This is a genomic window from Streptacidiphilus sp. MAP12-16, from assembly GCF_041262165.1.
Classification (GTDB): domain Bacteria; phylum Actinomycetota; class Actinomycetes; order Streptomycetales; family Streptomycetaceae; genus Streptacidiphilus.
This window is the reverse complement of sequence record NZ_JBGCBY010000008.1, coordinates 172,501-230,171: the sequence shown is the minus strand read 5'-3', so window position 1 is coordinate 230,171 and position 57,671 is coordinate 172,501. Positions and strand designations below refer to the sequence as shown.

The 57,671-nt window shown below is 70.7% G+C and carries 47 protein-coding genes (2 of these 47 only partly in view); 19 read left to right on the top strand and 28 right to left on the bottom strand.

Features of this window, described 5'->3' with window-relative positions:
* The 8 genes from pgk to uvrA all read right to left on the bottom strand — a co-directional run.
* Positions 1-346 carry the 5' end (the start) of a phosphoglycerate kinase gene (pgk, locus tag ABIA33_RS13225; RefSeq protein ID WP_370080774.1) on the bottom strand. It extends 860 nt beyond the left edge of the window, so 346 of the gene's 1,206 nt are visible here — the first part of the coding sequence; its start codon is at positions 344-346; its stop codon lies off the left edge, out of view.
* Positions 347-444: 98 nt separating this feature from the next.
* Positions 445-1,449 carry a type I glyceraldehyde-3-phosphate dehydrogenase gene (gene gap, locus ABIA33_RS13220; RefSeq protein ID WP_370080772.1) on the bottom strand — a complete coding sequence of 335 codons (1,005 nt, stop codon included), beginning with the start codon at positions 1,447-1,449 and terminating at the stop codon, positions 445-447.
* A gap of 213 nt (positions 1,450-1,662) precedes the next feature.
* Positions 1,663-2,643: a DNA-binding protein WhiA gene (whiA, locus tag ABIA33_RS13215; RefSeq protein WP_370080770.1), complete on the bottom strand. Its 981-nt coding sequence runs from the start codon at positions 2,641-2,643 to the stop codon at positions 1,663-1,665.
* A complete protein-coding gene (yvcK, locus tag ABIA33_RS13210; protein ID WP_370080768.1) occupies positions 2,634-3,638 on the bottom strand; it encodes a uridine diphosphate-N-acetylglucosamine-binding protein YvcK in 1,005 nt (334 codons plus the stop codon). Before yvcK ends, whiA begins: the two co-directional genes overlap by 10 nt.
* Positions 3,639-3,672: 34 nt before the next feature.
* Complete coding sequence (rapZ, locus tag ABIA33_RS13205) at positions 3,673-4,503, bottom strand: RNase adapter RapZ (protein ID WP_370080946.1); 831 nt, start codon at positions 4,501-4,503, stop codon at positions 3,673-3,675.
* A 47-nt stretch (positions 4,504-4,550) separates the two neighbouring features.
* Positions 4,551-6,602: an excinuclease ABC subunit UvrC gene (uvrC, locus tag ABIA33_RS13200; RefSeq protein ID WP_370080766.1), complete on the bottom strand. Its 2,052-nt coding sequence runs from the start codon at positions 6,600-6,602 to the stop codon at positions 4,551-4,553.
* Positions 6,603-6,667: 65 nt separating this feature from the next.
* The gene (locus ABIA33_RS13195) at positions 6,668-7,165 is read right to left on the bottom strand and encodes a Rieske (2Fe-2S) protein (RefSeq protein WP_370080764.1); all 498 of its coding nucleotides are present in this window, start codon (positions 7,163-7,165) and stop codon (positions 6,668-6,670) included.
* A gap of 356 nt (positions 7,166-7,521) precedes the next feature.
* A complete protein-coding gene (uvrA, locus tag ABIA33_RS13190; protein ID WP_370080762.1) occupies positions 7,522-10,479 on the bottom strand; it encodes an excinuclease ABC subunit UvrA in 2,958 nt (985 codons plus the stop codon).
* A gap of 355 nt (positions 10,480-10,834) precedes the next feature.
* Here uvrA and ABIA33_RS13185 point away from each other — a divergent pair, with 355 nt between their 5' ends.
* The 3 genes from ABIA33_RS13185 (at position 10,835) to ABIA33_RS13175 (ending at position 12,539) form a co-directional block, all read left to right on the top strand.
* Positions 10,835-11,590 carry a maleylpyruvate isomerase family mycothiol-dependent enzyme gene (locus ABIA33_RS13185; RefSeq protein WP_370080759.1) on the top strand — a complete coding sequence of 252 codons (756 nt, stop codon included), beginning with the start codon at positions 10,835-10,837 and terminating at the stop codon, positions 11,588-11,590.
* 4 nt (positions 11,591-11,594) lie between these two features.
* Positions 11,595-12,245, top strand: coding sequence for an MBL fold metallo-hydrolase (locus ABIA33_RS13180; RefSeq protein ID WP_370080757.1), 651 nt, complete (start codon positions 11,595-11,597; stop codon positions 12,243-12,245).
* Between the two features lie 66 nt (positions 12,246-12,311).
* Positions 12,312-12,539 carry a hypothetical protein gene (locus tag ABIA33_RS13175; protein ID WP_370080755.1) on the top strand — a complete coding sequence of 76 codons (228 nt, stop codon included), beginning with the start codon at positions 12,312-12,314 and terminating at the stop codon, positions 12,537-12,539.
* Positions 12,540-13,161: 622 nt separating this feature from the next.
* Here ABIA33_RS13175 and ABIA33_RS13170 read toward each other — a convergent pair.
* Positions 13,162-13,374: a hypothetical protein gene (locus tag ABIA33_RS13170; RefSeq protein ID WP_370080753.1), complete on the bottom strand. Its 213-nt coding sequence runs from the start codon at positions 13,372-13,374 to the stop codon at positions 13,162-13,164.
* 135 nt (positions 13,375-13,509) lie between these two features.
* A complete protein-coding gene (locus tag ABIA33_RS13165; protein WP_370080751.1) occupies positions 13,510-15,939 on the bottom strand; it encodes a PQQ-dependent sugar dehydrogenase in 2,430 nt (809 codons plus the stop codon).
* A 294-nt stretch (positions 15,940-16,233) separates the two neighbouring features.
* On the opposite strand from ABIA33_RS13165, the gene ABIA33_RS13160 reads away from it, so the two are divergent.
* On the top strand, positions 16,234-18,822 hold the full coding sequence (locus tag ABIA33_RS13160; RefSeq protein WP_370080749.1) for a glycoside hydrolase family 88 protein: 2,589 nt from the start codon (positions 16,234-16,236) through the stop codon (positions 18,820-18,822).
* Positions 18,812-20,824, top strand: a complete 2,013-nt coding sequence (locus ABIA33_RS13155) for a right-handed parallel beta-helix repeat-containing protein (RefSeq protein ID WP_370080747.1) — start codon at positions 18,812-18,814, stop codon at positions 20,822-20,824. The genes ABIA33_RS13160 and ABIA33_RS13155 overlap by 11 nt, the downstream gene beginning before the upstream one ends.
* Positions 20,825-20,931: 107 nt before the next feature.
* On the opposite strand, the gene ABIA33_RS13150 is transcribed toward ABIA33_RS13155, so the two are convergent.
* The gene (locus tag ABIA33_RS13150) at positions 20,932-21,135 is read right to left on the bottom strand and encodes a cold-shock protein (RefSeq protein ID WP_370080745.1); all 204 of its coding nucleotides are present in this window, start codon (positions 21,133-21,135) and stop codon (positions 20,932-20,934) included.
* A 439-nt stretch (positions 21,136-21,574) separates the two neighbouring features.
* On the opposite strand from ABIA33_RS13150, the gene ABIA33_RS13145 reads away from it, so the two are divergent.
* The gene (locus ABIA33_RS13145) at positions 21,575-21,778 is read left to right on the top strand and encodes a cold-shock protein (RefSeq protein WP_030258797.1); all 204 of its coding nucleotides are present in this window, start codon (positions 21,575-21,577) and stop codon (positions 21,776-21,778) included.
* A gap of 90 nt (positions 21,779-21,868) precedes the next feature.
* Here the strand turns inward: ABIA33_RS13145 and ABIA33_RS13140 are convergent, their stop codons facing one another.
* From ABIA33_RS13140 to zapE, 5 genes are all read right to left on the bottom strand, one after another.
* Positions 21,869-22,531, bottom strand: a complete 663-nt coding sequence (locus tag ABIA33_RS13140; RefSeq protein ID WP_370080742.1) for a hypothetical protein — start codon at positions 22,529-22,531, stop codon at positions 21,869-21,871.
* A gap of 26 nt (positions 22,532-22,557) precedes the next feature.
* Positions 22,558-25,311: an AAA family ATPase gene (locus tag ABIA33_RS13135; RefSeq protein ID WP_370080740.1), complete on the bottom strand. Its 2,754-nt coding sequence runs from the start codon at positions 25,309-25,311 to the stop codon at positions 22,558-22,560.
* 119 nt (positions 25,312-25,430) lie between these two features.
* Complete coding sequence (locus ABIA33_RS13130) at positions 25,431-26,009, bottom strand: TerD family protein (RefSeq protein ID WP_370080738.1); 579 nt, start codon at positions 26,007-26,009, stop codon at positions 25,431-25,433.
* Positions 26,010-26,147: 138 nt separating this feature from the next.
* Positions 26,148-28,268 carry an excinuclease ABC subunit UvrB gene (gene uvrB, locus ABIA33_RS13125; RefSeq protein ID WP_370080736.1) on the bottom strand — a complete coding sequence of 707 codons (2,121 nt, stop codon included), beginning with the start codon at positions 28,266-28,268 and terminating at the stop codon, positions 26,148-26,150.
* A gap of 93 nt (positions 28,269-28,361) precedes the next feature.
* Positions 28,362-29,366, bottom strand: coding sequence for a cell division protein ZapE (zapE, locus tag ABIA33_RS13120; RefSeq protein ID WP_370080944.1), 1,005 nt, complete (start codon positions 29,364-29,366; stop codon positions 28,362-28,364).
* Positions 29,367-29,510: 144 nt separating this feature from the next.
* Here zapE and ABIA33_RS13115 point away from each other — a divergent pair, with 144 nt between their 5' ends.
* The 5 genes from ABIA33_RS13115 (at position 29,511) to ABIA33_RS13095 (ending at position 33,594) form a co-directional block, all read left to right on the top strand.
* The gene (locus tag ABIA33_RS13115; RefSeq protein WP_370080734.1) at positions 29,511-30,278 is read left to right on the top strand and encodes a pyrimidine reductase family protein; all 768 of its coding nucleotides are present in this window, start codon (positions 29,511-29,513) and stop codon (positions 30,276-30,278) included.
* Between the two features lie 96 nt (positions 30,279-30,374).
* Entirely contained in the window at positions 30,375-30,842 is a 468-nt protein-coding gene (locus ABIA33_RS13110) for an indole-3-glycerol phosphate synthase (protein ID WP_370080732.1), read from the top strand.
* Between the two features lie 224 nt (positions 30,843-31,066).
* A complete protein-coding gene (gene murC / locus ABIA33_RS13105; RefSeq protein ID WP_370080942.1) occupies positions 31,067-32,413 on the top strand; it encodes a UDP-N-acetylmuramate--L-alanine ligase in 1,347 nt (448 codons plus the stop codon).
* 14 nt (positions 32,414-32,427) lie between these two features.
* Positions 32,428-32,835 carry a peptide-methionine (R)-S-oxide reductase MsrB gene (msrB, locus tag ABIA33_RS13100; protein ID WP_370080730.1) on the top strand — a complete coding sequence of 136 codons (408 nt, stop codon included), beginning with the start codon at positions 32,428-32,430 and terminating at the stop codon, positions 32,833-32,835.
* A gap of 309 nt (positions 32,836-33,144) precedes the next feature.
* Positions 33,145-33,594, top strand: coding sequence for a hypothetical protein (locus ABIA33_RS13095; protein ID WP_370080728.1), 450 nt, complete (start codon positions 33,145-33,147; stop codon positions 33,592-33,594).
* A gap of 21 nt (positions 33,595-33,615) precedes the next feature.
* Here the strand turns inward: ABIA33_RS13095 and hemQ are convergent, their stop codons facing one another.
* Positions 33,616-34,320 carry a hydrogen peroxide-dependent heme synthase gene (gene hemQ / locus ABIA33_RS13090; RefSeq protein WP_370080726.1) on the bottom strand — a complete coding sequence of 235 codons (705 nt, stop codon included), beginning with the start codon at positions 34,318-34,320 and terminating at the stop codon, positions 33,616-33,618.
* Positions 34,317-35,753, bottom strand: a complete 1,437-nt coding sequence (gene hemG / locus ABIA33_RS13085; protein ID WP_370080724.1) for a protoporphyrinogen oxidase — start codon at positions 35,751-35,753, stop codon at positions 34,317-34,319. Before hemG ends, hemQ begins: the two co-directional genes overlap by 4 nt.
* A gap of 167 nt (positions 35,754-35,920) precedes the next feature.
* Here hemG and ABIA33_RS13080 point away from each other — a divergent pair, with 167 nt between their 5' ends.
* Positions 35,921-37,009, top strand: coding sequence for a DUF4349 domain-containing protein (locus ABIA33_RS13080; RefSeq protein WP_370080722.1), 1,089 nt, complete (start codon positions 35,921-35,923; stop codon positions 37,007-37,009).
* A gap of 55 nt (positions 37,010-37,064) precedes the next feature.
* On the opposite strand, the gene hemE is transcribed toward ABIA33_RS13080, so the two are convergent.
* Positions 37,065-38,132, bottom strand: coding sequence for a uroporphyrinogen decarboxylase (gene hemE, locus ABIA33_RS13075; protein ID WP_370080940.1), 1,068 nt, complete (start codon positions 38,130-38,132; stop codon positions 37,065-37,067).
* 107 nt (positions 38,133-38,239) lie between these two features.
* Between hemE and ABIA33_RS13070 the strand changes: the two genes are divergently transcribed.
* The 7 genes from ABIA33_RS13070 (at position 38,240) to ABIA33_RS13040 (ending at position 46,343) form a co-directional block, all read left to right on the top strand.
* On the top strand, positions 38,240-38,884 hold the full coding sequence (locus tag ABIA33_RS13070) for a DUF3000 domain-containing protein (protein ID WP_370080720.1): 645 nt from the start codon (positions 38,240-38,242) through the stop codon (positions 38,882-38,884).
* Positions 38,885-39,152: 268 nt separating this feature from the next.
* On the top strand, positions 39,153-39,872 hold the full coding sequence (locus ABIA33_RS13065; protein WP_370080718.1) for a LuxR C-terminal-related transcriptional regulator: 720 nt from the start codon (positions 39,153-39,155) through the stop codon (positions 39,870-39,872).
* 321 nt (positions 39,873-40,193) lie between these two features.
* Positions 40,194-41,459: an HRDC domain-containing protein gene (locus ABIA33_RS13060; RefSeq protein WP_370080938.1), complete on the top strand. Its 1,266-nt coding sequence runs from the start codon at positions 40,194-40,196 to the stop codon at positions 41,457-41,459.
* A 162-nt stretch (positions 41,460-41,621) separates the two neighbouring features.
* Entirely contained in the window at positions 41,622-42,842 is a 1,221-nt protein-coding gene (locus ABIA33_RS13055; protein ID WP_370080716.1) for an acetyl-CoA C-acyltransferase, read from the top strand.
* Complete coding sequence (locus ABIA33_RS13050; RefSeq protein ID WP_370080714.1) at positions 42,842-44,989, top strand: 3-hydroxyacyl-CoA dehydrogenase NAD-binding domain-containing protein; 2,148 nt, start codon at positions 42,842-42,844, stop codon at positions 44,987-44,989. Before ABIA33_RS13055 ends, ABIA33_RS13050 begins: the two co-directional genes overlap by 1 nt.
* 107 nt (positions 44,990-45,096) lie before the next feature.
* The gene (locus ABIA33_RS13045) at positions 45,097-45,375 is read left to right on the top strand and encodes a hypothetical protein (protein ID WP_370080712.1); all 279 of its coding nucleotides are present in this window, start codon (positions 45,097-45,099) and stop codon (positions 45,373-45,375) included.
* A complete protein-coding gene (locus ABIA33_RS13040) occupies positions 45,372-46,343 on the top strand; it encodes a hypothetical protein (protein ID WP_370080710.1) in 972 nt (323 codons plus the stop codon). Before ABIA33_RS13045 ends, ABIA33_RS13040 begins: the two co-directional genes overlap by 4 nt.
* Here ABIA33_RS13040 and ABIA33_RS13035 read toward each other — a convergent pair.
* The 9 genes from ABIA33_RS13035 to ABIA33_RS12995 all read right to left on the bottom strand — a co-directional run.
* Positions 46,279-47,136 carry a class I SAM-dependent methyltransferase gene (locus ABIA33_RS13035; protein WP_370080708.1) on the bottom strand — a complete coding sequence of 286 codons (858 nt, stop codon included), beginning with the start codon at positions 47,134-47,136 and terminating at the stop codon, positions 46,279-46,281. The two genes, ABIA33_RS13040 and ABIA33_RS13035, sit on opposite strands and share 65 nt — an antisense overlap.
* A gap of 9 nt (positions 47,137-47,145) precedes the next feature.
* Positions 47,146-47,952, bottom strand: a complete 807-nt coding sequence (locus ABIA33_RS13030; RefSeq protein WP_370080706.1) for a DsbA family protein — start codon at positions 47,950-47,952, stop codon at positions 47,146-47,148.
* Between the two features lie 46 nt (positions 47,953-47,998).
* On the bottom strand, positions 47,999-49,579 hold the full coding sequence (locus tag ABIA33_RS13025; RefSeq protein WP_370080704.1) for an ArnT family glycosyltransferase: 1,581 nt from the start codon (positions 49,577-49,579) through the stop codon (positions 47,999-48,001).
* A gap of 81 nt (positions 49,580-49,660) precedes the next feature.
* The gene (dxs, locus tag ABIA33_RS13020) at positions 49,661-51,568 is read right to left on the bottom strand and encodes a 1-deoxy-D-xylulose-5-phosphate synthase (protein ID WP_370080702.1); all 1,908 of its coding nucleotides are present in this window, start codon (positions 51,566-51,568) and stop codon (positions 49,661-49,663) included.
* A gap of 245 nt (positions 51,569-51,813) precedes the next feature.
* On the bottom strand, positions 51,814-53,076 hold the full coding sequence (locus ABIA33_RS13015; RefSeq protein ID WP_370080700.1) for a sugar ABC transporter permease: 1,263 nt from the start codon (positions 53,074-53,076) through the stop codon (positions 51,814-51,816).
* Positions 53,073-53,852 carry an ATP-binding cassette domain-containing protein gene (locus ABIA33_RS13010; RefSeq protein WP_370080697.1) on the bottom strand — a complete coding sequence of 260 codons (780 nt, stop codon included), beginning with the start codon at positions 53,850-53,852 and terminating at the stop codon, positions 53,073-53,075. The genes ABIA33_RS13015 and ABIA33_RS13010 overlap by 4 nt, the downstream gene beginning before the upstream one ends.
* Positions 53,853-54,015: 163 nt before the next feature.
* Entirely contained in the window at positions 54,016-55,137 is a 1,122-nt protein-coding gene (locus ABIA33_RS13005) for a sugar ABC transporter substrate-binding protein (protein ID WP_370080695.1), read from the bottom strand.
* 121 nt (positions 55,138-55,258) lie between these two features.
* Complete coding sequence (locus ABIA33_RS13000) at positions 55,259-56,479, bottom strand: ROK family protein (RefSeq protein ID WP_370080936.1); 1,221 nt, start codon at positions 56,477-56,479, stop codon at positions 55,259-55,261.
* A gap of 205 nt (positions 56,480-56,684) precedes the next feature.
* A protein-coding gene (locus tag ABIA33_RS12995; protein ID WP_370080693.1) for an MFS transporter crosses the window boundary here: on the bottom strand, positions 56,685-57,671 show its 3' portion. The gene runs 306 nt beyond the window's last position; only the last 987 of its 1,293 coding nucleotides appear in the window; its start codon lies off the right edge, out of view — the gene reads right to left on this strand; its stop codon occupies positions 56,685-56,687.

Genomic DNA, 57,671 nt, shown 5'->3' with positions numbered 1-57,671 from the left:
GCAGGTTCTCCAGCAGGACGACGCCACCGTCGTGGAGCTCGCCCACGGCCGCGGCGGCACTGTCGCCGACGGTGTCGGTCGCGAAGGTGACGTCCTGGCCCAGGAGCTCGGCCAGCCGCACGGCCACCGGGCCGAGGCTGAACTGGGGGTCGGGCTCGCCCTTGGGACGGCCCAGGTGGGAGGCGACGATCACCTTGGCGCCCGCGGCGACCAGTTTGGCGATGGTCGGGACGACGGCGCGGATCCGGCCGTCGTCGGTGATGTCGGTGCCGGACAGCGGCACGTTGAGGTCGGCGCGGACGAATACCCGCTTGCCGGCGACGTCGAGGTCGTCGATGGTCTGCACAGTCTGGTTCTCCTGTGGGAGACGGGGTGATGGGGGAGCACGGACAGGGTCCGGACGTGGCGTCCGGACCCTGCCTCACATCGCGCTTGCCGTGCTCGTCAGAGCTGGCCACCGACGAGGGTGGTCAGGTTGACGAGGCGGTTGGAGTAGCCCCACTCGTTGTCGTACCAGCCGAAGACCTTGACCTGGTTGCCCTGAACCATGGTCATCTGCGAGTCGAAGATGCAGGACGCCTGGTTGTTGACGATGTCCGAGGACACGATCGGGTCCTCGGTGTACTCAAGGATGCCCTTGAGCGCACCGTTGGCGGCCTTCTGGTACGCGGCGTTGACCTCTTCGACGGTCACCTCGCGCTCCAGGGTGACGACCAGGTCGGTGATGGAGCCGGTCGGGACCGGGACGCGCAGCGAGGTGCCGTCCAGCTTGCCTTTGAGCTCCGGGATGACCAGCGCGGTGGCCTTGGCGGCACCCGTCGAGGTCGGGATGATGTTCAGCGACGCGGCGCGGGCACGGCGCAGGTCCTTGTGCGGGAAGTCCAGCGTGACCTGGTCGTTGGTGAACGCGTGGACCGTCGTCATGAAGCCCTTGACGATGCCGAAGTTCTCCAGCAGCACCTTCGCCAGCGGCGCCACGCAGTTGGTGGTGCACGAGGCGTTGGAGATGACGTCCTGCTTGGAGACGTCGAGCTTGTCGTCGTTCACGCCGATGACGATGGTGATGTCCTCGTCGGTGGCGGGGGCCGAGATCAGGACCTTCTTGGCACCGGCGGCGATGTGCTTCTTCGCGTCCGCGGCCTTGGTGAAGAAGCCGGTGGACTCGATCACGATGTCCACGCCCAGGTCGCCCCAGCCGAGGGCGGCGGGGTCGCGCTCGGCGGTGACCTTGAAGGTCTTGCCGTCCACGGTGATGCTGTCGGCGGTGTGGGACACCTCGGCCTGGAGCGTGCCCAGGATCGAGTCGTACTTGAGCAGGTGCGCCAGGGTCTTGGTGTCGGTGAGGTCGTTGACACCGACGATCTCGATGTCCGCGCCCTGGGACTTAACCGCACGGAAGAAGTTACGGCCAATACGGCCGAACCCGTTGATGCCTACCCGGATCGTCACGAACCGATCTCCTCGCTGGTACGCCGACGTTGTACGTCGACGAGCTGGAATGGGATGTCCCCGACCGCTTAAAACCCTACCCCGCGCCAGTGTCGGAGAGCACATCCGACCGGCCGCGCACGAGTGTGCCGCCCCCCGACGCAAGGTCCGGGGGCGGCATTCAGGCAGGTTTCACCGGGATTTCACGGGCATTTCCCCGCTTCGGCACACCCGTCAGCCCGCGACCATCTCCTCGGAGAGGCTGTGCTCCGTGCTGGGCAGACCCAGCTCCGACGCCCGCTTGTCGGCCATCGCCAGCAGTCGGCGGATCCGGCCGGCGACGGCGTCCTTGGTCAGCGGCGGGTCGGCCAGCGAACCCAGTTCCTCCAGCGACGCCTGCTTGTGCTCCATCCGCAGCCGACCGGCCGCGGCCAGGTGCTCGGGGACCTCCTCGCCGAGGATCTCCAGGGCCCGCTGGACCCGTGCGCCGGCCGCGACGGCCGCCCGCGCCGAGCGGCGCAGGTTGGCGTCGTCGAAGTTCGCCAGTCGGTTCGCGGTCGCCCGGACCTCGCGGCGCATCCGCCGCTCCTCCCAGGCGAGCACCGACTCGTGCGCACCGAGCCGGGTCAGCAGCGCGCCGATGGCATCGCCGTCCCTGATCACCACCCGGTCCACCCCGCGCACCTCGCGGGCCTTCGCCGGGATGCCCAGTCGCCGGGCTGCGCCGACCAGGGCCAGCGCCGCCTCCGAGCCGGGGCAGGTGATCTCCAGCGAGGAGGACCTGCCGGGCTCGGTGAGCGAACCGTGCGCCAGGAAGGCGCCGCGCCAGGCCGCCTCCGCGTCACAGGTCGCCCCGGACACCACCGCCGGGGGAAGACCCCGGATGGGGCGTCCTCGCCCGTCCACCAGGCCCGTCTGCCGGGCCAGCAGGTCACCGTCCTTCACCACCCGCACCACGTACCGGCTGCCGCGTCGCAGACCGCCGGGGGCCATCACCACCAGATCCGAGGAGTGTCCGAAGATCTCCAGCAGGTCCTTGCGCAGCCGCCGCGCCGCAACGCCGGTGTCGAGCTCCGCCTCGATCACGATGCGTCCGCTGACCAGGTGCAGGCCGCCCGCGAAGCGCAGGATCGCCGACACCTCCGCCTTGCGGCAGCATGCCCGGGTGACGGGGAGCCGGCTGATTTCGTCCTTCACCGCTGCCGTCATCGCCATGGCGCGATCCTTCCATGCGTTCTGAAGATCCGGTCGTACGCTGCGGCCAGAAGCTCCGGGTCGTGTCGCGGACTCCCGTCCGGGGCCGCGACGTTGTCGAGCACGAGTTCGGCGCCGAGCCGCTTCGCGGCGCTGCGGAGCGCCTCCGGATCGGCGACGGTGGCCTCGTTGGCGAGCACGAAGTCGACGGAGAGGTCGGGGGCGTGAGCCCCCAGCACCTCCAGGTGCCGCTGCGGGGAGAAGCCCTCGGTCTCCCCGGGCTGCGCCACCAGGTTGAGCGCGAGCACCTTGCGGGAACGGGTCTCCACCAGGGCGTCCCGCAGCTCAGGGACCATCAGGTGCGGGAGCACGCTGGTGAACCAGGAGCCGGGGCCGAGCACCACCCAGTCCGCGTCGCGGACGGCGGCGACGGCCTCGGGCACCGCGGGCGGGTCCTGCGGCAGCAGTCGCACCGACTCCACCTCGCCGGTGGTGACCGCTACTTCGGCCTGGCCGCGCACCGTGTCGACCCGGTCGGGAGCGCCCGGGTCGAGACCTCGCACGGTGGCCTCGATGTCGAGCGGCACCGCCGACATCGGCAGCACCCGGCCGTGCGCGCCGAGCAGTCGCCCGACGTAGGCGAGGGCCTCGACCGGGTCGCCGAGCTTCTCCCACAGCGCCACGATGAGCAGGTTGCCGACCGCGTGGCCGTGCAGGTCGCCGTCGCTCTGGAAGCGGTGCTGGATCACCTCGGACCAGGTACGGCCCCACTCGTCGTCGCCGCACAGCGCGGCCAGCGCCTTGCGCAGGTCACCGGGCGGCAGCACACCCAACTCGGTGCGCAGCCGCCCGCTGGAGCCGCCGTTGTCGGCGACGGTGACCACGGCGGTCAACTCGCCGGTGAGCCGGCGCAGAGCACGGAGCGACGCGGCCAGGCCCTGCCCGCCGCCCAGTGCCGTGATCTGCGGGGCCCCTCGGCGTCGGACCTGCCGTCCAGCAACGATGTGTGACGCCACTCGTGCCCCTCTTGAACCCTCAGACCGGCTGGTCCTACTCGCGCCCCATGTCCCGGTGCACCAGCACCGTTTCGAGTCCGTCCGCGATCAGGCGCTTCGCCAGCCGCTCCGACATCGCCACGCTGCGGTGCTTGCCTCCGGTGCAGCCTACGGCAAGTGTCATGTAGCGCTTGCCCTCACGACGGTAGCCTTCGGTGACGATTCTGAGGAGCTCCGCGTACTGGTCCAGGAACTCCTTGGCGCCGGGCTGGTCGAAGACGTAGCGGGCCACCTCGTCGTCAGTACCGGTGCGCGGGCGCAGCTCCGGCACCCAGTGCGGGTTCGGCAGGAATCGGCAGTCCACGACCAGGTCGGCGTCCACCGGCAGCCCGTACTTGAAGCCGAAGGACATGACCGTGGCCCGGAGCTGCGGCTCCTGGTCGTCGGAGAACTGGGCGTCCAGCTTGGCGCGCAGCTCGTGGACGTTGAGGCTGGAGGTGTCGATCACCAGGTCGGCCTCGCCGCGCAGGTCGCGCAGCAGCGCTCGCTCGCGTTCGATGCCGTCCACGATCCGCCCGTCGCCCTGGAGCGGGTGCGGACGCCGGACGCTCTCGAATCTCCGTACCAGGGCGTCGTCGGACGCCTCCAGGTAGACCACGCGCAGTCGGACGCCGCGCTTCTCCAGGTCCTCCAGGGAGGCCAGCAGGTCGTCGAAGAAGCTGCGCCCGCGCACGTCCACGACGGCCCCTATCCGGGCCACCGCGCCCTGCGACCGGGCGCCCAGGTCGACCATGGTCGGTATCAGGGACGGCGGCAGGTTGTCCACGACGAACCAGCCGAGGTCCTCCAGGCACTTTGCCGCCGTGCTGCGACCGGCCCCGGACATGCCGGAGATGATCACCAGCTCGGGAACGGTCTCACCGCCGGACTTGCTCACGTTCTCTCCCCATGCTTACTCGTGCCGCTGTCGGTCGCGTCAGTACCAACAACGCCTGTGGTGGCCTGCGGCTTCCCTGAATCACTCGCATGAGTGACACTGCCATCGTCCGGCCTCTCCTCGGCATACTCCTCCACGATCTCCCCCGTGGCGGTGTTCACCGCGGGAGCAGCAGGTGTACGGGAGGACAACGCCGCCACAACGGCCTCGGCGGTCCGCCTGCCGACGCCGGGGACCTCGCAGATCTCGTCCACCGTCGCCGCCCGCAGCCGCTTCAGTGAGCCGAAGTGCTTGAGCAGTGCCTGGCGGCGGGTCTCCCCCAGCCCGGGGACCGAGTCCAGGGCCCCGGAGACCAGGCGTTTGGCGCGCTTCTGCCGCTGGTAGCTGATAGCGAAGCGGTGCGCCTCGTCGCGGACGCGCTGCAGCAGGTACAGCCCCTCGCTGCTGCGGGGCAGCACCACCGGGTCGTCCTCCTCGGGCAGCCAGACCTCCTCAAGGCGTTTGGCCAGCCCGCACAGGGCCACGTCGTGGACGCCCAGCTCGGTCAGCGCCCGTTGCGCAGCCGCGACCTGCGGCTCGCCGCCGTCGACGACGATCAGCTGCGGCGGGTAGGCGAAGCGGCGCGGCCGGCCGGTCTCCTCGTCGCGCCCCGCGGGCTGCTCGTTGTGCTTGAAGCGGCGGGTGATCACCTCGTGCATGGAGCGGACGTCGTCCTGCCCCTCGAAGCTCTTGATCGCGAAGCGGCGGTACTCGCTCTTGCGGGCGAGACCGTCCTCGAAGACCACCATGGAGGCGACCACGTCCTGGCCCTGGAGGTGGGAGATGTCGTAGCACTCGATCCGGAGCGGGGCGGTGTCCAGGCCGAGAGCATCCGCGATCTCCTGCAGGGCGACGCTGCGGGTGGTGAGGTCGGAGGCCCGCTTGGTCTTGTGCAGGGCCAACGCCTGGGCGGCGTTGCGCTCGACGGTGACCATCAGCTCGCGCTTGTCGCCGCGCTGCGGCACCCGCAGGTCCACCGCGCTGCCGCGCCGCTCGCTGAGCCACTGCGCTATCGGCGCCACCGGATCGGGCAGGGCCGGGACCAGCACCTCGCGCGGCACGGCCTCGCCGCGCTCCTCCCCGTAGAGCTGCAGCAGGGCGTGCTCCACCAGGCCTGCCGTGTCGACGTTCTCCACCTTGTCGGTGACCCAGCCGCGCTGGCCGCGCACCCGGCCGCCACGCACGTGGAAGATCTGGACCGCGGCCTCGAGCTCGTCCTCGGCGATGGCGAGCAGGTCGGCGTCGGTGCCGTCGGCGAGCACGACGGCGTTCTTCTCCATCGCGCGCCTGAGCGCCTCGATGTCGTCGCGGAGCCGCCCGGCCCTCTCGTACTCCATGTCGGACGCGGCCTGCTTCATCTCCTGCTCCAACCGGCGCAGGTAGGTGCCGGTGCGGCCGGCCATGAAGTCGCAGAACTCCTCGGCGAGTTCGCGGTGGGCCTCGGGGGAGATCCGGCCGACGCAGGGGGCCGAGCACTTGCCGATGTAGCCCAGCAAGCAGGGGCGGCCCACCTGTTCGGCCCGCTTGAACACCCCGGGCGAGCAGGTCCGGACCGGAAACACCCGGAGCAGCAGGTCGACGGTCTCGCGAATCGCCCAGGCGTGCCCGTACGGGCCGAAGTAGCGTACGCCGCGCCTCTTGGGGCCGCGCATCACCTGCACCCGGGGGAACTCCTCGTTCAGCGTGACCGCGAGCGAGGGATAGCTCTTGTCGTCCCGGTACTTGACGTTGAAGCGCGGATCGAACTCCTTGATCCAGCTGTACTCCAGCTGCAGCGCCTCGACCTCGGTGCCGACGACCGTCCACTCCACCGAGGCGGCGGTGGTGACCATCTGCCGGGTGCGCGGATGCAGACTCGCCAGGTCCTGGAAGTAGGAGGAGAGCCTGGGCCGCAGGCTCTTCGCCTTGCCGACGTAGATCACCCGCGCGTGGGCGTCACGAAACTTGTAGACGCCCGGGGAGACCGGGATCTGCCCTGGCGCGGGACGGTACGTCGACGGGTCGGCCATGGGAGTAACCGTACCGACTGGCCCCGACATTCCCCGTTGTCCGCCCTGCACAGGAGACAGCTGGTTCAGGTGGTGACTACCAACTTGCCGTTCTGCACCGAGACGGACTGGGCGGGGAGCGCGGTCTGCGCGGGGCCGTTGGCCACCGAGCCGTCCGCGATCTTGAACTGGCTGCCGTGGCAGGGGCACTGGATGGTGCCGCTCGACACGGCGTCGACCAGGCAGCCCGCGTGGGTGCAGACGGCACTGAACGCCTTGAACTGGCCGGCCGTCGGCTGGGTCACCACGATCTTCTGAGCCTGGTAGACCTTGCCCCCGCCCACGGGAACGTCACTGACCGGACCGAGCGTAACCGGACCGGCCGCGGCCGCGGCGGTGTTGCTCGCCGCGCCGGCCGAGGAGCAGGCCGCCAGGCCCGCACCGGCGACGCCGACCACGCCGACCGCCGCAGCGCCGCGGAGCACCCCGCGCCGGGACGGGCCGCAGCAGCTCCCGGGGGCGGCGGGCTCGGCCTCGGCCTCGGCCGGGATGGTGGGTGCGGGGATGTTGGGCTGCTGCGACATGGTGTTCTGGACTCCAGGGGCAGGAGGAAGAGGTGCGTCTAGGAGGGTGCTGAAGATCTAGGCCGGATCAGGGAGCAGCCTCGCAGGGCGTCGCGAGCCCGGCCTAGATCTTCAGCACCCTCCTAGCACAACGCGGTGCACCCGGGGCAGGTTGCGGCCCCGGGTGCACCCTATGCGGGCTTGCTGTGAGCAGGCTTAGACCGACCGGCAGATGGGGGGCGGCGTCGCGGGCCGATGGCTCTCGCCTGACCGGGTTGTCGTCAGTCGCCAGTGCTCCGCAATGGCTCCCTCCTCCGCCCCGCCCAGACTCGGCCCTCGACCCCCTCCTTCACCCACCCCCCATCTGCCGGTCGGTCTTAGCCGGTCGCCTTCGTCCGGGCGGCGGCCTTCTTGGCCGCCGTCTTCTTCGCCGTCGCCTTCGCCGCGGGCTTTCGCTTCGGCGCCGCCGCACCGGCAGCCGCCTCGTCGAAGACCCGGTCGCCGAGGATGTCCCGGAGGAACTTGCCGGTGTGGCTCTCGCCCACCGCCGCGATCTGCTCCGGGGTGCCCTCCGCGACGACCAGGCCGCCGCCGTTTCCGCCTTCGGGACCCATGTCGATGACCCAGTCGGCGGTCTTGATCACGTCGAGGTTGTGCTCGATGACGATGACCGTGTTGCCCTTGTCGACCAGGCCCGTCAGCACCTTGATCAGCTTGCTGATGTCCTCGAAGTGCAGCCCGGTCGTCGGCTCATCCAGCACGTAGACGGTGCGCCCGGTGGAACGCTTCTGCAGCTCGGACGCCAGCTTGACGCGCTGCGCCTCACCGCCCGACAGGGTCGGCGCGGACTGGCCGAGGCGGACGTAGCCGAGGCCGACGTCCGTGAGCGTCCGCAGGTGGCGGGCGATCGGCGGGACGGCCTCGAAGAACTCCAGTCCTTCCTCGATCGGCATGTCCAGCACCTCGGCGATGGACTTGCCCTTGAAGTGGACGTCCAGGGTCTCCCGATTGTAACGGGCCCCGTGGCAGACCTCGCAGGGGACGTAGACGTCCGGCAGGAAGTTCATCTCGATCTTGATCGTGCCGTCGCCGGAGCAGTTCTCGCAGCGGCCGCCCTTGACGTTGAAGGAGAAGCGGCCCGGCAGGTAGCCGCGCACCTTCGCCTCCGTGGTCTCCGCGAACAGTCGGCGGACGTGGTCGAACACACCGGTGTACGTCGCCGGGTTGGAACGCGGGGTGCGGCCGATCGGCGACTGGTCGACGTGCACGACCTTGTCGACCTGGTCGGTGCCGGTGACCCGGGTGTGCCGGCCGGGAACGCTGCGCGCGCCGTTGAGTTCGCGGGCGAGGTGGGTGTAGAGGATGTCGTTGACCAGGGTCGACTTGCCGGAGCCGGAGACACCGGTGATCGCGGTGAACGTCCCCAGCGGGAAGCGGACGTCCACGTCCTGCAGGTTGTGCTCGCGGGCGCCGTGCACGGTGATGTGCCGCTCGGGGTCGAGCGGCCGGCGTGCCTTGGGGATCGGGATGCTGCGGCGCCCGGAGAGGTAGGCCCCGGTCAGCGACCTCTCGTTGGCGAGCAGGCCCTCGCGCGAGCCGGAGTGCACGACGTGGCCGCCGTGCTCGCCCGCGCCGGGGCCGATGTCCACGACCCAGTCGGCGGTGCGGATGGTGTCCTCGTCGTGCTCCACCACGATCAGGGTGTTGCCCAGGTCGCGCAGCCGTACCAGGGTCTCGATCAGCCGGTGGTTGTCGCGCTGGTGCAGCCCGATCGAGGGCTCGTCCAGCACGTACAGCACGCCGACCAGCCCCGAGCCGATCTGGGTGGCGAGGCGGATGCGCTGCGCCTCGCCGCCGGAGAGGGTCCCTGCCGCGCGGTTCAGCGAGAGGTAGTCGAGGCCCACGTCGACCAGGAACCTGAGGCGCTCGTTGACCTCCTTGAGGACCCGCTCGGCGATGGTCTTCTCCCGATCGGAGAGCTCCATCGCGCCGAGGAACTCCGCGCAGTCGCTGATGGACATCCCGGCGACGTCGGCGATGGACTTCCCGGCCATGGTCACCGCGAGCACCACCGGCTTGAGCCGCGTGCCCTTGCACGCGGGGCAGGCGACCTCGCGCATGTAGCCCTCGAAGCGCTCACGGCTGCTGTCGGTCTCGGACTCCGAGTGCCGCCGCTGGACGAAGGGCAGCACGCCCTCGAATCCGGTGACGTACGAGCGCTCGCGCCCGAAGCGGTTCCGGAACTTCACCTCGACCTGCGAGTTGTGCCCGTTCAGCAGGGCCTTCTTGGCCCGCTGCGGCAGTCCGGCCCAGGGGATGTCGGTACGGAAGCCGAGCTCCTTGGCGAGCGCGCCGATCAACCGCTGGTGGTACTCCTTGGTGTGGCCCTGCGACCAGGGGTGGATGGCGCCCTCGTCGAGGGTCTTCTCCTCGTCGGGGATGATCAGCTCCGGGTCCACCTCCATCCGGGTGCCGATGCCGGTGCACTCCGGGCAGGCCCCGAAGGGCGAGTTGAAGGAGAAGGAGCGCGGCTCCAGCTCCTCGTATGAGATGTCGTCGAAGGTGCAGTAGAGGTGCTCGGAGTACATCCGCTCACGCTCGGGGTCGTCCTCGGGGAGGTCCACGAAGTCCAGGACGACCGTGCCGCCGGAGAGCTTGAGCGCGGTCTCGACCGAGTCGGTGAGGCGGCGCTGCGCGCTCTTCTTCACGGTGAGGCGGTCGATGACCACCTCGATGGTGTGCTTCTCCTGCTTCTTGAGCGTGGGCGGCTCGGTCAGCTGGATCGTGGCCCCGTCCACCCGGGCGCGGGAGTAGCCCTTGGTCTGCAGGTCGGCGAAGAGGTCGACGAACTCGCCCTTGCGCGCCCGGACCAGCGGGCTGAGCAGCTGGAAGCGCGTCCCCTCCGGCAGTTCCAGGACCTTGTCCACGATCTGCTGCGGCGACTGCCGGGCGATCGGGCGGCCGCACACGGGGCAGTGCGGGTGGCCGATCCGCGCGAACAGCAGGCGCAGGTAGTCGTAGACCTCGGTGATGGTGCCGACCGTGGAGCGGGGGTTGCGCGAGGTGGACTTCTGGTCGATGGAGACGGCCGGCGAGAGACCCTCGATGAAGTCGACGTCGGGCTTGTCCATCTGCCCCAGGAACTGGCGGGCGTACGAGGACAGCGACTCGACGTAGCGGCGCTGACCCTCAGCGAAGATCGTGTCGAAGGCGAGCGAGGACTTGCCCGAGCCGGAGAGGCCGGTGAAGACGATGAGGGAGTCGCGAGGCAGGTCGAGCGAGACGTTCTTGAGGTTGTGCTCGCGAGCACCGCGGACGATGAGGCGGTCTGCCACGCTGATGCGCCTTCCGAAGCGGAGGGTGGGTCGGGCGGTCCTGGATGGGGCGATCCGGGGCCGCCCGACGTGAAGGGGCGGCACAGGGAGGGAGGAGCCCATCGGCAACCATCGTAGGCTTCCGGCCCGCTCGGTCCCTGCGTTTCAAGACTATGGGAGCACGTGTTCGATTTTTGGGGCAATCGCGAAGGCTCACCCGAAGGAGTGAACACGACGGTAGCGTCAACGCTTCCCGCCCCCGCCCGCCGCCCTTCCGAGCACAGCCGAGGCAGCCCTGCGAGCGGCACCCCCTAGCGGGTGAAACGACAACAGGGCACGCTGGACACGCCCCACCGACGTGACGGGAGACACACACATGACCGCCGCACCCACCCCGACCCTCGCCGCCGTGTCGGAGGCCACCGGACGGCTGCTGCGCGCCGTCGGCCGGATGCGTCCCGAGCAGGTCTTCGAGCCGTCCGCGCTGCCGGGCTGGACCCGGGGCCACGTCCTGACGCACCTGGCACGCAACGCCGACGCCCTCTGCAACCTGCTGCTCGGGGCCCGCACCTCGCAGCCGATCCAGATGTACCCGAGCCCGGAGTCGCGCGACCGCGCCATCGAGGACGGCGCCAAGCGCCCGCTGGCCGAGCAGCTGGCCGACCTCCGCGCGTCCGCGCTGCGGTTCGTCGCTGCCACCGAGGCGATGCCGGACTCCGCCTGGTCGGTCCAGGTTCCGCACCGCCTCGGCCCGTTCCCCGCCGCCCGTGTCGCTGACAAGCGCTACTCCGAGGTCGAGTACCACCACGTCGACCTGCTCCTCGACTACTCCCCCGCGCAGTGGCCCGCGGACTTCGTCGCCGAGGAGCTCGCCGCCCTCACCGAGCGCTACCACAACATCGGGTCGCTGCCACCGGTGACGCTCTTCGACGAGACGACGGACATGAACTACGTCATCGGGCAGGCGGTGGAGCCCGACGCGGTGATCGAGTGCGGGGCGAGCGGCCCGAGTCACGCACTGGTCGCCTGGCTCTCCGGGCGCTCACAGGGCGAGGGCCTGGAGGTACGGGTGGGTTGTGCCGCGTCGCCCGAGCTGCGCAGCGCCCTGCCGGCGATCCCGCCGCTAGGCTGAGCACATGTCGTACCACGGAGCAGTCAAGGTCGGCGGGACCCCGGACGTGCGGGAGTTGCCCCATCTGGTGATCACCAAGGTCGCCGTCGGGCCCATGGACAACAACGCCTATCTGCTGCGCTGCCGGGCCACCGACGTGCAGGTGCTGATCGACGCCGCCGCCGACGCCCCGGTGCTGCTGGAGACCGTCGGCCACAGCCTCGCCACGGTCGTCACCACCCACCGCCACCGCGACCACTGGGACGCGCTGGCGGACGTTGTCCGGGCGACCGGGGCCCGCACGGCCACCGGCCGGCTGGACGCCGAGGGCATCGCCGTCCCCGCCGACCTGCTCCTCGACGACGGCGACACGGTGCGCGTGGGTGACGTCTCGCTGACCGTACGTCACCTGGTCGGCCACACCCCTGGCGCGATCGTCCTGCTCTACGACGATCCGCAGGGTCACCCGCACCTGTTCACGGGCGACTGCCTGTTCCCCGGCGGTCCCGGACGGACGACCAGCCCGGCGGATTTCGCGTCGCTGATGAACGGGCTGGAGGAGAAGGTCTTCGGCCCTCTGCCCGACGAGACCTGGGTCTACCCGGGCCACGGGAACGACACCACCCTCGGTGCCGAACGCCCGCACCTCGCGGAGTGGCGCAGCCGGGGCTGGTAACGGGCACGGCCGACGGGAATCGCCGCCCGGGTAGCGGACAGCCCTGCCGCGCGGTCTCCTTGGCGCATGGACAACCCGATCCGGCGGTTCACCAACGAGCTCGTGACCATCGCAGGCAACGTCACCGAGGCGCAGGCTGCTGACTTCGTCCAGCGGGTCTACGGCGTCGGGCGCAACGAGGGCATGCAGGCGAACGCGACCGACGCCCTGAAGTTCCAGCGCCAGGCCGAGTCGCTCCGCCTGGAGAACGCCAAGCTGCGCGAGCGGCTCGGCCTGCCGGGACGCAGGGAGTGAGGCCGCCCGGCGACGCATGACGGTCCGTCAGACAGTCCGTCAGGTCATTGCCCGACGGTGGCGAGGCGAGCGGCCCCGAAGCGCCGTCGAAAACAGGTCGGGCGTGACACCCCTCGCCATGGTTGTATGCTGAAACCGAAGGCCTCGCCGCATCCCCCGTCGGCGGGGCCTTCTTTAGACCGACCGGCAAATGGAGGGCGGCGTCGCGGGCCGATGGCTCTCGTCCAGACGGCTTCTCCTCAGTCGCCAGGGCTCCGCCATGGCTCCTTCGTCGGCACCGCCTGGACTCGGCCCTCGACCCGCTCCTTCTTCCACCCTCCATTTGCCGGTCGGTCTTAGTTGCCCGGCGTCCGTCACCCCGATGGCGGAAGCGCCGTCCGGTACGCGTCGCGGCTGGGCGAACACAGCTGGTGAGCGAACCGCGGGTGCCAGCTGTCATCGTGAGGTCCGGATTCGGTCGCGATCGAGTAACAGCGATCAAGGTCCGGCCCGCTGGTGACGATCAAGAAGTCAGCACCGTCCACCGGTCCACCCGAAGCTCCGGCGGGCACGGTCGGCCCCGCCGAACTTCCCTGCGGCGGGGCCGACGCATTCCCGGCAGCCGACGGGCACTGACAGCACGTCAGTCGGAGGGCCCCTCCGTTGGCTTCGCGCCCCCGTCGTCCAGATCCCGGCACCGGGAGCAGGTCACCGGGCCACCGGCCAGCACCCTGTAGTAGCCGGCCTCCGGGCTGAACCCACAGGGCGTCCGCGCGCTCGTCCCGGTCCGCACGGCGATGTGCACCAGCGAGCTGCCGGCCTGGCGGATCTTCAACGGGTACAGGTTGCCGCTCACGATGGCCTCCTCGCCGAACTCCGGAATCCCGCTCCACAGAAGCACGCACCGGTCACTCGCGCATCCCCACCGGGGGTCCGGACGGCAGGAGTCGGGCCCCCGGCGGGAACGCCGAGGGCCCGACCGCGCCGTCGGTCAGACGGTGATCCTGTCGAAGTCGGGTGCCCAGCCCGACGAGTTGGCGAAGGAGACGGTGTTCGCACCGGCCTTCAAGGTGACCGTGATGACCTTGGTGCCGGGAGTGGTGAAGCTTCCGGTCCCGGCGAAGGCGACGGTCTGCGCGGCGGCGCCGTTGACGCTCACAGCCGCTGACCGGCCGGTCGAGCCGTCGCAGTAGCCGATCGTCAGCTGGTACGTCCCCGCAGTCGCGACGGCGACGTTGTCGAACGTCAGCACCCCCTTCCCGTTGCCGACATGGCCGACCTTCTTGCCGCCCGAGCACGGGGCGCAGGTCGCCACCGCCGCCCCGCCCACGAGGGTGTTCGCCGGGGACTCGGCCTCGTAGGTCTTCTGCGCCGCACCCGCGCTGAAGGTCGCGGTGTAGCCGCTGTCCACGGTGGGGGCCACGGCGTGGCTCCGCGCGCCGCCGTCCGACCAGGAACCGAAAGTCTGCGGCGTGCCGGAGGAGTCGGTCTGGTCGGGCGCGGTGAGGTGGATCTGGTAGCCCGCCCAGGAGGTGACCGTCGCCGGGGTGGTCACGTCGCCGCCGACGTCGACGTCGTCCTCATCGATGTGGATTCTCAGTCCGCTCGGAGAACTGCCCAGGGTCAGCTGGACCAGCTGCGGGTCGAAGTCCTGCTCGACGGTCTGGGTCACGCCGTTGGCGTCGGTGGCGCTGAGGCACACCAGCAGTCTGCTGTTGCCCTTGATCGCCGAGAACTGCTCGGCGGGCGGGGCCACGAACGCGGTGCTGCCGTTGCCGGCGACCGGGTCGAGCACGGGGTGCACGTGGTTGATGTGGAACAGCCACACCTGCCAGGTCAGCGCGCTGCTCGGCAGCGCCGCGCCGCTGGAGTCGACGGCCGTGCCGGTCGGGGTGTAGGTCGCGCCGACGGTGAACCGGCTGCTGGTGCCGGGCGAGGTGACGGTCACGGCCGGAGGCGCGTCGTCGGTGCGGACCGCGCCCGTCGCGGCGGTGGACGTCCCGCCGCTGTCGTTGCTGACCGTGAGCTGCGGGGTGAAGGCCCCCTTGGTGGTGTAGGTGTGGGTGGTGGTCGGCGTGGTGGTCTGCTGGGTCGCTGCGTCGCCGAAGGTCCAGTGGTACGTCAGCGGCCGGCCGTTGGGATCGCCGCTGGCCGATCCGTCGAAGGTGACCGTGAACGGTGGCGCACCGGCTGTGGAGGCGTGCGTGGAGCAGTACGAGACGGCACCGCCCGGCGAGGTGCTGAAGGCCGCGTTCGGCACGGTGCCGCCGGAGCTGACCCGGTGGACCGTTCCCGTCGTCAGATTCGTGTAGTAGAGGGCCTGTTGCCCGCCGCCGGCACCGGGGACGGCCGGGGCGAACTTCATCGCGACAGCGGTCGCGCCGGCGGAGAAGGTGGTGAAGTTCCCACCACTGCCGGTGATCGAGTAGACGTTGTTCTTGACGTAGTCGCTGAAGAGATAGCGGCCGTTGTAGGCGGCGTTCCAGGCGTTGTCGGGGACGAACGCGCCACCGGTGATCGCCGCGCGACCTCCGCCGGTGTTGTCGGGGTAGGAGAAGACCGGGTCGGTCAGCCCGCTGGTGTTGCAGGGGCCCTCGCACATCGGCCAGCCGTAGTTGGCGCCCGCCTTGAGCTGGTCGACCTCCTCGGTGGTGTTCTGGCCGACGTCGTCGACGAAGATCCTGGTCCCGGCGGCGTTGGGGTCGGTGGCGATCCGGAACGGGTTGCGAAAGCCGTAGGCGTAGATCTCCTGGCACTTGCCGGAGCTGATCGGGCCGGTGCTGCAGCGGGCGGTACCGGTGCCGGAGTACGGGTTGCCGGCCGGGACGGCGCCGCTGGAGGTGATGCGAAGGATCTTGCCGTTGAGGTTCTTCAGGTCCTGCGCGGCCTTGTTGCCCGGATCGCAGCCTTCGAGACAGTGGCCGTCGCCGACCGCGACGTACAGGTCCCCGTCCTTCCCGAAGGCCAGGTCGCCCGCGTTGTGGAAGCCGTCACCCTGGATACCGTCGATGAGGATCTTCTCGCTGGAGGCGGCGACCTGGCTGGACGAGTCGAGGGTGAACCGGGACACCCGGTTGACACAGCTGCCGCCCTCGCTGGCGCTGTAGTACAGGTAGATGAAGTGGTTGCTCGCGAAATCCGGATCCACGGCGACGCTGAGCATTCCGCGCTCGTCCTGTCCGGGTTGTCCGGCGCAGACGAAGCCGGAGGCGTCGAACGCCTGGGTCAGCTTGCCGCTCCTGTAGGCGTAGAGGTGGCCCGGCTTGGTGGTGACCAGCATCCGGCCGTCGGGGGTGAAGTCCAGGCCGACCGGAAGTGCCACCGAGGTCACCACGGTGTCGCTGAAGCCGGTCGGGACGACGGCGGGGGTCGCCACCGCGACCGGCGCGGTCATTCCGAGGGCGGCCAGCGCGATCGACACCCCGAGAGCGGGACCTAACCGCCGGCGTCTTGTCACCATTCCAGGCTCCTGATGTGTTAGTAAAGTTACCTAACTCAAATAGAACCACCAGTCCCGCACATGTCAATACTCTGAGCACGGCATGAGACAGAGATGGGATCTATTTGTTGACTCAACAGCCGATCCTGTGCGAAGCCCCGGAGGCATCCATCGCAGCTCAATGGGCTAGGACTGCGATTCTGGTTAGACTCCTTGACAATGTCCATGCCCATATACATCCTATGAATCCTTCTCACACCACCACCGAGGAGGATCATGAACGTACGACGGCTTCTCGCCGCCACCGCGTTAGCCGGGCTCGTCGGCGCGTCGTTGACCGTTCCCGCCGCTGCCGCGACACCTGCGCCGACCGTCTTCCCGGCGCCGACCGTCTTCGACGTCCGGTCGTACGGGGCCACCGGGAACGGAAGGACGATCGACACCCCCGCGATCGACAAGGCCATCGCCGCGGCCGCGACCGCGGGCGGCGGCGTCGTGGAATTCCCGGCGGGAACCTACGAGTCGGTCTCGGTCCACCTGCAGAGCCAGGTGACGCTGCAACTGGACGCCGGAGCCACGCTCCGCGCCGCCGCCACCGGATTCGACGCCGCCGAGCCCAACTCCTACTCCCAGTACCAGGACTTCGGGCACAGCCACTTCCACGACGCCCTGCTCTGGGGCGACGACCTGCACAACATCGGCTTCACCGGCAGCGGCACCATCGACGGCGCGGGCAATCTCAGGACCGGCAACATCTCCGCCGGCCAGGCCGACAAGGCCATCTCGCTCAGGGTCTGCGACGGACTGACCGTCTCCGGCATCACCATCCACGACGGCGGCCACTTCGGCATCCTCATGAACGGCTGCGACCACGTCGCGGTCGACCATGTGACGATCTCCACCCACCGCGACGGCATCAACGTCATCAACACCTCGGATGTCAGCGTCACCAACTCCAGCATCACCTCCGTCGACGACTCGCTCGTCTTCAAGAGCGACTTCGCCCTCGGGCGCACGTACCCGAGCCGGCACATCAACGTCTCCGACAGCACGGTCGCCTCGTCCGGCAACAACGGCCTCCAGTTCGGCTCGGAGACCTGCGGAGACTTCAGCGACGCGCACTTCTCCCGGATCTCGATCCTGGCCGGCGGCAAGGCCGGGATCGGCGTCGAGTCGATGGACGGCGCACACATCTCCGGCATCACCTACGACGACATCACCATGACGCATGCCTCCACGCCGATCCTGCTGAAGATCGGCGCGCGCGGACGCTGCCCCGGTCACCCGGGGGCCGGCACCATCGACGGCGTCAGCTTCACCCATGTCACCGGCACCGCGCTGCGGCAGAGCACCGAGTACACCAGCACCATCGCCGGACTGCCCGGCCACAACATCAGCAACGTCAGCTTCACCGACGTCAACCTCAGCGTCCCTGGTGGACACCCCGCCTCCGACGCGACGATCGTCCCGCCGGAGCAGCCTGTCGACTACACGCCCAAGGCGTTCGGCACGCGGCCCTCCTACGGCTGGTGGCTGCGGCACGTGAGCGGGATCAGCTTCCAGCGGAGCGCGGTGCGCTTCGACAGCAACGACGGCAGGCCCGCGTTCCAGACCACGGACGGGGCCAGGGTCTCGCTGGACGGCGTCACGCTCCAGCGCGGGACCAGCAGCCGGTACGACGTGGGCTTCGACACCGTGACCGGTTACTCGGTGACGGGCAGCACGACCACCGGCGGCGGCAGCCCGCGGATCAGGGCGGTCAACTCGACGCCCACGCCCGCCATCCGCGCGGCCTCTCCGGTGACCGACTGGTCCAGGGCCGTGGTCGACTCGACCATGAAGCGCCATCCCGACCCGGTCACCCTCGGCGGCTGGGGCTACCAGGTGGGACTCTTCCTCTACGGCACCGACCTGCTCTACCAGCGCACGGGCGACAAACGGTATCTGACGTACGTTCAGGGCTGGGTCGACCACTTCGTCAGCTCCTCGGGCGGCATCGGCAACAGCTTCAGCAGCCTGGACAGCATGGAGCCGGGCAATCTGCTGATCCTGCTCGACCAGCAGACCGGGCTCGCCAGGTACGCCACCGCCGCCAAGGTGATCCGCACCCGGCTGAACAGCTACCCGCGCACCGGCGACGGCGGCTTCTGGCACGCCACCAGCAAGCCCGGCCAGCTCTGGCTCGACGGGACCTACATGGTGCTGCCCTTCCTGCTGCGCTACGGCGCCGCCTACGGGGACGCGACCTACGCCGACGGCGAGGCGGCCGAGCAGCTCACCGTCTACGCGAGCCGTACGGCGGACCCCTCCGGGCTGCTCTTCCACGCCTACGACCAGAACCCGATCAGCTGGGCCGACCCGGCGACCCACCACTCCTCGCAGTTCTGGTGCCGCTCCATCGGATGGTTCGGCATGGCCTCGCTGAGCGCACTGGACGACCTGCCCACGAGCGCCCCCGGGCGCCCGGCCGTCCTGCGGACGCTGCAGAACCTCGTCGGCGCGATCGCGCGCTACCAGGACCCCGCGACCGGCCGCTGGTTCCAGGTGGTCGACAAGGGCAGCCTCGCCGGGAACTGGACGGAGACCTCCTGCTCGGCCATGTACACCTTCATCGTCGCCAAGTCGGTCCAGCGCGGATACGTCGCCGCCTCCGACCAGGCTGTGGCGAACAGGGGCTACCACGGCGTCCTCGGCGAGGTGTCGCTGGACTCCGCCGGGCTGGCCGACATCAGGAACATCTGCGTCGGCACCAATGTCGGCGACCTCGCCTACTACCTGGCACGCCCCAGGGCCGTGAACGACTTCCACGGCCTCGGCTCCTTCCTGATCATGAACGAGTGGATGCAGGGGAATCATGCGAGTTGATCCGGACACGACTCCGAAGCGGTCCGTCCGCTGGGCCCTGACCGCCACCCTCGCGGTCCTCGCCGCCGTCGCCGCGCCCGCCCTCGCCGGTGCCGCGCAGGCGGCAGCGGCCCCGGTGGACTTCTACGTCTCCCCCACCGGGAGCGACAGCAACTCCGGGACCTCCGCGACCGCCCCGTTCCAGACCCTGGCCCGCGCCCAGACCGCGGTGCGCGGCGTCGACCAGGCGACCTCGGGCGCGATCACGGTCAACCTCGCGGGCGGCGACTACCGGCTGTCCCGGCCGCTCACCCTCACCGCGGCTGACTCCGCCACCGGTACCGCGGGCGACATCACCTGGAAGGCGGAACCCGGTGCGTTCCCGGTGCTCAGCGGCGGCACCCGGATCACCGGCTGGAAGCTGGCCGACCCCGCGAAGAACATCTGGACCGCACCCGCCCCGGCCGGCCTCGACACCCGGCAGCTGTACGTCAACGGCTCCCGCGCGGTCCGCGCCACCGGCGCCGTCCCGGTGAAACTCACCCAGACCGCCACCGGCTACACCACCGCGGCCGGGGACCCGATGGCAAGCTGGCGCAACCCCGGCGGCATCGAGTTCGTCTACACCGGCGGCCTCGGCGCCTGGACCGAACCACGCTGCCCGGTGGCCTCGATCACCGGCACCACCGTCACCATGGCTCAGCCCTGCTGGAACAACTCGACCAAGCGGGTGCTGCGCACCGACGGTTCGGGGCGGACCTACGAGCTGGTCGGCCGCCAGTCGATCACCGAGGCGCCGACCTCGGTGGAGAACGCCTACGAGCTGCTCGACCAGCCGGGCGAGTGGTACCTCGACCGCTCCGCCCACACGTTCTCCTACATCCCGCGCGGCGGCGAGACGCTGAGCAGCGCCGACGTCGAGGCGCCCGCTCTGCAATCGCTGCTGACCACGGACGGCAACCCCTCGGCGGAGGTCCACGGCCTGCTCTTCCAGGGCCTCCAGTTCTCCTACGCCACCGACACCTTCCCGAACACCGGGGAGGGCTTCTCCGAGATCCAGGCGACCGTGAGCATCACCGGCACCAGGGGGTACGCGACCCAGGGCCTGTGCACCTTCGTCACCGGCGGTACCTGCCCGTACGGGGCGTGGACGCCGATGGCCGCCAACGTGTCGCTGAGTTACGACAACCACGTCCACTTCGACCACGACTACTTCGCGCACCTCGGCGGGGCGGGCCTCAGCCTCGGCGACGGCTCGCAGAAGGACACGGTGACCGGGTGCGTCTTCACCGACGTCTCCGGCAACGGTCTGGACCTGGGCGGCGTCGACATCAACGAACCGACCGGCGCGGCGCAGCACACCAGCGACAACGTGATCAAGGACAGCCACTTCACCGGCACCTCGGTCGAGTACCACGGGGGCGTGGCGATCGACGTCGGCTATGTCGAGCGGTCGACCTTCGCTCACAACCAGATCGACCATGTGCCGTACACCGGCATTTCGGTGGGTTGGGGCGGCTGGCCGGACAAGGTGAAGCTGCCGGCCGAGCCCAACTACTCCAACGGCAACGGCTTCACCGACAATCTGATCTTCAACCATATGAGCGTTCTGGGCGACGGCGGTGCGATCTACACCAACGGCATCACCGGCAGCTCGCTGGCCACGGGTGAGCACCTGACCGGCAACGTCGTCCACGACCAGATCAGCGCCAAGGGGCACGGCCTGTACACGGACAATGGCTCGGCGTTCATCACCATCGGCGGCAACGCGGAGTATGCCGTCGCCGCGAACGTCTGGGGCAGCAACCACGTCAACTACACGCTGAACAACGGCACCGACAACCCACTGGACATCGAGGGCAACTACTGGACGAACGGCCCCGCGGACTACAACCAGAAGGCGGTGCTGATCGCCAACAACCACAACATCACCGGTCCGGGGCAGATCCCGGCGGCGATCACGGCCGCGGCCGGGCTGGAGGCCGGCTACCAGCCGATCCTGAGCTGGCACCCGGCGCCCTGACCCTGCCGGCACGGCCCGGACGGCTCCGTCACGGCACGCGAAACGCCCCCGTACCGGCGTACCGGTACGGGGGCGTTCAGATCACTCGCTGATGGGGCCGGCCGGCCTCAGAGCGGGCGGATGTTCTCGGCCTGCGGGCCCTTCTGGCCCTGCGTGACGTCGAACTCGACCTTCTGGCCCTCAAGGAGCTCGCGGAAGCCGGAGGCGTTGATGTTGGAGTAGTGGGCGAAGACGTCGGCGCCGCCGCCGTCCTGCTCGATGAAGCCGAAGCCCTTTTCGGCGTTGAACCACTTGACGGTTCCGGTGGCCATGTCTCTCGTTCTCCTCATGCAGTCGTGTAGGAGCCGCACCGTGCGGACTCCGAGTCACCGATCCGCACGCCCGCGCCTGAAGTGATCGAAGACATCAAAAAAGCCCGCGATCGGGATCACGGGCGTACAAACGTCGAGAACCACGACTACTACAGGCAAAACGGTACACGATCAGCGCCCGTGCGACCACGCGACGCGAGAGGAAGCAGGCCACGGGCGTGTCACAGGAGTCCGGGATCTGTTGACGCACCCCGGGCAGCACCCTGTATTCTCTAGATCAGTTGCAGTGCGTGGTTCCCTAAGTTTTGGCCGCCCGTGATCGCAATCACGGGCGTTCGTGCTTTTGCAGGTCCCTTCGTGACCAGGGTGATCATTCCGGCGACACGGGGCCCGTACCGTGCGGGTCCTGGCACCAGCCCCTGTACAGAAGGAGACCAATATGGCTACCGGCACCGTGAAGTGGTTCAACGCCGAAAAGGGTTTCGGCTTCATTGAGCAGGACGGCGGCGGCGCCGACGTCTTCGCCCACTACTCGAACATCAACGCGCAGGGCTTCCGCGAGCTCCTTGAGGGCCAGAAGGTCGAGTTCGACGTCACGCAGGGCCAGAAGGGCCCGCAGGCCGAGAACATCCGCACGATCTGACGATCGCCGCGCGTCGAAGGCGCCCCGCACCGATCCGGTGCGGGGCGCCTTTGCGTCGGCGGCTCACCTCGGCTCGGCGGCTCGGCTCGGCTATGAGGCGTCGCTCGGGCGCGGCGCGCCGTACCAGCGCCAGTCGGTGCGACGCGGATGGCCGGGGAGCTCGGCGCGGCCGGTGGCCCAGAGCAGGGTGCGCCAGCGGTCCCCGTCCGGCGGCGCGTCGGGGAACAGGCGGACCAGCACCCGGTCGCACAGGTCGGCGGGCGGGTCCCATCGGAGGCCCAGGCCCTGGGTGACGTCGTACGCGTGCACCAGGGTCTCCACGACTCCCATGGCGGCAAAGCCCTCCGGGTCGGCCAGCCCGAAGACGTGGTACGAGCGCTGCTCCGGCGGAGTCGTGCGCACCATGGCCGCCAGCAGCGCGCCGCAGGCGTCCAGTACCTGCAGCAACCCGGCCGTTCCGCCGGCGCGGTCCGCGTACACCACGTTCGCCGGGCCGCCCGGCCGCTGCCTCGCCCACCGGAACGGAACCTCGGCGTCCTGCGGTGGCACCTGCGGGCCCAACTGCGCGGCATAGGCGAACAGATCATCGCTCAGGTGCTCGACCGTCTCCCAGCAGTCCCACTCCAGCGAGCCGGCCCTGGCGGTCCAGTCCGCCCCGGCTCCCTGCCGCAACGCCGCCACCGCCAGCCGGACGGAGAGCTGGACGTCATCCGCGGTGACGCGGCCGGTCGGTGAGCGATGCGGTTCGGACATGCGGCGACCGTACCAGCGTGGGGTGTTCAGCCCGTCTGAGTCCTGCGGGCAGACTCCGCGAGCTGGTCGGCGGCGCAGGCCTCGGCGAGTTCGACCGCACGCCGCAGCTGCGCGTCCGCGTCCGGGTTCCGTCCGGCGTCACGGAGCGCGAGGCCGAGATCGAACGCCGCGCGGGCGTGCTCGTACGGGGCGGAGCAGCGCTCGAACTGCGCCAGGGCCTGGCTCAGCAACTCCAGCCGGCGCTCGCCCTCGGCGAACTCCGCACAGGCGCGCAGGGACATGCCACGCGCGGAGGCGGTACCGAACCGCTCCGCGCGTGCGAGCGAGTCCTCGGCGAGCGCGCGGGCGCCGTCCACGTCGCCGAGTGCCGCACGGGCCGAGGCCAGCGCACGCTGCCAGCCGCACCAGCCCGGGTTGCGCATCTCCCGGCCGTCCAACCGCTGCCCGGCTCCGCCGAGTTCGGTAGCCGCGCCGGCGAAGTCGCCGAGCGCGAGCAGGAGTCCGCCGCGCACCGTCTGGGCGTCGGGGAAGACCACCGCCGCGGAGTAGGGCGCGTGGAAGCGGTAGCGCTCCGCCAGTCCGGCGGCCTCCTCCACCTTGCCGCGCGCGAGCAGGACCGCGATCAGCGTCCCCACCGCGTACCAGTGCACCGGGAGCCCCTCCCCCACCCGGTTGGCCAGCTCCAGACCGGTGCGCGCACCCTCCTCGGCCTCGGCCAGACTGCCGCAGCGGAAGCGGACATAGCCGCGGATGGTGTGGGCGAAGGCGAGGTGGGCGCCGCGCCAGCCGGCCTCCTCGAACTCCGCTATGCCCTTCTCGAACAGCTCTTCGGCCCGATCCGGCCGGTCGGTGTACATATAGGTGAGCGCCGTCAGCACCGGCACCTCGAAGGCCCATTCCTGGTCGGTCCAGCTGAGCCCGTCGGCCAGGGCGAGGTCTGCGTAGTGCACCGCCGTGGCCTCGGGCTCGCCCCTGACCACGGCGTCCCAGGCTCGCAGCCCCAGCACGTAGCGGCCGGCGACGTCCACCCGCCCGGCGTCCCGCTCGATGATCTCGGCGAGGTCGGCGAGCCGCCGGGAGCGCGCCGCGGAGCCTTCCTCGTGCGCGTCGAACGCGCACCACATCAGGTTCCAGACCTGCAGCCGGAGTCTGGTCCGCTCGGACTCGGCGCTCGACGCTGCCTCGGCTGCGGTCTCGGCCGCCTCCAGCAGGTTGTTGCTGTGCGCCAGCGACTGGGCCAGCCGCACGGTGATGCCCTCGTGCAGCCGGTCGCTGAGCACCGGCTGCTCCAGCGCGCTGCGCAGATGGCCGACCGTGGCAGCGGGGTCGTAGAGCAGGGTGGAGCAGCCGAGCTCGAACAGCACCTCTGCCCGCTGCACCGGAGACGGAGGCTCCCGCAGCGCCCGGGCCAGGCAGCGCTGTGCCGTCTCGGGCGCGCCCGCCTGCATGAACAGCCGAGCGGCTGCCCGCAGTTGCTCGACCACGGCGGTGTCGCCCCGGGGCTGGACCTCGAGCCAGTGGCGGGCCGCGGTGACCGGGCTGCCCCCGGCGCCGAGGACCGCCCAACCGGCCCGGCTGTGCATGCCGACGCGCAGCTCGTCGGGGATGCCCCGGTACACCGAGGTGGCGACCAGGGGATGGATGAACTCCAGGATCTGGTAGCCGGTCAGGATGCGCGCGGCGCGCAGCCGGTCGGCGGCCTCGGCCGCCTCGGAGGGGCTGAGCGTGGCGACGGCGGCGGCGAGTTCCACCGGGGTGTGGATGCCGAGCACGGCGACGGCCCAGGCCAGTCGCACCGCCGGGCTGCCGAGCCGTTCCAGCCGGGCGATCAGGCCGCTGCCCTTGGTCGCCGTCGCGAGCTCGCGCAGCAGCGGGCAGGACTCCTCGACCGGGGGTATCCCGCGCTCCTGGGTCTTGGCCAGGAGCTCGACGGTCTCGAAGGGATTGCCGCCGGTGACGGCCCAGACCTCGCGGCAGAAGGCGTCCTCGACCCGGACCTTCGCGTCGCCGGTAGCCACTCCCGTGACCGCGCCTGTCCCCGTTCCCGCACCTGTTCCCGTTCCCGCACCTGTTCCCGCACCGGACATCTGGCGGACCAGGGCCGCGACGGCCTCGGGGGTGAGCGCGGCCAGGCCGATCGGGCTGACGCCGTTGTGCCCCGCCGTGTCCTCGAACGCCTCGGCGCCCGCCGGGAACTCGTCCGGGCGATAGGCCATGACCAGCAGGACCGGCAGGTCCTCGACCCGCGAGGCGAAGGACGCCAGCCAGGCCAGGGACTCGGCGTCGGCCCAGTGCGCGTCGTCGACGAGCACGACCAGCGGGCCCCGGGAGAAGGCGAGGTTGGTGACGACCCAGTCGAGTCCGTCGCGGACGCCCTGCGGGTCTGGCGGCGCTGCGGCCGAGCCGGTCGCAGGCTTCAGGCCGACCGCCGCGCCGACGATCTCGTACCAACTGCCCAGCAGCTCGCGCTGGCCCGCCTCGCCCACCTCGAGGAGCAACGGGAGCAGCAGGGTGCGGACCACGTGGAAGGCCGAGAGCAGTTCCTGCTCACCGCCGCGCGCGGAGAGTACGAGCAGGCCCTGCTCGGTGGCGGCGTGCCGCACGGCGGCCAGCAGGCTGGTCTTACCGAGCCCGGCGGAGCCGGTGAAGACGAGCAGGTGCTCACTCGACCCGGTGGGAGCCGGTCCCCCCACCAGGCCGTACAGCGCCCTGCGGGCGGTATCCAGCTCGGAGTCGCGCTCCAGCAATCGGCCGCCACCTGGGGACTTCTCTACCAGCACGCGACGAGCCTAGCGCCGGAAAGACCGTCAGGAGACATGCTCGCAAAGGCCGTTACCGTACCCGGAACCGAACTTCAGGACAAGCCGGACAGTCCTTGCACGAAGCGGGTCGGACGCGCTCAGAGGTAGGGCGCGATTGCGGGGAGCATGTCCTGGAAGGTGCGCCCGCGCGCGGGGGCGCCGATGGCCGACATCTGCCAGCCGCCGGCCGGGTCGCGCTGGACCTTGGCCATCACCTGGCCGGTGTGCGCACCGCCGCCGCTGAGGCTGTACCGCGCCAGCTCCTGCCCCGTGCTCTCGTCCACCAGCCGGCAGTGGGCGTTCTCGACCTCCTGGAAGGTCTGGCCGGTGTAGGAGTTGACGGTGAAGACGATCTGGCTGACATGCTCGGGGACCCGGGAGAGGTCGACCAGGATCGACTCGTCGTCCTCGCCGCCCGCGCCCCCGGTCAGGTTGTCGCCGGTGTGCCGCACCGAACCGTCATTGCTGACCAGGTGCTGGAAGAACACCACGTCGGCGAGCTGGTGGTCGGAGAACATCACCGCGGACGCATCCAGGTCGATCTGCCGGGCCCGGCGACCGAACAGCCCCTTTCGCGGAGCGGCCTGCCACCCCAGGCCCATCCGCACCACCGTCAGGACACCGCCGCCCGACTTCTGCAGGCTGACACTCTGACCCTTGTTCAGACTCACGGACATGCCGCGTCCCCTCCCCGAACGGCCGCCCTGCGGCCACAGCTGCTTCTTGGGCAAACCTTAGACCGACCGGCACGTGGAGGGCGGCGGCGCGGGTCGGTCTTACGACCTGGGGAGCGGTCGCCGACGGGCTGGCGACGGTCAGACCATCCCCGCCTCGCGCATCTGACGCAGTTCCTTCTTCAGCTCGTTGACCTCGTCCCGCAGCCGCGCGGCCACCTCGAACTGGAGCTCGGCGGCGGCGTTGTGCATCCGGTCGGTCAGTTCGCTGATCAGGTCGGCCAGCTCGGCGGCCGGCAGGCCCTTCGCATCGCGGGCGTCGTGCTTCCCGACCGCGCCCAGCGCGGGGACGGGAGCCTTCGCTCCCCTGCCGCCCTTGACCCCGCCCTGCTGCCGGTAGCCGGTGCTGAGCAGCTCCCCCGTGTCGATGTCCTCGCGGGCGATCGAGTCGAGGATGTCGCCGATCTTCTTCCGCAGCGGCTGCGGGTCGATGCCGTGCTCGGTGTTGTACGCCTGCTGGATGGCGCGGCGGCGGTTGGTCTCCTCGATGGCCTTCTCCATCGCCGGGGTGATCCTGTCCGCGTACATGTGGACCTGGCCCGAGACGTTTCGGGCGGCGCGCCCGATGGTCTGGATCAGCGAGGTACCGGAGCGCAGGAAGCCCTCCTTGTCGGCGTCCAGGATGGCGACCAGGGAGACCTCGGGCAGGTCCAGACCCTCGCGGAGCAGGTTGATGCCGACCAGGACGTCGTACTCGCCCGCACGCAGCTCGCGCAGCAGCTCGATCCGGCGCAGCGTGTCGATGTCGCTGTGCAGGTACCTCACCCGGATGTCCAGGTCCAGCATGTAGTCGGTGAGGTCCTCGGACATCTTCTTGGTGAGGGTGGTGACCAGGATCCGCTCGTCCTTCTCGACCCGCAGCCGGATCTCGTGGATCAGGTCGTCGATCTGGCCCTCGGTCGGCTTGATCACGACCTCGGGGTCGATCAGACCGGTGGGGCGGATGATCTGGTCCACCTGGCCGTTGCCGCGGGACAGCTCGAAGGGGCCGGGTGTGGCCGAGAGGTAGACGGTCTGGCCGACGCGCTCCAGGAACTCCTCCCACTTCAGCGGGCGGTTGTCCATCGCCGAGGGCAGCCGGAAGCCGTGCTCGACCAGGGCACGCTTGCGGGAGGCGTCGCCCTCGTACATCGCGCCGATCTGCGGGACGGTGACGTGGGACTCGTCGATGACCAGGAGGAAGTCCTCCGGGAAGAAGTCCATCAGGGTGTTGGGCGCGGTGCCGGGATCGCGGCCGTCGATGTGGCGTGAGTAGTTCTCGATCCCCGAGCAGGTACCGATCTGCCGCATCATCTCGATGTCGTAGGTGGTGCGCATCCGCAGCCGCTGGGCCTCCAGCAGCTTGCCCTGCTTGTCCATGGTGGCGAGGGTCTGCTCCAGTTCCGCCTCGATCCCGGCGATGGCGCGTTCCATCCGCTCCGGGCCGGCGACGTAGTGCGAGGCAGGGAAGACGTAGAGCTCATGGTCCTCGCTGATGACCTCGCCGGTGAGCGGGTGCAGCGTGGTGAGCGCCTCGATCTCGTCGCCGAACATCTCGATCCGGACGGCGAGTTCCTCGTACACCGGGAAGATCTCGATGGTGTCGCCGCGCACCCGGAAGGTGCCACGGGTGAAGGCGACGTCGTTGCGGGCGTACTGGATGTCGACGAAGCGGCGCAGCAGCGCGTCCCGGTCGACCTCGTCCCCGACCTTGAGCCGGACCATGCGGTCGACGTACTCCTGCGGGGTGCCGAGGCCGTAGATGCAGGACACCGAGGCGACGACGATCACGTCGCGCCGGGTGATCAGGGAGTTGGTGGCGGAGTGGCGGAGCCGCTCGACCTCCTCGTTGATCGAGGAGTCCTTCTCGATGTAGGTGTCCGTCTGGGCGATGTACGCCTCGGGTTGGTAGTAGTCGTAGTACGAGACGAAGTACTCGACGGCGTTGTTGGGGAACAGCTCGCGGAACTCGTTGGCGAGCTGCGCGGCCAGGGTCTTGTTCGGCGCCATCACCAGGGTGGGCCGCTGGAGCTTCTCGATCATCCAGGCCGTGGTGGCGGACTTGCCGGTGCCGGTCGCACCGAGCAGGACCACGTCCTTCTCACCGGCGCGGATGCGTCGTTCCAGTTCGGCGATGGCGGTGGGCTGGTCGCCGCTGGGCTGGTAGGGGCTGACGACCTCGAAGGGCGCCACTGTTCGCTCAAGATCGGTGATGGGTCTCACGCAACCAACCGTACGACCCGCCACTGACAATCCGATCCCGATCGGGCGCAGTGCCCGTGAGGACCTGCCCGTCAGGACCGTCCGCAGCGCCTGTCAGGAACCGGGAGCGGGCGCCGGAACCGGAGCGGCGACCCGGCCGCTGTCCCGGGCCAGGGCCACCAGCCGGGAGACGGCCCGCAGGTACTTCTTGCGGTAGCCGCCGTTGAGCATCTCGTCGCTGAATATTCGGTCGAAGGGCATTCCGGAGGCGACCACCGGCAGTTCCCGGTCGTACATCCGGTCCGCCAGGACGACCAGACGCAGCGCGGTGCTCTGGTCCTGCACCGGGCACACGTCGCTGAGGCAGACCGCCTCGACCCCGTCGAGCAGCGCCCCGTACCGGCTGGGGTGGACCACGGCGAGGTGGTCCAGCAGCGCCTCGAAGCCGTCCAGCGACGCGCGTCCGCCCAACCGCGCCGCCACCGCCGCGACCTGGTCCCCGGTGTAGGGGGGCGGAGCCTCGGGCAGGCCCCGGTGGCGGTAGTCCTGGCCGTCGATCCGCACGCTGCGGAAGCGCGCGGACAGGCCCTGTATCTCGCGCAGGAAGTCCGCGGCGGCGAAGCGGCCCTCGCCCAGCTTGCCGGGCAGGGTGTTGGAGGTCGCCGCGAGCTTGACGCCTGCCTCGGCGAGCCGGCTCAGCAGGGTGGAGACCAGTACCGTGTCGCCGGGGTCGTCCAGCTCGAACTCGTCGATGCAGAGCAGCTTGTGCCCGGACAGGGCCTGCACCGCCTGCGGGAAGCCGAGCGCGCCGACGAGGTTGGTCAGCTCCACGAAAGTGCCGAACGCCTTGGGGCCGGGGGCCGAGTGCCAGAGCGAGGCCAGCAGGTGGGTCTTGCCGACGCCGTAGCCGCCGTCGAGGTAGACGCCTCCGGGGCCGGCCGGCACGGGAGCGGAGCGGCCGAACCAGCGCTTCCTGGCCACCTCCGGCGTGCCCAGGGTGGCGGCGAAGGACTCCAGGACACGGACCGCCTCGGTCTGGCTGGGCTGGGTCGGGTCCGGTAGGTAGGTGCTGAACCGCGCGCTGCGGAACCGCGGCGGCGGCACCATCTCGGCGACCATCCGGTCGGCGGGCACCACGGGGCGCCGTCCGGTGAGCACTGTGGACTCGGCGGGACGCTTCACGGAAAGCTCGTCGGCGGGCAGTTCAACGGCAGGCACAGCTCCCAAGAATACGGTCCGCCTCCGCGTGGAAGACTCCCGACTATGCGTCGACTACTGCCTGAATCGTCCGATGTGACAGACCTCACCACGCTGGAGGGGCTGGCGGAGGCCTATGCCTACCCCGAGGCCACCGACCGCGGGCAGCCCTGGCTGCGCGCCAACATGGTCTCCAGCCTGGACGGGGCGGCGCGCCTCGACGGCCTGTCCGAGGGGCTGTCCTCGGAGGCCGACAAGCGGATCTTCGGCGTGCTGCGCGCCCTGGCCGACGTGGTGCTGGTGGGTGCGCAGACCGTTCGGGCCGAGGGCTACCGGCCGGCCCGCGCACGGGCCGACTTCGCGGCGGCGCGGGCCGCACGCGGCCAGACCCCCGCGCCCGCGATCGCCGTGGTCACCAGCCGCCTCGACCTGGACCTGACTTCGCCGCTGTTCACCGAAGCGCTGGTGCCGACGGTCGTCATCACCTGCGCGAACGCACCGACCGAGGCGCTGAAGGCGGCCGGGCAGGTCGCCGAGGTCGTACTGGCCGGAGAGGACCGGGTCGACCCGGCGGCGATGGTGGCGGTGCTGGTCGAGCGCGGCTGGACCAGGTTGCTCACCGAGGGCGGCCCGCGCCTGCTGGGGCAGTTGGCAGCGGCGGGCGTGCTGGACGAACTGTGCCTCTCGCTGGCGCCGCTGCTGGCCTCCGGGGACGCGCCCCGGATCGCCAACGGACCGGCCGCCCCTGCGAAGCGGCTCGAACTCGTATCGCTGCTTGAGGAGAAAGGTTTCCTCTTTGCGCGCTACGCCCGTAGCGTGAAGACTGCCGTCTAGCGGAAGCGCATCGTCCGCGTAACAGGTCTATTCCTTCCCTACCGGGCAGTATGGAATTCAGCGGTGCCGGGGACTCCGGAACGAGAAGGGACGCGCGTGTACACGACCGTACTTTTGATCGAGAAGGCTCTCTCGGACGCCGACATCGAGCTGATCACCACGCTCCACGGTGAGGAGCAGGTCGCCTTCCACGTCCTGATGCAGCCGCGGGGCAAGCAGGACGAGTTCCTGCGCGCCGTCGACGACGTGGCCTTCGGCTACCTGGACCGCGCCACCCGTGAACATGACGAACCCCATGGTGCGGACGCCCTCAGCGCGGCCGCGGCCGGCCTGGACCACACGCTGCGGCAGCTGCGGGCGGCCGGCGCGGAGGCCTCCGGCCGGGTGATCGAGGAGAACCCGCTGCAGGACCTGCAGGCGCTGGTCGAGAACGTCAAGGCGGACGAGGTCATCGTGCTGGCCGCGCCGCACTGGATCGAGGGACTGTTCCACCGCGACTGGGCCTCGCAGGCGCGGCACAAGGTCGGGGTACCGGTCCTGCAGCTCTTCGCGCAGCAGGACTGAGCACCGGGTCCGAGCACTGGGTCCGAGCACCGGGTCCGAGCACCGGGGCCGAGCACTGGGGCTGCGCCGTCCGGGGGTGACCCCCGGGTACTGGCAGAATCGTGCTCGACAGCCCCGCCCCGACTCCGGGAGAGCCACCAGTGACGTCCCCTGCACCGAAGAGCGTCCCCGCGAGCGCCGCCGACCTCGCCGCACCGCACTTCATCGGGATCGGCGGCGCGGGCATGTCCGGCCTCGCCAAGATCCTCGCCGTGCGCGGGGCCAAGGTGTCCGGCAGCGACGCCAAGGAGTCCACGGTCGTGCTCGCCCTGCGGCAGCTCGGCGCGGAGGTCCACGTCGGGCACGCGGCCGAGCACGTCCCCGGGGGCGCGAGCTGCATCGTCGTCTCCAGCGCCATCCGTGAGGACAACCCCGAGCTGGTCGCCGCCCGCGAACGCGGACTGCCGGTGATCCACCGCGCCGACGCGCTGGCCGCGTTGATGGCGGGCCACCGCGGCCTGGCCGTCGCCGGAACCCACGGCAAGACCACCACCACCAGCATGCTCGCGGTCAGCCTCACCGCCCTGGGCCTGGACCCCTCCTTCGCCATCGGCGGCGACCTCAACGAGCCCGGCAGCAACGCCCACCACGGCACCGGCGAGATCTTCGTGGCCGAGGCCGACGAGAGCGACCGCAGCTTCCACAAGTACGCGCCCGAGGTCTCGATCGTCCTCAACGTGGAGCTGGACCACCACGCCAACTACGCGTCCATGGACGAGATCTACGAGTCCTTCGAGACCTTTGTCGGCCGGATCGTCCCCGGCGGCACGCTCGTTGTCGACATCGACCACCCCGGCGCGCGCGAGCTGACCGGCCGGGTCTCCGACCGCACCGAGCTCAACGTGGTGACCGTCGGCGAGTCCGAGGACGCCGCGCTGCGCATCGTCCGGATCACCGCGCAGGGTATGACCAGCGAGGTGACCGTCCTGCACGAGGGCCGCGAGCTCAGCTTCACCGTCTCCGTCCCGGGGCGCCACTACGCCCACAACGCCGTCGCCGCCCTGGCCGCCGGGATCGCTCTCGGCGTGCCCGCCGCCGAGCTCGCCCAGGCCCTGGGCAGCTACCAGGGGGTCCGCCGCCGGCTGCAGCTCAAGGGCGAGGCGCGAGGCGTCCAGGTCATCGACTCCTACGCGCACCACCCCACCGAGATCGCCGCCGACCTGGAGGCCATCACCGAGGCTTCGGGAGACGGCCGGGTCCTGGTCGTCTTCCAGCCGCACCTGTTCAGCCGCACCCAGCAGCTCGGGGCGGAGATGGGCGAGGCGCTCTCGCGAGCGGACGCGGTCGTGGTCCTCGACATCTACGCGGCCCGCGAGGACCCGGTCCCCGGGATCACCAGCGACCTGGTCATCGACGCCGCCCGCAGCCACGGCGCCGACGTGACCCCTGCCCACTCGCTGGCCGACGTGCCCGATCTGGTCGCGGGAATCGCCAAGGAGGGCGACCTTGTTCTCACCATGGGAGCCGGCGACGTGACCTTCCTCGGTCCGGAGATCCTCGCCCGGCTCGCCCCGCCCGCGCCCCTCGACTGAAAGGCAGGCCGGCCATGACCTACGAGATCGAGAAGTCCGACGCGGAGTGGCGCGAGCAGCTCACCCCGCAGGAGTACGCCGTCCTGCGCAAGGCCGGCACCGAGCGCCCGGGTGTCGGCGAGTACACCGACACCAAGACCGTCGGCGTCTACTCCTGCCGGGCCTGCGGCAACGAACTGTTCAGCTCGGAGACCAAGTTCGACAGCCACTGCGGCTGGCCCTCCTACTTCTCGCCGCTGGCCGAGGACCGGGTCCAGTACATCGAGGACACCACCATGGGCATGCGCCGAGTCGAGGTCCGCTGCGCCAAGTGCGGCTCGCACCTGGGCCACGTCTTCGAGGGTGAGGGCTACGACACCCCCACCGACCAGCGCTACTGCATCAACAGCATCTCGCTGAAGCTGCGTCCCGCAGGCGAGTGAGGCGCCGGCCCCCGGTCAGCGCAGGCCGCAGGGGGCGTTGCCGCACGGGAGTTGCGGGGTGCAGTAGGCCGTCCGGGGCCACATCGGACTTCCTGTCGCTGCCGAGCGCGTCCTGCGCGGGCGGCGGTCGGAGTAGGGGTGACGCGAAAGGGGCCTAAGGGAGCAAGTCGCACACGAGACCCCTGGAAAGCTCAAATCTAGCTCTGGAAATAGGGGTCGAGTCTTCCCGAGCGAACGACTGCGAGCCATGCTCAGCTTCATGGAGCCGGGTGCGGGGGACCCGGCTCCTCCGGCTTTTGGAGGTGCGTGTTGAGCCTCGACCCAGAGTTCACGACGTCCGGCGCGGTAGTGGGCCTGGCCTCGGTCAACCAGTTGTGGAGCGCGGCACGGAGCCGGCCCTGGCCGCAGGCGCCGGAGGCCTGGCTCTCCGCCGCGGCGAGACGCAGGCGAACGGCCAACCGGCTGATGTCGGCCGCACTGATGCTGACCCTGGTCCTGGGCGCCGCCGCGACGATCCAGTGGGCCGACGCGGGCATCCAGGGCACCCCCACCGCGCCGTACCCGCCGCTACTGTGGCCGCTGGTGCTGTTCGTCGGCGGAATCGTGGTCTCGATCGTCGCCAACACGCTGCCGGGGCCGACCGTCAGGCCGCCCGTGGTGGCGCGGACCGCGCCGACGATGAGCGAGATGCCCTCGCTCTTCTCCGACCGTTCGACGCCGACCGACCTGGGCGGCGGTCACCACCACCACGGCTTCTGAGCCGCCGCCCGGCGAACCGCGCTACGCCAGTCCCGCCAGCAGCTCGGTGAGCGGCTTGCGGCGGCCGGTGAAGAAGGGGACCTCCTCGCGGACGTGCAGCCGAGTCTCGGACGCACGCAGGTCCCGCATCAGGTCCACGATCCGGTAGAGGTCGTTCGCCTCGAACGCCAGCAGCCACTCGTAGTCGCCCAGTGCGAACGAGGCGACGGTGTTGGCCCGGACGTCGGGGTAGCCCCGGGCGAGCTGACCGTGCTCGGAGAGCAGGCGCCGGCGCTCGGCGTCCTCCAGCAGGTACCACTCGTAGGAGCGGACGAAGGGGTAGACGCAGACGTAGTCGCGCGGGGTCTCGTCGGCGAGGAACGCCGGGATGTGCGACTTGTTGAACTCGGCAGGGCGGTGCAGGGCCATGTTCGACCAGACCGGCTCCAGCGCCCGGCCGAGCCGGGTGCGGCGGAAGCGGTTGTACGCCTCCTGCAGGTCGTCGCTGTTCTCGGCGTGCCACCAGATCATCAGGTCGGCGTCGGCGCGCAGCCCCGAGACGTCGTAGGTACCGCGGACGGTCACGTCCTTCTCGGCGAGCTGCGCGAACAGCTCCTCGACCTCGGCGGCGTGGGCGCTGCGGTCGTCCGGCAGTACGTCCTTGAGCCGGAACACGGACCACAGGGTGTAGCGGATGACCTGGTTGAGGTCGCGTGCCTTCTTCTTGGTTTCGGTGCTCTCCGTCATGCGTTCATTGTCCCTTCCGTGTGGAGTGCCCCCTGCACCAGGTCCGCCGCCCGCCAGCCGCTGCCGATGCAGGCGGGGATACCGACGCCCTGGTAGGCCGCCCCGCACAGCGCCAGGCCCGGCAGCTCGGCGACCAGTTTCTCGATCCTGGCCACCCGGTCGAGGTGTCCGACCGGATACTGCGGCAGTCCGCCGCGCCAGCGGCTGACGGTGCTCGCGTACGGGACGGCGGTGACGCCCGCCGCCGCGCGCAGGTCGCGCAGCGAGCGGGCGACCAGCTCGGCGTCGTCGAGGTCGAGGTCCTGCTCCTCGCGGTGGCGGCCCACCGAGGTGCGCAGCACGAAGCTGTCGGGGGCAGCCTCGGCCAGCCAGCCCCACTTGTTGCTGGAGAAGGTGGACGCCTTGACGGAGCGTCCGTCCACGGGCGGCACCAGGAAGCCGCTGCCCGCGAGCGCGCCAAGCTCGGAGCGCCGGAAGGCCAGCGTGACCAGCGCCATGCTCGCGTACTCGACGGCGGCCAGCTCGGCGGCCGCGGCAGGGGCCTCGACGCTGAGCAGTCCGGCGGCGACCGGCGCGGGTACGGCGAGGACCACGGCGTCCGCGTCCAGCCGCTCGTCCCCGACCTGGAGCGCCCAGCCCTGGGGGGTCCGGCGCAGCGCGTCCGCTCCGGCGCCGAGGCGCAGGGTGACTCCGGCCGCCCGGCAGGCGTCGGCGACGGCGAGCGGCAGCCGCCCGATGCCGCCGTCGATGCCCTGGAAGACGGGGGCGGGGTTGGCCGGGGCGGCCGCCTGGAGGGCGCGGACGCCCTCGATCAGCGACCCGCCGCTCCTGGCCACGCCCAGCAGCTGGGGCACCGCCGCCCGCAGTGAGATCTCGTCGGCGTGCCCGGCGTAGACGCCGCCGAGCAGCGGTTCGACCAGTCGGTCCACGACCTCGCGGCCGAGCCTGGCGGCGACGTACGCGCCCACGGCGATGTCGTCCCCGACCTCGGTGGCCGGCAGGACCAGGTCCTGGGCGATCCTGGCCATGCCCTCGGCGGAGATCACCCCGGAGGCGGCGAGCGCGTCCAGGTCGCCGGGGACGCCCATGAGGTGGCCGGTGGGCATGGGGCGCAGCTCGCCCCTGGTCCAGATCGCGGCCTTGGCGGTCGCCGGCGGCTGCAGCGCCTCGCCGAGGCCGACGGCGCGGGCCAGGGCGACGCCCTCGGGCCGGCGGGCGAGCATCGACTCCGCACCGAGGTCGACCGGGATGCCTTCGATCCGGCCTGCGTGGAGCTTGCCGCCGAGTCTGGTGTCCGCCTCGACCAGGGTGACCCGGGCGCTCGGGACGGCGCCGTCGGCACCGGCGAGCCTGGCCGCGGCGGCGAGCCCGGCGATGCCGCCACCGACGATCACGACGTGGGGAAGCTGCGTTCGGGGTGCGCTGCTCTGCATGGCCTTCACTCTTCCACACACCAGGATGCGCCCGGATGCGCCCCGGATGCGCCCCGGATCGTGACCCGGATGTGACGCACCGTCGGGAACCCGGGACCGGAGCGGCGGGTCCAATCGGCAGTCGGTCCGCACCGGGTGGGCTGCACGGGCTGAGCTGAGGGGCAACCATGATGGTCGGAAGAGGCAGCCGCAGACGGACGGGAGCGGCGCTGGGGGCGCTGGTGCTGGCCGGCGGCCTGGCGCTGGGGGCCTGCAGCGGCTCGAACGGCACGTCCGCCAGCAGCGCGGCGGCTCCGCAGGCGGCCCAGGCAGCGCCGCCGGGGTCGAACGACGCCGCCAAGAGTGCCGCCGGCGCGGCGACCAACGGCAGTGCGCCGGGGAGCTCCGGGTCGGGTAGCACCGGATCGAAGGTGCCCACGCAGGTCGTCCCGAGCGGCCGGTCGATGATCTATACCGGTCAGATCCAGCTGCGGACCAACGGGGTGGACGCCGCGGTGGCGCAGGCCGAGCAGTTGGTCAACGCGGCGGGTGGCTATGTCGACTCGGAGGTGACTGGGACCGACGGCTACCTCCCGGGAGCGGTGTACGGGTCCGGCGCCGGGTCCACCAACGGGAGTGCCGCAGCCCCGGCGATGCCCCTGCCGCAGCCGACGAACGTGAGCGGCGACTCGGCGCAACTGGTGCTGCGCGTCCCGGCGGACGCGTACGACGGGGTGTACCAGCAACTGCTGCGGCTGGGCGTGGTGTTGGCACACCAGCGCTCGGCGCAGGACGTCACCCAGCAGGTGGTGGACATCGACAGCCGGATCAAGACCCAGCAGGCCAGCGTGGCGCGGGTGCGGGCGCTGATGGACCGGGCCCAGAGCATCGCGGACGTGACGACGCTGGAGCAGGATCTGACGCAGCGCGAGGCCGACCTGGAGTCGCTGCAGGCGCAGCAGCAGGCACTGCAGTCGCAGACGGCCATGTCGACGGTGACGGTGCAGTTGTACGCGAAGGCCAGCCCGCCGCCCGCTCCGCACGCCAAGGGCGCGGGCTCCGCGGCCATCGGTGCGCTCAAGGGTGGCTGGCACGCGCTGTATCTGACGCTGCGCGGGCTGCTGATCGGCCTGGCCGCGGCACTGCCGTTCCTGGTGCTGCTGGGAGCGGGATGGTGGCTGGCGCGCTGGATCGTCCGCCGCCGAGCGACGCCCGGGCCCACGCCCAGGTCCGAACTCGCAGCCGAGCCGTCGGCCGGGAACCCGGACGACGAGTGACCCCGGGAGTGGTGGTGTCCCGCTCACCGGGACGCCACCACTCCCCCGGGAGACGTCAGCGCGCGCTGCGCTCGTGCACGTACGAGACGAGGCGGGTCAGCGCGTCGGGGTCGGTGCTCGGCAGCACCCCGTGGCCGAGGTTGAAGACGTGTCCGCGACCGCTGGCGGCCGCCGCGTCCAGGACCTCGTCCGCCTTCGCGCGCACGGCGGCCTCCGGAGCGAACAGCACCGTCGGGTCGATGTTGCCCTGCAGCGCCTTGCCCGGCCCGACCCGGCGCGCGGCCTCGTCCAGCGGGACCCGCCAGTCGACACCGACGACGTCCGCACCCGCCTCGCCCATCAGGCCCAGCAGCTCGCCGGTGCCCACGCCGAAGTGGATCCGCGGCACGCCGTAGCCGGCGACCTCGTCAAACACCTTGGCGCTGGCCGGCATCACCGAGCGGCGGTAGTCGTTGGGCGCCAGCGCACCGACCCAGGAGTCGAACAGCTGCACCGCCGAGGCCCCGGCCTCGATCTGCACCTTGAGGAAGCCCGCGGTGATGTCGGCGAGCCGGTCGAGCAGTTCCTGCCACAGCTCCGGGTCGCCGTACATCAGCGCCTTGGTGTGCTCGTGGTTCTTCGACGGGCCGCCCTCGACCAGATAGCTGGCGAGGGTGTAGGGGGCCCCGGCGAAGCCGATCAGCGGGGTCGCGCCCAACTCGGCAACCAGCAGACCGATGGCCTCGGTGACATACGACACGTCACCGGGCTCCAGCGGGCGCAGCTGCTCCAGGCCGGCGCGGTCGCGGATCGGGTTGGCGACGACCGGGCCGATGCCCGGCTTGATGTCCAGGTCCACGCCGATGGCCTTGAGCGGCACCATGATGTCGCTGAAGTAGATGGCCGCGTCCACGTTGTGGCGGCGCACCGGCTGCAGGGTGATCTCCTTGACCAACTCCGGCATCATGCAGGAGTCCAGCATCGGGATGCCCTCGCGGATCTTCAGGTACTCGGGCAGCGACCGCCCGGCCTGGCGCATGAACCACACCGGGGTGTGCGGCACCGCCTCGCCCCGGCAGGCCCGCAGGAACGCGGAGTCCTGCACGGCGGCCCGACTGCCCTGCAACGCATTGCTCTCACTCATGCTCACGCTCTCGCTCACGGTGAAATCCTCGCATGCGTCGAACACCCGCTGCGCCGCGCCCGTGGTGCCTCCGACGTTGCACGCTGCCCGCGTCTTAGTCTTCCGGCATGGCAGCGGTCAGCGGGCACCCCGCGAGTGAGGACGGAGCGCCCGGCGTCCCGCCGGCCTTTCGAGAGGCCGTGGAGGCCCTGCGCGGTGCGCGGCTCCGCCCGGAGGTGGTGATCGGCGACACCCCTGCACCACGCAAACTCGCCCCGTACGCCTTCGCACTGACCGCGACGGTCGAGGTGGACGGGGAGGAACTGGCCGACGGGCGACTGGTGCTGCTGCACGAGCCGCACGGCCACGAGGCGTGGAACGGCGAGTTCCGGCTGGTGTCGCTGGGCCGCGCCGAGCTCGAGCCGGAGATGGGCGGCGACCCCATGCTGTCCGAGGTCGGCTGGTCCTGGCTGATGGACGCGCTGGAGCAGCAGGCTGCCGCGTACACCGAACCGAGCGGCACGGTCACGCTCTGCTCCTCCCACTACTTCGGCGCGCTGGCCGAGCGCGAGAGTTCCACCGAGATCGAGATCCGGGCCTCGTGGACACCTGTGCTGTCCGCCCTGTCCTCCGCCGGCGGCTTCGCCGAGCATCTGCGGGCCTGGTGCGAGCTGCTGTGCCTGTGTGCCGGGCTGCCCCCGGCCGCCCCCAGCGCCTCGGCCGCGCCCGTCGGCGGAGTGGTGCCGATGCCCACGCGCCGTCGTCCCGGCTGACACGCCGGTTCCAGGGCCCGTACCTCCTTAACGGACATTCCGGTCAGACCTTCGGCGTGTCGACCGCTTTTGATCACTTTAGAGTGACTTACGCTCGGTCGAGTTGGTCAAAATGCACGAACTGCCCGATTTGATGCTCACTCAATCGTGATCATTCGCTAAAGCCGGGCACGCATCATGCCGAAGCAGTCAGTGACCCTTTCCACACGAGGACCCCCTCCCCATCTGCACGTGACCGGGTCTTCGCGCCATCCCCTCAGGAGGCCTGGTGTCTGTTCTTCTCGAGCACCCCGCAAACCTGGTCGCCTATCGTCCGACCAAGCCCACCGCCATGGTGGTCGTCGCGGACCCGCGGGTCCGCAGCACGGTCACCCGTCATCTGTGGGCACTGGGCGTTCGCGACGTGATCGAGGCATCCTCCCTCGCCGAGGCCCGGCCCCGGGTCGGCACCCCGCGCGACATCTGCGTGGCCGACGTCCACCTTCCCGACGGTTCGGGGCTGGCGATCCTCGCCGAGACCCGCGCCGCAGGCTGGCCCAACGGCCTGGCGCTCTCCGCCGCCGACGACATCGGCGCTGTGCGCAGCGCCCTCGCCGGCGGAGTGAAGGGGTACGTCGTCACCGGCACCCGTGTGAACGCGGGCCTGCCGCAGCGCCCGGGTATGAACGGTGCGCCCGGGATGAACGGCCGCGCGCTGCCGGGCCACCTGCGCCGCCCCGGCATGCCGGGCGCACCGGTCGGCGCCCCCGGGGTCGTCGCCGGGGTCCCGGGCACTCCCCCGCCGCCCGCCTACCGTGAGCTGTCGGGACGCGAGGTCGAGGTGCTGCGGCTGGTTGCGGAGGGTCAGTCGAACAAGGCCATCGGGGTCGCCATGGGCCTGTCCGCGCTCACCGTGAAGAGCCACCTGGCCCGGATCGCCCGCAAGCTCGGTACCGGTGACCGCGCCGGAATGGTCGCGGTCGCGCTGCGAACCGGCATCATCCACTGACCCCCCATCCACCGGTACGACCCGCGCCCCACCGCACGAGGGAACGTTCCTCCTGAGGCGATCCTTCGGGATCTCCCCGCGCGGTGGGGCGCGGCCGTCTCCAGGGCAGTGCGCGCAGGCGGGCGTGTGGGCGCGCGGGCGTAGGCTTGGCGCGTGACCGACGCCCCCGAAGCCAACCCCGACACCGCCGAGGCCCGCGCCAACGGCGCCCGCACCGTCGACGCCCGCAGTGCGGCAACCCACACCGCGGCAGCCCGCAGCACCGGCGCCCCGGCGGCAGAGGCTCCTCGGGCAGAGACGCGTCAGGCGGACACCCCTCAGCTGGGCGACCGCGAGGCGGGCGAGCCCGAGGCAGGCGGACCCGAGGCAGGCGGCCCGGTCCCGCTGCTGGAACCGCGCGAGGGCATCCCCCCCGTGGTCGCGGACGCCGAGGCACTCGCCGAGATCGTCGCCCGCTTCGCCGCCGGCACCGGTCCGGTCGCCATCGACGCCGAGCGGGCCTCCGGCTACCGCTACGGGCAGCGTGCCTACCTGGTGCAGCTGCGCCGCGAGGGCGCCGGCAGCACGCTGATCGACCCGGTCGGCTGCCCTGACCTGTCGTCACTCGGCGACGCCCTGGCCGACACCGAATGGGTACTGCACGCGGCGACCCAGGACCTGCCCTGCCTGGCCGAGCTCGGCATGCGCCCGACCCTGCTGTTCGACACCGAACTGGCCGGACGGATCGCCGGCTTCCCCCGGGTCGGCCTCGGCCCGATGGTCGAGAGTGTGCTCGGGTTCACCCTGGAGAAGGGCCACTCCGCCGTCGACTGGTCGACCCGCCCGCTGCCCGAGCCATGGCTGCGCTACGCGGCCCTGGACGTCGAGGTGCTGGTGGACCTGCGGGACGCCCTGGAGCAGGAGCTCACCACGCAGGGAAAGCTGGAATGGGCCAGGCAGGAGTTCGCCGCGATCGTGGCCGCTCCCCCGCCGCCGCCCCGGGTGGATCCCTGGCGGCGCACCTCGGGCGTGCACAAGGTACGCCGCCGCCGCCAGCTCGCCGCCGTGCGGGAGCTCTGGCAGACCCGCGACCGGGTCGCCCGCGAGCGGGACATCTCCCCGGGCCGCATCCTCTCTGACGCCGCGATCGTCACCGCCGCCCTGGCGATGCCGCTGAACCTGCCCGCGCTGCAGGCACTGCCCGGCTTCGGCCCGCGCGTGCACCGGCGTGCGCTGGAGCAGTGGATGGCGGCGGTCGAGTCCGCGCGGGCCATCCCCGAGACTCAGCTCCCGCCGCCCTCGGCGCCGCACGAGGGCCCGCCGCCGCCGCGTTCCTGGGCGGAGAAGGACCCGCTGGCGGCGGCCCGCCTGTCGGCGGCGCGCGCCGCGGTCGGAACGCTTGCTGAAACGTTGAACCTCCCCCAGGAGAACCTGGTCTCGCCCGAGCTCGTGCGCCGGGTCTCCTGGGCGCCGCCCCGCAATGCCACCGCGGAGGCGATCGCCGCCGCCCTGCACGGCCACGGCGCGCGCGCGTGGCAGGTGGAGCTCACCGCGCCGGTACTGTCCCAGGCGTTCGCACAGGCCAGGGTCGCCCGCGCGGAGGCCTAGTGGTGTTCGGAGCGGCTCCGGCAGGACCGGTCTGGGCAACTTAGTTACTAGCGGGTAGCATCTGCTGAGGGACACCGTGGTCGACCACGGCCGCTCCCACCGGTCCAGCAGGGCCGCTACGTCATTTGGGCCCCCACTTGGGGACTTGGGAGGAGAGCCACCGTGCCTCGTACCGCGAGGGACGTCGTCTTCGTCGACGGCGTCCGCACCCCGTTCGGCAAAGCTGGACCGAAGGGCATCTACGCGGAGACCCGCGCCGACGATCTGGTGATCAAGGCGATCCGGGAACTGCTGCGCCGCAACCCGAGCCTCGACCCCGCCCGCGTGGACGAGGTCGCCATCGCCGCCACCACGCAGATCGGCGACCAGGGCCTGACCCTGGGCCGCACCGCCGCTCTGCTGGCGGGCCTGCCGAAGTCGGTTCCGGGCTACTCCATCGACCGCATGTGCGCCGGCGCGATGACCGCCGCCACCTCGGTCGCCGGCGGCATCGCCTTCGGTGCGTACGACATCGCCATCGCCGGTGGTGTCGAGCACATGGGCCGCCACCCGATGGGCGAGGGCGTGGACCCGAACCCGCGCTTCCTGTCCGAGAAGGTCGTCGACGAGTCCGCCCTCTTCATGGGCATGACCGCGGAGAACCTGCACGACCGCTTCCCGCACCTGACCAAGGAGCGCTGCGACGCCTACGCCGTCCGCAGCCAGGACAAGGCCGCCAAGGCGTACGCCAACGGCGTGATCCAGCCCGACCTGGTGCCGGTCGCGGTGCGCCGCACCAACGAGGCGGCCGGTGAGACCGGCTGGGGCCTGGTCAGCACCGACGAGCCGATGCGTCCGGGCACCACCATGGAGATGCTGGCGGGCCTGAAGACCCCGTTCCGCCCGCACGGCCGGATCACCGCGGGCAACGCGGCCGGTCTCAACGACGGCGCGACCGCCTCGCTGATCGCCGCCGAGGACGTGGCCCGCGAGCTCGGCCTGCCAGTCAAGATGCGCATGGTCTCCTACGCCTTCGTCGGCGTGGAGCCCGAGGTCATGGGCATCGGCCCGGTCCCCGCGACCGAGAAGGCGCTGGCCAAGGCCGGTCTGACGATCGCCGACATCGGCGCGTTCGAGATCAACGAGGCGTTCGCCATCCAGGTCCTCTCGATGCTGGACCACTTCGGCATCGCCGACGACGACGAGCGCGTCAACCCGTACGGCGGAGCGATCGCCTACGGCCACCCGCTGGCCTCCTCCGGCGTGCGCCTCATGACGCAGCTCGCGCGGCGCTTCGAGGAGCGCCCCGACGTCCGTTACGGCCTGACCTCCATGTGCATCGGCATGGGCATGGGCGGAACGGTCATCTGGGAGAACCCCAACTTTGCAGAGGGAAGCAAGTGATGACCGACACCACCGCGCTGCTGAAGCGCGCTCACGAGCTCTTCCCGGACGAGGTCGTCACCTCGGCTCACGTCCGCCACCTCGACCTGCCGCTGGGCGCCGGCCGCTTCGCGCTCGTCACCCTGGACAACGGCTTCGACCACACCAAGCCCACCACCTTCGGGCCGGGCTCGCTGGCGAAGCTCAACGAGGCGCTGGACCAGGTCGAGCGGGAGGCCGCGGCCGGCGGGATCGTCGCCGTCGGCATCACCGGCAAGCCGTTCATCTTCGCGGTCGGCGCCGACCTCAAGGGCGTCGAGGTGCTCAAGGAGCACAGCGACGCGCTGGCCATCGGCAAGGGCGGCCACGACGTCTTCAAGCGGATCGCCGCGCTGCCCGTCCCCACCTTCACCTTCTACAACGGTGCGGCGATGGGCGGCGGCGTCGAGATCGGCCTGCACTGCGACTACCGGACCGTGAGCACCGGCGTCCCGGCGTTCTCGCTGCCGGAATGCTTCCTCGGCCTGGTTCCCGGCTGGGGCGGCTGCACCATCCTGCCCAACCTGATCGGCCCGCAGAAGGCGATCTCGGTCATCATCGAGAACTCGCTCTCGCAGAACCGCCAGCTCAAGGGCAAGCAGGTGTTCGACCTGGGCATCGCCGACGCGATCTTCGCCCCTGCGGACTTCCTGGAGCAGTCCCTGCTCTGGGCGGCCACCGTGCTCAAGGGCGAGACCGTCGTCGAGCGCGCCGAGATCGACCGCGGCGACGCCTGGGACCAAGCCGTCGCGCACGGCCGCGCCATCGCCGACTCCAAGGTGCACGGCGCCGCTCCGGCACCGTACCGGGCGCTGGACATCATCGCCGCGGCCAAGGACGCCACCCTGAAGGATGCGGCCAGTCTGCAGGCGGGCTTCGACGCCGAGGACGTGGCGTTGGCCGACCTGATCATGGGCGGCGAACTGCGCAGCGGCATCTACGCCTTCAACCTGGTGCAGAAGCGCGGCAAGCGCCCGTTCGGTGCCCCCGACAAGGCGCTGGCCCGCCCGGTCACCAAGGTCGGCGTCGTCGGCGCGGGCCTGATGGCCTCGCAACTGGCGCTGCTGTTCGCCCGCCAGCTCAAGGTGCCGGTCGTGCTGACCGACATCGACCAGGAGCGCGTCGACAAGGGCGTGGGCTACGTCCACGGCGAGATCGACAAGCTGCTGGCGAAGGGCCGAGTCAACCAGGACGGCGCCAACCGCCTCAAGGGCCTGGTCACCGGCTCCCTCGACAAGGCCGCCGCCTTCGGCGACGCGGACTTCGTCATCGAGGCCGTGTTCGAGGAGATGGGCGTCAAGCAGCAGGTGTTCGCGGACGTCGAGGCCGTGGTCTCGCCGACCTGCATCCTGGCGACCAACACCTCCTCGCTGTCGGTCACCGAGATGGCGTCCAAGCTGGAGCACCCCGAGCGGGTCGTCGGCTTCCACTTCTTCAACCCGGTGGCGGTCCTGCCGCTGCTGGAGATCGTCCGGGGCGAGAGCACCGACGACGCCTCGCTGGCCACCGCGTTCGGCGTGGCGAAGAAGCTGAAGAAGACCGGTGTGCTGGTCAAGGACGCTCCGGCGTTCGTCGTGAACCGCATCCTCACCCGCTTCATGGGCGAGATCCAGACGGTCATCGACGAGGGCACACCCATCGAGACCATCGAGAAGGGCGTCGAGCCGCTGGGCCTGCCGATGTCCCCGATCGTGCTGATCGAGCTGGTCGGCCCGGCCATCGCGCTGCACGTGTCGGAGACCCTGCACGCGGCCTTCCCGGACCGCTTCGCCGTGTCCGAGAACCTGGCGCGGGTCGTCAAGGCCGGAAAGCGCGGGTTCTACACCTGGGCGTCGGGCCAGCAGGAGATCGACCCCGAGGTCGCGGCGCTGCTGCAGGTCGGCGACAAGGTGCTGACGCCGGAGCAGGTCCTGGACCGGGCGCTGACCGCGGTGGCGCAGGAGATCGCGCTGATGCTGGACGAGGGCGTGGTCGCCGAGGCTCAGGACATCGACCTGTGCCTGATCACCGGCGCGGGCTGGCCCTTCCACCTCGGCGGGATCACCCCGTACCTGGACCGCAGCGGCGTTTCCGAGCGGGTGAACGGCAAGCCGTTCCTCGCCCCGGGCATCGCCAGCGTCCCGGCCTAGCCCCTGCGGGGACCCCTCCGCAGAGCGTCACCCCGTTACGACCCAAGGGGCGCGGGGCTCTGCTTGATGACCCGCGCGCGCGACCAGCCCTCTACGGAGGTGCATGGTTGGCAGCGCGCGTGGTCTATCAGCAGAGCCCCGCGCCGAAGTTCGCCCGGAGCCGGGCCCACGCCGAGTTGATGTGCTGGCTCACGGACGAGGGCACCCGCCGCGCCACGGCCGGCTGGATCCGCATCTACACCGCCGACTCCCACGGCTACACCAACGGGATGTGGCGTGCCGAGGACGGCGCCCTCGGCCATATCGACACCTTCGCTCCACTGAGCACCGAGACCGCGCGCGCCCTGCCCGACCGTCCGGTCAGGCATCTGGGGCCGGAGCGATGACGACCTGGACCGAGGAGTTCCGGGCGCTGGAGCCCCTGTGCGCCCGCGCGCCCAGCCCCCACAACGCCCAGCCCTGGACGCTGCGCTTCTCCCCCGAAGGGATCACCGTCGGCTGGGCTCCGGAACGCTCGCTGCCGGTCGGCGACCCGACCCGCCGCGACCTCCTGCTCTGCCTGGGCGGGTACGTCGAGACGGCCCTGATCGCCGCGGCCGACGCCGGACTCGCCGTACGCGCCGAGTTCGCCGTCGACGACGAACAGCACAGCGTGGCCAGGCTGCTGCCCGCCTCGGACCGGTATCGCAGCGACTTCACCGCCGCCGATGTCGGCGCGCGCGGCTGCGCCCGGGGGGCGTATCTGCCCGGGCGCCTCGATGCCGAACAACTCGGGCGGGTCCGTGCCCAGTTGACCGCAACAGCACTGGTCGAAGTCCCCGCACGCAGCCTCGCCGCCCTCGCCGCCCGGTCCGACCGCAGACTGTTCTCCGCTCCCGGTGTCGCCGCCGAACTCCGCACCTGGCTCCGGCTGACGCCACGTCACCCCCGCTACCATCAGGACGGATTGACCTTCCGGGCGCTGGCGATGTCGCGGGTGGAGGCAGCCGGGCTGCGGGCCCTGCTCGCGGCTCGGGCGAGCCGTCCGCTCGCGCGGGTGCTGGCGGCCACCCAGGCGGGTCTGCTGCGCTACGAGGGGAGCGTCCTGGTCCTGACCGGCGACCCGGCCACCCCCGAGGGGATGGCCGAAGCGGGCCGCGATCTGGTGCGCGCCTGGTATGCGCTGGCCCGACAGGGCCTCAGCGTGCACCCGCTCAGCCAGCTCGTCGACTGCGCGGACACCGAGCGCGAGCTGCGCCACCGCGTCGGCGCGCGCCCGCTCGCCGTGTTCCGTGCGGGTCGCCCCAGCCCTAGCGCCGTACCGCCGCGATCAGCCCGCCTGGGCCCACGTCCGCCCGCTGCGGCGGGCCACTGAGAGCCCGCCCGTAGGCGGCGCCACGCTCCCGCAGGGTGAACGCCTCGGCCTCCCAGCCGAGACCGTCCAGCCAGCCGATCGGGTCCTCGGGCATCTCGGAGACCCACATCGAAGCCGCCGTGTCCCGGTCCTGCCGGAAGCGCTCCACCACGCCGCGCGAGCCCAGCGTCAGCCCCATTCGGCTACCCGGCGCCGACAGCCCGCCGACCTGTCCGAGCAGTCGCTCGACCGCCTCCTCCGGGAGGTAGATCAGCAGTCCCTCGGCGATCCACACCGTCGGTTCCGCCGGGTCGTGGCCGGCGGCAGCCAGCGCCGCAGGCCAGTCCTCGCGCAGGTCCACCGGGACGGCGACCCGCTCGCAGCGCGCCTCGGCCTGCTCGGCATCAAGCACCGACTGCTTGAACCCGAGCGGCTCCGCCATGTCGATCTCGAACAGGCGGGTACCGTGCGGCCAGGCGAGACGGTAGGCCCTGCTGTCCATGCCCGCGCCGAGCAGCACCACCTGGCGGCAGCCCGCCGCCACCGCGTCCGCGAGCAGGTCGTCCAGGAACCGGGTCCGGATCACGATGGAAAAGGCCACACCGAGCCAGCGCCGACGCGCCTCCTGGTCCATCCCCTCGCGGCCTCGGTCCGACTGCCGCTCGGCGTACGACGGCAGCCCGCCGGCCGCGGCGAAGGCCGCGGCCAGCGGGTCCTGGAAGAGTGCGTCGTCCCGTTCGCTCTCCAGCGCCCGAATCCGCGCCACCCCGACCGCGGTCGCCCAGACCCCGGACGGCTCCGGTCGGCTGCTCATGCCGTCGGGTCAGGACGCCGAGGGCGACGGCGCCGGAGTGCCGGTGACCGACGACGCGGGCATGTTCTCGGCCACCGCGATCACCTGGTTGACCAGGTCCTGCGGGCTCAGCTTGGTGGAGCCGCCGATCAGGGTCTGCGGCTGGTCCTGGCCGTAGACCTGCATCTGCAGCACAGGGGTGGTTCCGAGCTGCGCGGACGTGAAGTCCTTGGTCGAGTCCTTGACCCACACATTGTGCTGGCCGCCGTCCACGCAGCCGCGGAAGACGTCCGTGTCCAGGCCGTTGACCCGCTTGGCCAGCGTGATCAGATGTGCCTTGGAGCCGAAGGCGTCGTCGGACAGCGCGGGCTGGTTCGCCAGCAGGACCGTGCGGTACTGCGCGAAGTCCTTGGCATCCTGTGCGCAGCCCAGCGCGTTCCCGGCGTTGAGCGAGCCGCTGCCGCCCTGGGCCGCGTCCACACCCGCGATCTGGCGGTAGAGCACATTGACGGTGCCCGAGGCGATCAGCCGGGCGAGGGTGGGGTCATAGGTCTGGGCGAAGGTCGCGGACGCCGGGTCCCGCATGTCCTCGTACACGGTGAGCGTCACCGGGGCGTGTCCCCAGACCGGGACGGCGAGGGCGCTCGGCCCTGCCGCCGAGGCCGGTGGAGCGAGCTGCTTGGACTTGTTGTCGCGGACGACGGCGCCGACGACGCCGGCGACGACGAAGACGGCGAGCACCATCGTGCCGACGACGGCCAGGCGCCGTGCGGAGGCCCCCCGCGCCGACCCGGGCTTTTCGGAAGGCTTCTGGCTCTCGCCCGCGGAGCGTTTCACTGGTGGTCTCTCCTCCAACAAGTCCGGCTGTGCATCCGACAGGATGTCACGGCTTCCCTTGGAGTGAGGACGGGGGGCGCACACAGGCCGGAGAGCCCTTGAGACGGTAGATCACCGCGGTGCCGTCGATCTCGACCTGCTGGTAGTGGGCGGCCAGCAGGGCGCGCATGGGGGCGATGTACTTGGGCGCGTACGGGGCATTGCCGGAGTCGTCCACGATGATCTCCGGCAGCTGCTGCGACATCTCGGCGTCGAAGGTCTTCCAGGCGTCCGCGACGCCCTGGTCCACCCCGACGCTCTGGGCGTCACGGCCGCCCGAGAAGTTGGTGAGCAGCCCGGCGGTGAGGTAGCGGGACGCCGGGCGGCGGTCCGCCAGCCAGTACATCTCCGGATGCATGCCCCAGACCAGGACGGAGTCCTGCGGCGCGGTGTCCTGGGTGACGTCGGCGGCGACGGAGACGGCGTGCTGCAGCGGCTGGTGCGGCCAGAAGAAGCCGAGTCCGCAGAACACCGCACTGGCGACGGCGGTGTAGATCAGCACCGGCCGCCAGCGGGCCGCGCCCCGGACCACCGCGCCGACTCCTAGCAGGACCAGCGGCGGCACCAGCTGCAGGTAGTAGTGGCCGAAGAAGTGGAACCCGGTGATCACTCCGAGCCAGGACGAGCCGAACCAGACCCACAGGTCGGCGTCCTCGCTCAGACGGCGCCAGCGGCGCGCGAGCGGGATGAGCAGGCCCAGCGCCGCGGCCGCCAGGATGGCGCTGTTGCCCAGGGCGCGGCCGATCATGGTGAGCCAGGAACCGCCCAGGGAGGCGTAGTCGCTACTGCCGGTGATCACCCAGAACAGGAAGTTCCTGACGCCGGTGGAGAGCGCGATCACGGCCACCGGCAGCCCGAAGCCGAAGGCCAGCGCGGGCAGGGAGGCCCGGGTCGCGGTGCCGCCGTACCGGCGCCCGTCGCGCCAGAGCAGCCACAGGACGGCGAAGAGCACCGCGCCACCGGTCTGCTTGGTCAGCGCGGCGGCTGCGGTGGCTGCCCCGGCCGGTCCCCAGCGGCGGTTCTGGGCGAACCAGAAGGCCGCGGCCGTGGCCGGAAGCATGAAGACCTCGAAGGTCGCCGCCTGACTGTCCTCCGGCGAGAGGCCGATGGAGACCAGCAGGTACAGCGCCCCGGCGGCGGCTCCCGCGCGGTTGCCCCACCGCTTTCGGGCGATCGCGGCCAGCAGCACCGCGGTGGCCAGGTGGGCGCCGATGGCGAGCACCCGCAGCGGCCACAGCGAGGCCGAGCCGAACAGCGCGAACGCGCCCTCGTACAGCCAGGGCAGCAGTGGCGGCTTGCGGTCCACGACGGTGTCGTAGAGCACCCCGCCGCCGGCGAGCATCCGCGCCTGGGTGGCGAGGTAGCCCTCGTCCGGACTCCACACGGTGCGTGCGAAGGAGGGCAGATGCGTGAGTACCGCCAGCACGCCGAGCAGGGGGACGAGCCGCGCCCAGTAACCGGTGCGCATGGCCTCGCGGGCCCGCGCGACCAGCTCGCCCAGCGCCGGCCGGGCAAGCGGCAGCGCTACCGCGGAGCCGCCCGCACGGGGCGCCGGCCCTCGGCGACGGTCTGACGGCTCCTTCAACACACCAGCCACGCTACCCGGCTACTCCGTCGTCACGCAGGCGGGTCTCAAATGTCCGTGCGTGCACCACGCAGTTCGCCCGGGTCAGACCACGAGCCCGCCGCTGTCCTGCTTGGCGACGAACGCGGCCACCCGCTCGGCGATGGCCGGGCCGGTCAGACCGATCTGCTCCATGATCTCGTTGCGGCTGGCGTGGTCGAGGAACTCCTGCGGGATGCCGAAGTCGCGCAGCGGCACGTCCACCCCGGCGTCACGCAGGGCCTGCGCGATCGTCGCGCCGACACCGCCGACCCGGCCGTTGTCCTCGACCGTGACCACGACCCGGTGCTCCGCGGCGAGCGCGGGTAGCACCGGGTCGACCGGCTTGACCCAGCGCGGGTCGACGACGGTGCTGCTGATGCCCTGGGCGGCGAGCAGCTCGGCGGCGTGCAGGCAGGTCGGCGCCATCGCGCCGACGGAGACCAGCAGCACGTCCGCGCGGGTCGAGCCGACCGGCTCCCCGCCGTCGCGCAGCACGTCCATACCGCCGATCCGGCCCATGGCCGGGATCGGGGCGCCGACGCTGCCCTTGGAGTAGCGCACCACCGTAGGAGCGTCCGCGACCGCGACGGCCTCGCGGAGCTGGGCGCGCAGTTGGTCCGCGTCACGCGGCGCGGCGAGCCGCAGGCCGGGGACGACCTGCAGGATCGACATGTCCCACATGCCGTTGTGGCTGGCTCCGTCGGTGCCGGTGACCCCGGCGCGGTCCAGCACGAAGGTCACCCCGCACCGGTGCAGCGCCACATCCATCAGCACCTGGTCGAAGGCCCGGTTCAGGAACGTCGCGTACACGGCCACGACCGGGTGCAGCCCACCGGTGGCAAGCCCCGCCGCGCTCACGGCGGCGTGCTGCTCGGCGATCCCGACATCGAAGATCCGCTCCGGGAACTCCTTGGCGAAGGGCGCTAGGCCGACCGGGTGAAGCATGGCGGCGGTGATCGCGACCAGGTCGCGGCGCTCGCGGCCGAGCGCGACCATCTCCTCGCCGAACACCGAGGTCCAGTCCTGGCCCGCGGTCTTCACGGGCAACCCGGTGTCGGGGTGGATCACTCCCACGGCGTGGAAGCGGTCCTCCTCGTTCTGCTCGGCCGCGCGGTAGCCGCGGCCCTTCTGGGTGAGGCAGTGCACGATGACCGGGCCGCCGAAGCCCTTGGCGCGCTTGAGCGCGGACTCCAGGGCCTGCTCGTCGTGGCCGTCGATGGGGCCGACGTACTTCAGCCCCAGGTCCTCGAACATGCCCTGCGGGGCGATGAAGTCCTTGAGGCCCTTCTTGGCGCCGTGCAGGGTCTCGAAGATCTGCTGGCCGACGACCGGGGTGCGCTGCAGCGCCTCCTTGCCCCAGGACAGGAAGCGCTCGTAGCCCTGGGTGGTGCGCAGCGTGGCGAGGTGGTTGGCGAGGCCGCCGATGGTGGGCGAGTAGGAGCGCTCGTTGTCGTTGACGACGATGATCAGCGGGCGGTCCTGGGCCTCGGCGATGTTGTTCAGCGCCTCCCAGGCCATGCCGCCGGTCAGCGCGCCGTCGCCGATCACCGCGACCACGTAGCGGTCGTCCAGGCCCTGCAGCTCGTTGGCCTTGGCCAGGCCGTCGGCGTAGCCGAGGACGGTCGAGGCGTGCGAGTTCTCGATCACGTCGTGCTCGGACTCGGCCCGCGAGGGGTAACCGGACAGGCCGCCCTTCACCCGTAGCTCGGAGAAGTCCTGACGACCCGTGAGCAGCTTGTGCACGTAGCTCTGGTGGCCGGTGTCGAAGAGGACCCGGTCCTTCGGCGAGTCGAACACCCGGTGCAGCGCGATGGTGAGTTCCACGACGCCGAGGTTGGGGCCGAGGTGGCCGCCCGTCTTGGAAACCTCCTCGACGAGGAAGCCCCGGATCTCCTCGGCCAGGACAGCGAGCTGCCCTGGGGTGAGCCGGTCCAGGTCGCGGGGTCCCCGAATGCGGGTCAGCAGGGCCACCCGTTCCTCCTTCGTCTTTCTTCGCCTTTTGAGCTGGAAGAGCTGAGTCTAGTAGGGACCTGGACGGACGACTGCCCGGCACCGGAGCGGAACGGTGCCGGGCAGTCGCTTTCCACCGGCCTCAACCGGAGCGGACCTCCCCCTCAGAGGTCCAACCCCGGATCGGCTGGGCCGGCGGGTTCGGTGAGACCCGCGCTCGGGTCTCGGGGCGGTCCGTACTCGGGACGCTCGGGCGCCGGTCGGTCTTAGGCGCGGCCGGCCGACTTCTGCGTCCTGCGGGAGATCGAGTCGATGATCACGGCGGCCAGCAGAACGCCACCGGTGATCATGTACTCGACCGAGTTGGCCAGGCCGAGCAGGTCCAGGCCGGTCTTGATGGACTGGATGACCAGCACGCCGAGCAGTGCCGACCAGACGCTGCCGCGACCGCCGAAGAGGCTGGTACCACCGATGACGGCGGCCGCGATGGCCAGCATCAGGTTGATCGGGTCGCTACCGGCCTGGTTGGCGGAGGTGATCTGGGCGGCGATGATCAGACCGCCGAGGGCCGCGAAGCCACCGGAGATCGCGAACACCGTGATCCGGACCATGGCGACGTTGATACCGGCGCGGCGGGCCGCCTCGATGCCGCCGCCGACCGCGAAGACCTTGCGGCCGTACGAGGTACGGCGCAGCACGAAGTCCGCGATGACGAGGGCGATCAGGAAGAACACCAGGGCGTTGGGCACGCCGGTGTGCTGGTTCAGCACATAGGCGGCGACGAAGGCGGCAACGCCGAGCAGCCCCGCGCGCAGCGCGATCTCGCTGGTGGGGCGGAACGGGACGCCAGCCTTGCGGCGGCGGTTCTGCTCCAGCAGCGAGCCTGTCAGCATGGCGCCCACGGCCACGGCGGCCAGGATGTAGCCGCCGGCGACGTCTCCGCCCAGGAAGAAGGAGCTGCCGCCGAGCAGGTGGATGAAGCCGGTGTCGGCCAGGTTGATGGTGCCGGTGTTGCCCAGCAGTGCCAGCATCAGGCCTTGCCAGCCCAGGAAGCCGGCCAGGGTGACCACGAAGGCCGGGACGCCGATCTTGGCGAAGATCCAGCCCTGCAGCGCGCCGATCCCGATCCCGGTGAGCAGGGTCAGCAGGCCGGCCAGCCAGATGTTCACCCCGTGGGTGACCGAGAGCACCGCGAAGACGGCGGCGGCGAGGCCGCTGACCGAGCCGACGGACAAGTCGATCTCACCCAGCAGCAGGACGAAGACCAGGCCGATCGCGAGGGTCCCGATCCCGACCATGTAGTACGCGATGGTCTCGAAGTTGGCCGCGGTGAGGAACGTCTTGTTCTCGATGCCGAAGACGATCCAGATCACGATCAGCCCGACGACGACCGGCAGCGAGCCGAGCTCGCCACCACGCACCTTGCGCTTGAACTCCGTGAGGTAGCCCTTGAGGCCCTCCTCACGGACCAGCAGGCGCGGGTCCGTGACCGGTACGGCGGGGGTGTTGATGTCGGTCTCGTTACTCACTTCGACGCCTCCGTCGTACGTGCCTGACGACGGGTCACCGCATTGTCGGTGGCGCCGGTGATCGCCGCGATGATGGTCTCCTGAGTGGTCCCCGCCATGGGGAAGGAGCCGTTGTTCTTGCCGAGCCGCAGCACCGAGACGTTGTCCGCGACCGCGCGCACATCCGCCATGTTGTGGCTGATCAGGATGACCCCGAGGTTCCGCTCGCGGAGCCGCTCGACCAGGTCGAGGACCTGCGCGGTCTGCTCGACGCCGAGGGCGGCGGTGGGCTCGTCCAGGATCACGACCTTGGGGTCGCCGACCATCGCGCGGGCGATGGCCACCACCTGGCGCTGCCCACCGGAGAGGCTCGCCACCGGGATGCGCACGCTGGGGATGCGGATGGACAGGGTCTGGAGCAGTTCCAGCGCCTTCTGCTCCATGGAGACCTCGTCCAGGACGCCGCGACGGATGATCTCGCGCCCGAGGAAGAGGTTGTTGACGACATCGAGGTTGTCGCAGAGCGCCAGGTCCTGGTAAACGGTGGCTACGCCGAGGTGCTGGGCGTCCTGCGGCCGGTGGATGTTCACCGGCTTGCCCTCCCACTCGATGACGCCCTCGTCGATCGGGTGCACTCCAGCGACCGTCTTGACCAGGGTGGACTTTCCTGCGCCGTTGTCACCGACCAGGGCGACGACCTCTCCGGCATGGACCTCCAGCTCGACGTCCGTCAGTGCCTGGACTGCACCGAACCGCTTGGAGACCCCGCGCAACGCCAGTACGGGTGCGCTTGTCACGTGAACCAACTCCTTGGGGTCCGGGGTTCCCCCCGGGAAATAACTGCCACCCGGTGCCTCGGGTGGGCTGCCGCGCCGTCCCTGGCGCAGACGAGGTACGCAAAAACCATGGTCCCGCGCGACGCCCCGTGCGGGAATCCCGCACGGGGCGACGATGCGACGACTACTTGATGCCGGCGGCGGTGCAGGCGGCCGCGTAGGCCGAGGTGCAGATGTCGCTGGCGGTGTAGAGGCCGTCGGCGACGACCGTGCTCTCGACGTTGGCCTTGGTCACCAGGACCGGGGTCAGCAGGTCGGACGGCACGTTGTCGCCGGATCCGCTGGTCTTGGTGCTGGTGGCGATGGTGGTGACGGCGGGCTGGCCGTTGAGCAGGGCCACGGCGAGGGTCGCGGCGGCCTCGGCCTCGGGCTTGTAGGCCTTGTAGACCGTGTAGCTCTGGGTGCCGGAGATGATCCGCTGGATGGCGTCCAGCTGGGCGTCCTGGCCACCGATCGGCAGGCTGGAGAGGCCCGCGTTCTTCATCGAGGTGACGATACCGGCGGCCATGCCGTCGTTGGCCGAGTAGAAGCCGGCGATGTTCTTGGCACCGAGCTGGGTGATCGCGGCGGCGGCCTTCTGGGCGGCGACGTCAGGCTTCCACAGGCCCGAGGCGTCGTAGGCGATGTTCACCTTGCCGGCGACGGCGGTCTGGAAGCCCTTCTTGAAGTCGGCGGCGTTCGGGTCGGCCGAGTCACCGTCGATCTCGACGATCTTGGCCGACGGGGTGGCCTTGGCGCCGAGGGCGTCCAGCAGGCCCTGGCCCTGCAGCTCGCCGACCTTCACGTTGTCGAAGGAGACGTACGCGGAGACCGGGCCCTGGGCGAGGCGGTCGTACGCGATGACCTTGATGCCCTTGGCGACCGCGGCCTGGACCGAGGTCTTGATGGCGGCGGAGTCCTGGGCGTCCAGGATCAGCACCTTCACACCCTGGTTGATCATCGACGTGACCTGCTGGGCCTGCGTGGTCGCGCTGCCCGCGGCGTTGTCGTAGATGATGTTGGCCGACGGGGCCAGTGCCTTGATCTTCGCCTCGATCAGGGGCTTGTCGAACTTCTCGTAGCGCGTGGTCTGGTTCTCGGGGAGAAGCAGACCAATGCTCCCACCGGCGGCGGCAGAGGTGCCGGCCGAGGAAGAGGAGGAGGAAGACGCAGTGCTGGTGCTGCCGGCCTTGCCACAGGCGGCCATTCCGAGAGCCATGGAGACCGCAGCGGTCGCGACCACGGTACGGCGGAGAGAAGTGTTCATGTTTTGGGGTGCCTCCCTGACGCGGTCGCGGCTTTGCGACCGAGGTGTCTGGGAGTCAACCTCCCAGGTGAGTCTGGCGTCAATAAGTAAAACCTGACTACCAGCAATCCGAACCCATTCGTTATCTTCCTGAAGGCATGACTGCAACCGAACGAGTGGAATCCCTACTCTCAACGGCGGGCAATGCCCCGGAATCTCCCATTTCGGACATTACCAGCGCCAAGGCTCCAAGGACCTCAGCGCGGCCGCCAAGAGTTCCCGGGACCACCGAAAGCTGCCGGGCGGCACTGGGGATGGCGTACCGGGCGACGGACTCCCGGATCGGGTCCAGCACGAGGTCGCCGGCCTCGGCGAGATCGCCGCCGAGTATCACCCGGCGCGGGTTCAGCAGGTTGCAGAGGTTGGCGACGCCGGTGCCGATCTGCCGTCCCACGTCGGCGAGCACCCGACGGCAGCCGAGGTCGCCGCGCTGGGCCAGCTGGACCACCTTCGGCAGCGTCAGGTCAGCGCCGTGGCTGCTGTTGAGCAGGTTCAGGATGTGCCGTGAGCCCACGAAGGTCTCCAGGCAGCCCCGGTTGCCGCAGCGGCACACCGGGCCCGACTCGTCCAGGGTGATGTGGCCGATCTCGCCGGCCGTTCCGCCCGGCCCGCGGTAGATCTGCCCGGAGATCACCAGCCCGGCGCCGACGCCGCTGGCGACCTTGATGTAGGCGAGGTCGGACAGGCCGCGCCCCGCCCCCCAGACCAGTTCGCCGAGCGCGCCGAGGTTGGCGTCGTTGTCGACGTAGACGGGCATCCCCAGCCGGCTGGAAAGCTCCCGGCCGGGGGCGATGCCGGTCCAGCCGGGAAGGATGGCGGTGGAGCCGAGCGCGCCGGTCTCCCCGTCGATGGGCCCGGGCACGCCGAGCCCGACGCCGATCACCTTGTCCGGGCGGAAGCCGGTCTGCTCCAGCAACCGGGCCACCAACTGCTCGGCCCGGCCGAAGCCCTGGTCGGCGGAGGCGTCGGTGTCGAGCGGCTCACTCTCCTCGGCGAGCACCCGGTGGGCCAGGTTCCCCACCGCGACGCGGAGGTGCGTGTGACCGAAGTCGACCCCCACCACGATGCCGGCGTCGGCGCTCAGCGAGACGCTGCGGGCGCGCCGGCCCCCCGAGGAGGTCGGGGTGACGACGACGGTTCCGACTTCCTTCAGTTCCCGGACGATGTTCGACACCGTCGCGGCCGAGAGGCCGGTGGTCCGGGCGATCTCGGCCTGGGTCAGCGACCCGGCCATCCGGACGGCCTTGAGCACCCGTTCCAGGTTGGCGCGGTGCAGGGATGACTGCGACCCCGGCGTGTCCACGGACATGTTCCACCCTCCCGAGCCCCGGCGACACGACCGTCCACCGGGGCTCTGCCGCGTCGTTGCGGCGGAGCTCAGTTACAACTTGTGAAGCCTAAGCTCAGCTAATCGGGTGATGTCACGTCAAGACTGAAGACCGATCGTTGTGAAACCTATGCCGCAAACCAATCTAAAACGGTCGGACCGGAAACCGCTTGGCGGGGTCTCAGGCGACCGAACGGACCCGCCGCACCAGCAGTCCGCCCAGCACCGTGGCCAGCGCCGTGGCCAGATAGAGACCCGTGTAGCCGCCTGCCGCCGCGACGATCGGGGCGGCGATGGCAGGGGCGAGCACCTGCGGGCCTGAGTTCGCAATGTTGATGACACCGAGATCCTTGGCCCGGTCCAGCGCGGTCGGCAGCACCTGGGTCACCAGGGCCTGGTCCACCGCCAGGTAGACGCCGAAGCCCGCGCCCAGGACCGCGGCGGCGACCATCGCGGCCGTCCAGCTGTGGACAAAGGCCAGCAGCACCGCGGCGGCTGCCATGACCAGGCTGGAGATCACCACGAAGACCTTCCGCCGGCCGATCCGGTCGGAGACCCGACCGACCGGGACGGCGGTGAGCGCGGCGCAGAGGGTGTAGATCACTGTGAGTATCAGCACACCGGTGCCGGGGTCCGCGTAGTGCACCGAGTCGGTGAGGTAGAAGAGCAGGTACAGCGTGCCCAGGGCGTTGCCCAGGTTGATCAGGAAGCGGGTCAGCCAGGCCCAGGCGAAGTCCGGGTGCAGCCGCGGGCTGATCCAGAATCCGGCCAGCAGCCGGCGCAGGTCGAAGGCGGGGCGCAGCGCGCGCGGGAGCACCGGCTCGGCGAACCACAGTACGAAGGGCAGCGCCAGCAGCACGGTGAGCAGCGCCAGAGTGCCGTAGCCCGACCAGACGCCGGTGAACACCAGGGTGGTGAGCAGCGCACCGAAGACCAGGCCGAAGGACTGCATGATCCCGGTCCAACCGGAGACCTCGGCCCGCTGCTCGACCGGGACCCGGTCGGCAACCGGGGTGGTGACTCCGGCGAGCATGGCGTTGAGGCCGGCCTGGGCGAGGCACCAGCCGACGGCGACGCCGGGCACGGTGTGCTGGGCCGCGGTGAAGGCGAGCCCGGCGGCGCCGGCCAGGGCCCCGCCGACGATCCAGGGTCGGCGGCGGCCGAAGCG

Excerpts from the sequence above, each read along its gene's own strand:
- ABIA33_RS13155 (WP_370080747.1), top strand. The coding sequence starts at position 18,812 with ATGCGAGTTGATCCGGACACGACTCCGAAGCGGTCCGTCCGCTGGGCC.
- ABIA33_RS13035 (WP_370080708.1), bottom strand. The coding sequence starts at position 47,136 with ATGAGCAGCCGACCGGAGCCGTCCGGGGTCTGGGCGACCGCGGTCGGG.
- ABIA33_RS13185 (WP_370080759.1), top strand. The coding sequence starts at position 10,835 with ATGACCGCCGCACCCACCCCGACCCTCGCCGCCGTGTCGGAGGCCACC.
- murC (WP_370080942.1), top strand. The coding sequence starts at position 31,067 with ATGTCCGGCCTCGCCAAGATCCTCGCCGTGCGCGGGGCCAAGGTGTCC.
- ABIA33_RS13080 (WP_370080722.1), top strand. The coding sequence starts at position 35,921 with ATGATGGTCGGAAGAGGCAGCCGCAGACGGACGGGAGCGGCGCTGGGG.
- ABIA33_RS13140 (WP_370080742.1), bottom strand. The coding sequence starts at position 22,531 with ATGTCCGAACCGCATCGCTCACCGACCGGCCGCGTCACCGCGGATGAC.
- ABIA33_RS13145 (WP_030258797.1), top strand. The coding sequence starts at position 21,575 with ATGGCTACCGGCACCGTGAAGTGGTTCAACGCCGAAAAGGGTTTCGGC.
- ABIA33_RS13130 (WP_370080738.1), bottom strand. The coding sequence starts at position 26,009 with ATGTCCGTGAGTCTGAACAAGGGTCAGAGTGTCAGCCTGCAGAAGTCG.
- hemG (WP_370080724.1), bottom strand. The coding sequence starts at position 35,753 with ATGCAGAGCAGCGCACCCCGAACGCAGCTTCCCCACGTCGTGATCGTC.
- ABIA33_RS13175 (WP_370080755.1), top strand. The coding sequence starts at position 12,312 with ATGGACAACCCGATCCGGCGGTTCACCAACGAGCTCGTGACCATCGCA.
- ABIA33_RS13040 (WP_370080710.1), top strand. The coding sequence starts at position 45,372 with ATGACGACCTGGACCGAGGAGTTCCGGGCGCTGGAGCCCCTGTGCGCC.
- rapZ (WP_370080946.1), bottom strand. The coding sequence starts at position 4,503 with ATGTCCGGGGCCGGTCGCAGCACGGCGGCAAAGTGCCTGGAGGACCTC.
- hemQ (WP_370080726.1), bottom strand. The coding sequence starts at position 34,320 with ATGACGGAGAGCACCGAAACCAAGAAGAAGGCACGCGACCTCAACCAG.
- ABIA33_RS13150 (WP_370080745.1), bottom strand. The coding sequence starts at position 21,135 with ATGGCCACCGGAACCGTCAAGTGGTTCAACGCCGAAAAGGGCTTCGGC.
- uvrC (WP_370080766.1), bottom strand. The coding sequence starts at position 6,602 with ATGGCCGACCCGTCGACGTACCGTCCCGCGCCAGGGCAGATCCCGGTC.
- msrB (WP_370080730.1), top strand. The coding sequence starts at position 32,428 with ATGACCTACGAGATCGAGAAGTCCGACGCGGAGTGGCGCGAGCAGCTC.
- ABIA33_RS13115 (WP_370080734.1), top strand. The coding sequence starts at position 29,511 with ATGCGTCGACTACTGCCTGAATCGTCCGATGTGACAGACCTCACCACG.
- ABIA33_RS13180 (WP_370080757.1), top strand. The coding sequence starts at position 11,595 with ATGTCGTACCACGGAGCAGTCAAGGTCGGCGGGACCCCGGACGTGCGG.
- ABIA33_RS13195 (WP_370080764.1), bottom strand. The coding sequence starts at position 7,165 with ATGTCGCAGCAGCCCAACATCCCCGCACCCACCATCCCGGCCGAGGCC.
- zapE (WP_370080944.1), bottom strand. The coding sequence starts at position 29,366 with ATGGTCGCCGAGATGGTGCCGCCGCCGCGGTTCCGCAGCGCGCGGTTC.
- ABIA33_RS13070 (WP_370080720.1), top strand. The coding sequence starts at position 38,240 with ATGGCAGCGGTCAGCGGGCACCCCGCGAGTGAGGACGGAGCGCCCGGC.
- ABIA33_RS13050 (WP_370080714.1), top strand. The coding sequence starts at position 42,842 with ATGACCGACACCACCGCGCTGCTGAAGCGCGCTCACGAGCTCTTCCCG.
- ABIA33_RS13160 (WP_370080749.1), top strand. The coding sequence starts at position 16,234 with ATGAACGTACGACGGCTTCTCGCCGCCACCGCGTTAGCCGGGCTCGTC.
- hemE (WP_370080940.1), bottom strand. The coding sequence starts at position 38,132 with ATGAGTGAGAGCAATGCGTTGCAGGGCAGTCGGGCCGCCGTGCAGGAC.
- ABIA33_RS13005 (WP_370080695.1), bottom strand. The coding sequence starts at position 55,137 with ATGAACACTTCTCTCCGCCGTACCGTGGTCGCGACCGCTGCGGTCTCC.
- whiA (WP_370080770.1), bottom strand. The coding sequence starts at position 2,643 with ATGGCGATGACGGCAGCGGTGAAGGACGAAATCAGCCGGCTCCCCGTC.